Annotated in this window: 56 protein-coding genes, 1 rRNA gene and 1 pseudogene (1 of these 58 cut by a window edge); 18 read left to right on the forward strand and 40 right to left on the reverse strand. The window is 40.9% G+C overall.

From position 1 onward, the window contains the following. The 12 genes from conG to conQ all read right to left on the reverse strand — a co-directional run. Positions 1–257, reverse strand: partial view of a transposon conjugation system subunit ConG gene (gene conG, locus NX903_RS20175; RefSeq protein WP_086343486.1) — the start only. The gene continues 2,191 nt to the left of window position 1, outside the view; 257 of the gene's 2,448 nt are visible here — the first part of the coding sequence; it begins with the start codon at positions 255–257; its stop codon lies off the left edge, out of view. 3 nt (positions 258–260) lie between these two features. After that, a complete protein-coding gene (locus NX903_RS20180; protein WP_049635835.1) occupies positions 261–587 on the reverse strand; it encodes a YddF family protein in 327 nt (108 codons plus the stop codon). Positions 588–604: 17 nt separating this feature from the next. Then, positions 605–3,100, reverse strand: coding sequence for a VirB4-like ATPase ConE (conE, locus tag NX903_RS20185; RefSeq protein WP_144486889.1), 2,496 nt, complete (start codon positions 3,098–3,100; stop codon positions 605–607). Next, positions 2,988–3,512: a conjugal transfer protein gene (locus tag NX903_RS20190; protein WP_072174271.1), complete on the reverse strand. Its 525-nt coding sequence runs from the start codon at positions 3,510–3,512 to the stop codon at positions 2,988–2,990. Before NX903_RS20190 ends, conE begins: the two co-directional genes overlap by 113 nt. A gap of 12 nt (positions 3,513–3,524) precedes the next feature. Next, positions 3,525–3,773, reverse strand: a complete 249-nt coding sequence (conC, locus tag NX903_RS20195) for a transposon conjugation system subunit ConC (RefSeq protein ID WP_086343484.1) — start codon at positions 3,771–3,773, stop codon at positions 3,525–3,527. Between the two features lie 11 nt (positions 3,774–3,784). Next, complete coding sequence (locus NX903_RS20200) at positions 3,785–4,849, reverse strand: conjugal transfer protein (RefSeq protein WP_144499891.1); 1,065 nt, start codon at positions 4,847–4,849, stop codon at positions 3,785–3,787. Between the two features lie 27 nt (positions 4,850–4,876). Then, the gene (locus tag NX903_RS20205) at positions 4,877–5,026 is read right to left on the reverse strand and encodes a hypothetical protein (protein WP_003328171.1); all 150 of its coding nucleotides are present in this window, start codon (positions 5,024–5,026) and stop codon (positions 4,877–4,879) included. Positions 5,027–5,043: 17 nt separating this feature from the next. Continuing rightward, positions 5,044–5,322 (reverse strand): hypothetical protein, encoded by a 279-nt coding sequence (locus tag NX903_RS20210; RefSeq protein ID WP_082170512.1) that lies wholly within the window; start codon positions 5,320–5,322, stop codon positions 5,044–5,046. Positions 5,323–5,334: 12 nt separating this feature from the next. Further along, the gene (locus NX903_RS20215; protein WP_144486893.1) at positions 5,335–5,652 is read right to left on the reverse strand and encodes a hypothetical protein; all 318 of its coding nucleotides are present in this window, start codon (positions 5,650–5,652) and stop codon (positions 5,335–5,337) included. 11 nt (positions 5,653–5,663) lie between these two features. Beyond that, positions 5,664–5,930 carry a hypothetical protein gene (locus NX903_RS20220; RefSeq protein WP_080624164.1) on the reverse strand — a complete coding sequence of 89 codons (267 nt, stop codon included), beginning with the start codon at positions 5,928–5,930 and terminating at the stop codon, positions 5,664–5,666. A 266-nt stretch (positions 5,931–6,196) separates the two neighbouring features. Next, the gene (nicK, locus tag NX903_RS20225) at positions 6,197–7,255 is read right to left on the reverse strand and encodes a DNA relaxase NicK (RefSeq protein WP_144486895.1); all 1,059 of its coding nucleotides are present in this window, start codon (positions 7,253–7,255) and stop codon (positions 6,197–6,199) included. After that, complete coding sequence (conQ, locus tag NX903_RS20230; protein WP_144499892.1) at positions 7,248–8,669, reverse strand: coupling conjugation protein ConQ; 1,422 nt, start codon at positions 8,667–8,669, stop codon at positions 7,248–7,250. The genes nicK and conQ overlap by 8 nt, the downstream gene beginning before the upstream one ends. Positions 8,670–9,062: 393 nt before the next feature. On the opposite strand from conQ, the gene NX903_RS20235 reads away from it, so the two are divergent. Beyond that, positions 9,063–9,623 carry a hypothetical protein gene (locus NX903_RS20235; protein ID WP_072174279.1) on the forward strand — a complete coding sequence of 187 codons (561 nt, stop codon included), beginning with the start codon at positions 9,063–9,065 and terminating at the stop codon, positions 9,621–9,623. A 41-nt stretch (positions 9,624–9,664) separates the two neighbouring features. On the opposite strand, the gene helP is transcribed toward NX903_RS20235, so the two are convergent. The 5 genes and pseudogenes from helP to NX903_RS20260 all read right to left on the reverse strand — a co-directional run bounded on the left by helP (position 9,665) and on the right by NX903_RS20260 (position 11,164). Further along, positions 9,665–10,045 carry a helicase processivity factor HelP gene (gene helP, locus NX903_RS20240; RefSeq protein WP_086343479.1) on the reverse strand — a complete coding sequence of 127 codons (381 nt, stop codon included), beginning with the start codon at positions 10,043–10,045 and terminating at the stop codon, positions 9,665–9,667. Between the two features lie 69 nt (positions 10,046–10,114). Continuing rightward, a pseudogene (locus tag NX903_RS20245) lies at positions 10,115–10,208 on the reverse strand (hypothetical protein); the annotation flags it as partial. Positions 10,209–10,413: 205 nt separating this feature from the next. Continuing rightward, complete coding sequence (locus tag NX903_RS20250; RefSeq protein ID WP_072174281.1) at positions 10,414–10,674, reverse strand: hypothetical protein; 261 nt, start codon at positions 10,672–10,674, stop codon at positions 10,414–10,416. A 53-nt stretch (positions 10,675–10,727) separates the two neighbouring features. After that, the gene (locus NX903_RS20255) at positions 10,728–10,952 is read right to left on the reverse strand and encodes a hypothetical protein (protein WP_206697900.1); all 225 of its coding nucleotides are present in this window, start codon (positions 10,950–10,952) and stop codon (positions 10,728–10,730) included. Positions 10,953–10,984: 32 nt separating this feature from the next. After that, positions 10,985–11,164 (reverse strand): ICEBs1 excisionase, encoded by a 180-nt coding sequence (locus NX903_RS20260; protein WP_144486901.1) that lies wholly within the window; start codon positions 11,162–11,164, stop codon positions 10,985–10,987. A 296-nt stretch (positions 11,165–11,460) separates the two neighbouring features. Between NX903_RS20260 and NX903_RS20265 the strand changes: the two genes are divergently transcribed. Together NX903_RS20265 and NX903_RS20270 are read left to right on the forward strand one after the other, a co-directional pair. Then, positions 11,461–11,844 carry a helix-turn-helix domain-containing protein gene (locus NX903_RS20265; protein ID WP_019716391.1) on the forward strand — a complete coding sequence of 128 codons (384 nt, stop codon included), beginning with the start codon at positions 11,461–11,463 and terminating at the stop codon, positions 11,842–11,844. Further along, positions 11,841–12,371, forward strand: coding sequence for an ImmA/IrrE family metallo-endopeptidase (locus NX903_RS20270; RefSeq protein WP_144486903.1), 531 nt, complete (start codon positions 11,841–11,843; stop codon positions 12,369–12,371). The genes NX903_RS20265 and NX903_RS20270 overlap by 4 nt, the downstream gene beginning before the upstream one ends. Positions 12,372–12,482: 111 nt before the next feature. On the opposite strand, the gene NX903_RS20275 is transcribed toward NX903_RS20270, so the two are convergent. Continuing rightward, positions 12,483–13,679 carry a Rap family tetratricopeptide repeat protein gene (locus NX903_RS20275; protein ID WP_144486905.1) on the reverse strand — a complete coding sequence of 399 codons (1,197 nt, stop codon included), beginning with the start codon at positions 13,677–13,679 and terminating at the stop codon, positions 12,483–12,485. A 218-nt stretch (positions 13,680–13,897) separates the two neighbouring features. On the opposite strand from NX903_RS20275, the gene NX903_RS20280 reads away from it, so the two are divergent. From NX903_RS20280 to NX903_RS20295, 4 genes are read left to right on the forward strand one after another with little or no spacing between them, the layout of a single operon-like run. Then, entirely contained in the window at positions 13,898–14,665 is a 768-nt protein-coding gene (locus tag NX903_RS20280) for a hypothetical protein (protein ID WP_144486907.1), read from the forward strand. Positions 14,666–14,681: 16 nt separating this feature from the next. Next, the gene (locus tag NX903_RS20285; protein WP_144486909.1) at positions 14,682–15,506 is read left to right on the forward strand and encodes a hypothetical protein; all 825 of its coding nucleotides are present in this window, start codon (positions 14,682–14,684) and stop codon (positions 15,504–15,506) included. A 4-nt stretch (positions 15,507–15,510) separates the two neighbouring features. Continuing rightward, the gene (locus tag NX903_RS20290; RefSeq protein ID WP_077199439.1) at positions 15,511–15,672 is read left to right on the forward strand and encodes a DUF255 domain-containing protein; all 162 of its coding nucleotides are present in this window, start codon (positions 15,511–15,513) and stop codon (positions 15,670–15,672) included. A 38-nt stretch (positions 15,673–15,710) separates the two neighbouring features. Then, positions 15,711–17,600, forward strand: coding sequence for a thioredoxin domain-containing protein (locus NX903_RS20295; protein WP_144486911.1), 1,890 nt, complete (start codon positions 15,711–15,713; stop codon positions 17,598–17,600). Here NX903_RS20295 and NX903_RS20300 read toward each other — a convergent pair. Next, positions 17,597–18,496 carry a CPBP family intramembrane glutamic endopeptidase gene (locus tag NX903_RS20300; RefSeq protein WP_024572853.1) on the reverse strand — a complete coding sequence of 300 codons (900 nt, stop codon included), beginning with the start codon at positions 18,494–18,496 and terminating at the stop codon, positions 17,597–17,599. The genes NX903_RS20295 and NX903_RS20300 overlap by 4 nt on opposite strands. 226 nt (positions 18,497–18,722) lie before the next feature. Here NX903_RS20300 and NX903_RS20305 point away from each other — a divergent pair, with 226 nt between their 5' ends. Further along, entirely contained in the window at positions 18,723–20,078 is a 1,356-nt protein-coding gene (locus tag NX903_RS20305; protein ID WP_014481501.1) for an MFS transporter, read from the forward strand. A gap of 33 nt (positions 20,079–20,111) precedes the next feature. Here the strand turns inward: NX903_RS20305 and NX903_RS20310 are convergent, their stop codons facing one another. The 11 genes from NX903_RS20310 to NX903_RS20360 form a co-directional block, all read right to left on the reverse strand. Continuing rightward, the gene (locus NX903_RS20310) at positions 20,112–20,666 is read right to left on the reverse strand and encodes a sugar O-acetyltransferase (protein WP_032722825.1); all 555 of its coding nucleotides are present in this window, start codon (positions 20,664–20,666) and stop codon (positions 20,112–20,114) included. 15 nt (positions 20,667–20,681) lie between these two features. After that, entirely contained in the window at positions 20,682–21,062 is a 381-nt protein-coding gene (locus tag NX903_RS20315) for a VOC family protein (RefSeq protein WP_029726089.1), read from the reverse strand. A gap of 55 nt (positions 21,063–21,117) precedes the next feature. Beyond that, positions 21,118–22,053 (reverse strand): transcriptional regulator CcpB, encoded by a 936-nt coding sequence (ccpB, locus tag NX903_RS20320; RefSeq protein WP_086344554.1) that lies wholly within the window; start codon positions 22,051–22,053, stop codon positions 21,118–21,120. Between the two features lie 59 nt (positions 22,054–22,112). Then, positions 22,113–22,871 carry an exodeoxyribonuclease III gene (xth, locus tag NX903_RS20325; protein WP_086344555.1) on the reverse strand — a complete coding sequence of 253 codons (759 nt, stop codon included), beginning with the start codon at positions 22,869–22,871 and terminating at the stop codon, positions 22,113–22,115. Positions 22,872–22,934: 63 nt separating this feature from the next. Then, positions 22,935–23,174: a 30S ribosomal protein S18 gene (gene rpsR, locus NX903_RS20330; RefSeq protein WP_003219224.1), complete on the reverse strand. Its 240-nt coding sequence runs from the start codon at positions 23,172–23,174 to the stop codon at positions 22,935–22,937. 43 nt (positions 23,175–23,217) lie between these two features. After that, positions 23,218–23,736 (reverse strand): single-stranded DNA-binding protein SsbA, encoded by a 519-nt coding sequence (gene ssbA, locus NX903_RS20335; protein ID WP_003219228.1) that lies wholly within the window; start codon positions 23,734–23,736, stop codon positions 23,218–23,220. Positions 23,737–23,776: 40 nt separating this feature from the next. After that, entirely contained in the window at positions 23,777–24,064 is a 288-nt protein-coding gene (gene rpsF, locus NX903_RS20340; RefSeq protein WP_024571351.1) for a 30S ribosomal protein S6, read from the reverse strand. Between the two features lie 110 nt (positions 24,065–24,174). Next, positions 24,175–25,275: a redox-regulated ATPase YchF gene (gene ychF, locus NX903_RS20345; RefSeq protein WP_003242727.1), complete on the reverse strand. Its 1,101-nt coding sequence runs from the start codon at positions 25,273–25,275 to the stop codon at positions 24,175–24,177. 126 nt (positions 25,276–25,401) lie between these two features. Further along, positions 25,402–27,405 (reverse strand): molybdopterin-dependent oxidoreductase, encoded by a 2,004-nt coding sequence (locus tag NX903_RS20350; protein WP_086344556.1) that lies wholly within the window; start codon positions 27,403–27,405, stop codon positions 25,402–25,404. Positions 27,406–27,455: 50 nt separating this feature from the next. After that, positions 27,456–27,662, reverse strand: coding sequence for a DUF951 domain-containing protein (locus NX903_RS20355; protein ID WP_003226838.1), 207 nt, complete (start codon positions 27,660–27,662; stop codon positions 27,456–27,458). A gap of 93 nt (positions 27,663–27,755) precedes the next feature. Next, positions 27,756–28,772 carry a YkvI family membrane protein gene (locus NX903_RS20360; RefSeq protein ID WP_086344557.1) on the reverse strand — a complete coding sequence of 339 codons (1,017 nt, stop codon included), beginning with the start codon at positions 28,770–28,772 and terminating at the stop codon, positions 27,756–27,758. A 462-nt stretch (positions 28,773–29,234) separates the two neighbouring features. Between NX903_RS20360 and yyaC the strand changes: the two genes are divergently transcribed. Next, entirely contained in the window at positions 29,235–29,852 is a 618-nt protein-coding gene (gene yyaC / locus NX903_RS20365) for a spore protease YyaC (RefSeq protein WP_003243890.1), read from the forward strand. A 38-nt stretch (positions 29,853–29,890) separates the two neighbouring features. Here the strand turns inward: yyaC and spo0J are convergent, their stop codons facing one another. Continuing rightward, entirely contained in the window at positions 29,891–30,739 is an 849-nt protein-coding gene (gene spo0J / locus NX903_RS20370) for a stage 0 sporulation protein Spo0J (RefSeq protein WP_003226832.1), read from the reverse strand. Continuing rightward, positions 30,732–31,493, reverse strand: a complete 762-nt coding sequence (gene soj / locus NX903_RS20375) for a sporulation initiation inhibitor protein Soj (RefSeq protein ID WP_003219244.1) — start codon at positions 31,491–31,493, stop codon at positions 30,732–30,734. The genes spo0J and soj overlap by 8 nt, the downstream gene beginning before the upstream one ends. 247 nt (positions 31,494–31,740) lie before the next feature. Here soj and NX903_RS20380 point away from each other — a divergent pair, with 247 nt between their 5' ends. Then, positions 31,741–32,181 carry a PH domain-containing protein gene (locus NX903_RS20380; protein WP_086344558.1) on the forward strand — a complete coding sequence of 147 codons (441 nt, stop codon included), beginning with the start codon at positions 31,741–31,743 and terminating at the stop codon, positions 32,179–32,181. Positions 32,182–32,231: 50 nt separating this feature from the next. Here the strand turns inward: NX903_RS20380 and noc are convergent, their stop codons facing one another. From noc to rpmH, 8 genes are all read right to left on the reverse strand, one after another. Further along, positions 32,232–33,083, reverse strand: coding sequence for a nucleoid occlusion protein (noc, locus tag NX903_RS20385; protein ID WP_003226829.1), 852 nt, complete (start codon positions 33,081–33,083; stop codon positions 32,232–32,234). Positions 33,084–33,204: 121 nt separating this feature from the next. Further along, a complete protein-coding gene (rsmG, locus tag NX903_RS20390) occupies positions 33,205–33,924 on the reverse strand; it encodes a 16S rRNA (guanine(527)-N(7))-methyltransferase RsmG (RefSeq protein WP_015250777.1) in 720 nt (239 codons plus the stop codon). A gap of 13 nt (positions 33,925–33,937) precedes the next feature. Further along, the gene (gene mnmG, locus NX903_RS20395; protein ID WP_003226825.1) at positions 33,938–35,824 is read right to left on the reverse strand and encodes a tRNA uridine-5-carboxymethylaminomethyl(34) synthesis enzyme MnmG; all 1,887 of its coding nucleotides are present in this window, start codon (positions 35,822–35,824) and stop codon (positions 33,938–33,940) included. Positions 35,825–35,844: 20 nt separating this feature from the next. Further along, positions 35,845–37,224 (reverse strand): tRNA uridine-5-carboxymethylaminomethyl(34) synthesis GTPase MnmE, encoded by a 1,380-nt coding sequence (gene mnmE / locus NX903_RS20400; RefSeq protein WP_086344559.1) that lies wholly within the window; start codon positions 37,222–37,224, stop codon positions 35,845–35,847. Positions 37,225–37,534: 310 nt separating this feature from the next. Next, positions 37,535–38,161 carry an RNA-binding cell elongation regulator Jag/EloR gene (gene jag / locus NX903_RS20405; RefSeq protein WP_003243764.1) on the reverse strand — a complete coding sequence of 209 codons (627 nt, stop codon included), beginning with the start codon at positions 38,159–38,161 and terminating at the stop codon, positions 37,535–37,537. Continuing rightward, positions 38,158–38,943 carry a YidC family membrane integrase SpoIIIJ gene (spoIIIJ, locus tag NX903_RS20410; protein ID WP_010886648.1) on the reverse strand — a complete coding sequence of 262 codons (786 nt, stop codon included), beginning with the start codon at positions 38,941–38,943 and terminating at the stop codon, positions 38,158–38,160. The genes jag and spoIIIJ overlap by 4 nt, the downstream gene beginning before the upstream one ends. Positions 38,944–39,087: 144 nt before the next feature. Further along, on the reverse strand, positions 39,088–39,438 hold the full coding sequence (gene rnpA / locus NX903_RS20415; RefSeq protein WP_003242628.1) for a ribonuclease P protein component: 351 nt from the start codon (positions 39,436–39,438) through the stop codon (positions 39,088–39,090). Positions 39,439–39,589: 151 nt separating this feature from the next. After that, positions 39,590–39,724, reverse strand: a complete 135-nt coding sequence (gene rpmH / locus NX903_RS20420) for a 50S ribosomal protein L34 (RefSeq protein WP_003178075.1) — start codon at positions 39,722–39,724, stop codon at positions 39,590–39,592. A gap of 626 nt (positions 39,725–40,350) precedes the next feature. Between rpmH and dnaA the strand changes: the two genes are divergently transcribed. The 8 genes from dnaA to NX903_RS20460 all read left to right on the forward strand — a co-directional run bounded on the left by dnaA (position 40,351) and on the right by NX903_RS20460 (position 51,239). Then, complete coding sequence (gene dnaA / locus NX903_RS20425) at positions 40,351–41,691, forward strand: chromosomal replication initiator protein DnaA (protein WP_003242674.1); 1,341 nt, start codon at positions 40,351–40,353, stop codon at positions 41,689–41,691. Positions 41,692–41,879: 188 nt separating this feature from the next. Continuing rightward, a complete protein-coding gene (gene dnaN / locus NX903_RS20430; protein ID WP_003226811.1) occupies positions 41,880–43,016 on the forward strand; it encodes a DNA polymerase III subunit beta in 1,137 nt (378 codons plus the stop codon). 130 nt (positions 43,017–43,146) lie between these two features. Beyond that, complete coding sequence (gene rlbA / locus NX903_RS20435) at positions 43,147–43,362, forward strand: ribosome maturation protein RlbA (RefSeq protein WP_003226810.1); 216 nt, start codon at positions 43,147–43,149, stop codon at positions 43,360–43,362. Between the two features lie 15 nt (positions 43,363–43,377). Beyond that, complete coding sequence (gene recF / locus NX903_RS20440) at positions 43,378–44,490, forward strand: DNA replication/repair protein RecF (protein WP_003243515.1); 1,113 nt, start codon at positions 43,378–43,380, stop codon at positions 44,488–44,490. 17 nt (positions 44,491–44,507) lie between these two features. Next, positions 44,508–44,753 (forward strand): extracellular matrix regulator RemB, encoded by a 246-nt coding sequence (gene remB, locus NX903_RS20445; protein WP_003219266.1) that lies wholly within the window; start codon positions 44,508–44,510, stop codon positions 44,751–44,753. Positions 44,754–44,807: 54 nt separating this feature from the next. Beyond that, a complete protein-coding gene (gyrB, locus tag NX903_RS20450; protein ID WP_003226808.1) occupies positions 44,808–46,724 on the forward strand; it encodes a DNA topoisomerase (ATP-hydrolyzing) subunit B in 1,917 nt (638 codons plus the stop codon). Between the two features lie 210 nt (positions 46,725–46,934). Next, the gene (gene gyrA / locus NX903_RS20455) at positions 46,935–49,400 is read left to right on the forward strand and encodes a DNA topoisomerase (ATP-hydrolyzing) subunit A (protein WP_003244540.1); all 2,466 of its coding nucleotides are present in this window, start codon (positions 46,935–46,937) and stop codon (positions 49,398–49,400) included. 289 nt (positions 49,401–49,689) lie between these two features. Continuing rightward, positions 49,690–51,239, forward strand: a 16S ribosomal RNA gene (locus NX903_RS20460). The last annotated feature ends 74 nt before the right edge of the window (positions 51,240–51,313 follow it).

Raw genomic sequence — 51,313 nt, forward strand, 5'->3', positions numbered from 1 at the left:
CCCGCAAAAGAAAAAGTGACGTTTGTCAGCCCAACAAACGCCCCCTTGATTAAATCGTCAGATGCTTCATTATTCGCTTGATAGCGTGAGATAGGAAACCTTTTCACCTTCAATTCCACACCGCCAGCTTTTTCGACTTTTGGTTGCGTCGTTGTATCTCCATCAGCCGAAAATACCGTTACAGCTGAAGCAACAGTTAAAAACAGCAACACGATAGCAGACACAATCAGTATCCTTTTCTTTTTCATTACAGCCACCTCCTAATCTAATCGAGTTAATAAATAAAATTGGTACCTTGCTTTCTCTAAGTCTCTTTGCGTTAACAGCACATTTTCGGGATATCGTTCATACAGAGAGAAACAGATTGCTTTTTGATATTTCATATGTCTGAAAGTCTTTCGGTTTTGTTCAATCTTGATACCCAATAATTTTTGCAGGAACTGCGCTGTTGATTTATGCCCGATGAAGCTTTTGTATCGACCGTCATAATGATTTAGCCATCGTTTTACTTCGTCCAGTGTAATTTTTTCAGCTTTATAAAATCCTGGACTCGTGACCACAAGCGAGTTTAAGAAAGCTATTTCCATGTACAATTCAACCCCTTTTACAAATATTTTTCTTCCGCATATGCGACAGCTTTTTTCTCAACTGTTTTCAGAGCACCTTGCCATTCTTCGAATAGGCATTCAATTGAAATTTTGGAGGTACGACCATAGTAATCTTTAAATAAGCATTGACCTTGGAACATGGATTCCATCATTTTTTTGTTTTCTTTTGTGACCTCCATATTCATCCACTTCAACACTTCTTCACGTTCATTTGGTTCGTCAAAGGCGAAGGCAACACCAAAGTTTCCGGAATCTTCTTCTTTCAAAGCGTCTTTTGTGGATTGGGAAATGAAGTATTCCGCATTGTTGTATGAACGACCAATCCGGCGCATTTGTCTTTCTACTTTTTTTCCTTGTTGTGACGTGGTAAATATCCACGCTTCGTCTATAAATTCAACTGTCTGTTCGTCTGGATTCATGCCGAATAGTTCGCAGAACTTACCGAGTGCAAACATGACAGCACTAGACTTTAATTGTGATATGGTGTAGTTTTCAAGTCGCTCAGCATGATCTGGCAAATCCATATTTTCAACTTCTAAAATGGTGATTCGTTTTTCAAGTGACAATGCAGGATTGGAGCCATCATGAATACAAAGTTTCAAAATGGAATCTTGCACAACCTCATTTAAATAGTCACCAGCTTTTTGTACAGCTTCTTCCGGATGGTTCTGCATCTTCCGAATAATATCAAGCGAACCGACCTGTTCGCCTTTTTGTTTTGCATCAATTACTTCTGACGTAGCACGAAGGAAAGCTGTGTTTATGTCGTCCTTCCCTTTAAAGTCATATACTTGTTCAAAAATGACTTGAACTAGCTCTTTTGCTTTCATAGGAGGGAGGAAGGAGATAGGGTCAAGTGCTCCCCAGTTGTGCGTGTTTTCATGATCTAGCGTGATATAGTTGTATTTCTCTAAATGTGCAATATATAAGGGAAAGTTCTCTCTAATGTACTCATCATTCAAGACTCTTTGAATCCACTTTCTCATTTCCTTTTTAGGGTCTATATACAAAGATTTGATGTTTAACATGCTGATATAGTTAAAGATCAATTTTGCTAGATATGACTTGCCGTTTCCTGTGTCTCCTGTGATTAAGCAGTGAGGAGAACGTGTCTTTGAACCTTTTAACTGCTGATTCGCTAAGAAAGGGTGGAATAAGACAAAATCACGGCTGGACATAATGGCACTTTCTAAGTCGGTGTGCTCTTGGAAACGATCAACCCAACCGAGAAAGAACCCGATTTTCGAACCAATATCAGAGTTAACAGCAAACAGACTTTCTGCCACACCGTCTTGCGTTGTTTTTTGAATCCAGTTCTTATCGGTTATGTCTAACTTTTCACCAGGAAGCATTTTATAAAAAAGGTTCAGTTGATCAGCCACCGGAAGCCGACAAGTAATGCCAGCGCCTTTTAAATGCCTTTTGACAATCGTTGCTTTTCCCACACATTCTTTTTTTGTCTTTCCATGAACGACTATCACTGACAGCCAGTTCATCACATGCACATCTTCTTTCTTTATTTCATCTTGTAAATGCCTTATCATTGTGGCACTTGTGACAGTGGAAACATCACTTCGATCGCCTGTGCTTTGTTGTTCTTTTTGTTCTTCTTTCAATTGTTGTCTTTTGAGGTTGAGGGCAGGCTTGGTAATGGACTTTGATTCCGTTTGAATTTTCATCTGAACTTCAACAGGGAAGGGAAGAGACTGTGCTTCATAAAACAAATCACTTTCCGACATATTGTGAAGAAATTCGTCAATCACGACAAAAGCTGAATAGCCTTCATCTTGATCACTATGCAAATGCAATACTGATGGGTCAGTGGGGTCTATGATCGTGTTTGTAATAGAGCGAACATCCTTTATCTCACTTTCTTCATTCGTTTGGTGCTTTAACCCACGTACAAAGTGATAACGGTTAATGTATGTCATTTCTGTTTCTGAAAGCCGTTCTCCGCGAACAGAAGCCATGATATTCGCTAGTGTTTCTTCGACTTCCTCATATTTTTCAAAAAAAGAGGTGGAAACATTTTGTTCCCACCCGAGCATTTTCACGACTGTATCAGTCGCTGTATTGAAAAAAGATAATATATTGTCTTTAAGTTCGACACTAATATTTACAAGACTGCTTTTCAGTTTTACACCTAAAATGAAGTCATACTTTGTCAGCCTTCCTAATCGCTGTTCTAACAGCCTTACCGTTTCTTCATTGTAGTAACGTGTCACATCTATTGCATCTGCGGCAATATCTGTTTCTAAATCCTTAAATCGTTTTTCTAATTCATACTCACTTGGATACATCATCAAGTGAAAATCCTCATAAGATGTAATTTCTTCAAAAAGATGCTGCCACTTCTTCTTATACGATTCAACTTTTTCTCTATTTTGCATAGGAATCGAATTGCTTTTTATTCGGTAGTACGCCCACACGTCGCCCGTTCTTGTTAACAGTAAATTCTTGTGTATTGCCTTCATAGGCGTTTTTAGTCTCATTTGAATAATCCACCACCTTCACAAGTTTTTGAAACTCAATTTGTTTTTCGTTACTTAAATCAACCTTTCGGTCATTGCAATACTTCTTTTGTGGAAGCTTGATGAAGAAGTAATATTTTGCGAAATCAAAGAAATATAAATAGATGTTTTTGCCTTCCGGCTTTATTTTCGTCACAAGCATCGTTAAAAAAAATGGTATTCCAAAAATCACGATGACGTAACTATTATCAAAAGCGTGAGGAAAAATCATCCTCACGCCGTACCAGAACCCAAAGCATAGGCCAACAAAAATGAAATAGTTAATAGCCGGTATTAACTCAACTGCAAAGGGTAACGAATAATTTTCGGTTAATTGCTGAATTTTTTTCGGCTCTCTCATTGCTTTCCGGTAGTTGAACACCAGACGCCCCATTCAGATGCCCCCTTACAATTTTTCCATTAGCGCATTGATCCAGCCGGAGAAATCTGACCAGTGTTTAATAACCCACGTCACCGCACTGCCAATACAGCAAACAAAGATAATGCCGCCCATTTTTAATTTCATCAGATTCTTTGCGGCTATGAACATGACCACAATCGTAATGAATTGGATAACAACATCTGAAGCCCATCCTTTTACCCCTCCAAGTGTTGGAAGGTCTGCGCCAAGAATAAAGAAATTCATGAAATCCATATTTAAACCTCCTATTGATGTTTGAGTTTATTTACATAAAACTGACCGCTGTTTTCCGTAATCTCTAAACTAAATTTTTCATTTACGGGAATATCATTTTCTTTTTCCTTAAATCGAACAGCACAAAAAACCTCGAAACCTTTTTTCGTCTCGAAGATTTTCATTGACTGCACTTCCCCAAATAACAAGTTTCCTTCCAACGCTTCCGGCTTTTTCATCATATAAACCATTTCTTCTTTCTTTTCAGAAGCGTATTTCTCGAAGAAAGTATGAAGGAATGATTCGATAGATTCTTTTTTCTCGCCTGCATATTCGTCTCTAGTCTCTTCTTTACTCTCAGAAGCAATATTGCCTTTCAGATCATAAATCTGTGTAAAGTAAGGGACAGCAGACACCGCAAAGGAATCACCTTTATTTGTGACTGGAATATTCAGCAACATTTGTTTTTCAGATTTCTCGTTTGTTTTAACCTTTTCTTTCACCTTCTTTTTTTTCTTTCCGTCTTTAACTTCTTTTTCAACTTCCTTCTCTACAGGGTAGAGATTTTCATATGTGACCTTATATTGAAAAAGGCTGTTTTTATCACCTTCTTTCACGTTATATAAGCTGTAACCCTTTAACTCTCGATCACCTTTTAAGCCATTCACATTAAAACGATCTTCATCCTCAAAATGGTTATCTTCCTGTTTCACCATGTAGCTTTCAAGGCTCTGCATGCGTTTTTCAATAGATTCTTGATCGTTCTTCACATTCACATATTCATTGATGAACCCTGACAGAAAGTTTTCAGCAGCAGTCACCGAAATTTTTTGTTTATCGTCATTTGTTGGCTTATTGGCTTCTTCTTTTATGTCATTAAGTTGGGATCTTGTGTTAATTGATAGAAGCACAGCGAGCAAGCAGATAAACAGTAAACCCCCAACACAAAACCACAATGTAACTGCGATCAGCTTCGACCTGTCACGAGGGACTTTTTGTTTGTCTTTTTCCGGTCTTTCAATTCGTTTCAATTTTTGAAAGGCAGACCGAAAAAACGACTCTTCTTTTTTATCCAAGTCAATTTCTTTTTGGAGCAATTCGATTCACTCTCCTTTCATAGATTTCTAAGCACTTTCCTCCTGGTTAACTTTCATGTTTCTTGTCATTTTCAAAATGGCTCTCGCCATTTTTTCATAGTTCGGTTCATTTAATTCCGTCACGATAACTTCCACTGGCTTACCTTTAATTTCAACGACCTCAACACTCTGTTTCATGAAAGACCTCGCTTTCTTCAAACCTGTTTTGTTTTTTCAAGGAATAATAAAAAGGATGCTACACGATGTAACACCCTTTTTATGCTTTGATTCTCCATATAAACTTTTAAACTAGTCATTCGACCGTCCGGCAAATATCTTGTCTTGTAAAATGTGTAACGATATTCAGCAAATCCTTTTACTCTTTCTCCTTCTACAACTAACATACAATCTCTGCTTAAACTTCTTACAAAAACTAAAGAGGGAATACCAACATTAAAGCCCAGTCTTTTGAAGTGATTATCAACCGCAGACACTTGATCACCTCGTTATATTCGTCCTCCGTTTTTAAGATGATTTTCTTCGTAATCTTTTCTTATAACATGAGGATCATACATTACAAATTCGACAAGAACTACTCCGTCATCTGATTCCGTTTCATTTTCTTCAAGGACTCTAAAGTGAAAATACAAGTTCGCAACCATGTCCCCGCCGTTATCCTTTCTAACATGAATAATGATCATTTGATCATATCCCGATGAAATTTCATCCCTTAATCTTTCGAGTACGTCATCCAACAAGTGCATATTAAGATGCCTTTCTAATGTGTTTATAAGGGAGGACTCATTTATAATCCTGTAATCCATGTTTTCACCCCTCAGTGATAGTAGGTTATTCCTTCAAATTCGACGCTCCGTTCATCTGTCTCAAAATCTTCATCCTCCAGTATGTTGAATGTGGCTTGAAGTTTAGCATTCACGTTATCTATAACCGCAAGAGTTTGGACTATGACTCTTTGAGCAACATCACTGTAAAAGACATCTTCCATCATTTTTTCAATTAATTCCTCAGCAATATCCAAACAGCCAAGAGACTCCAAATCACTCTCTAGTCGGGCCTGATTCAACAGATTAATGTTAAACATCTTATCCCTCCGATTTAAGTTCTTGGGTTTCACCCAAACCCACCAACGGAAGCCCGTTGGATTGCTGTTAATCTATCCCCCTATTCCCCCGAATCATCGGGGGACTCCCTCGCCGGTAGGCAGGAACAAACGGTTGTTTGTTCAATGCCAAGAGGGTTTTGGTGGCGCTGAATATGTCAACTCCTTATCCTCACTTCGTTCCGGTACCGTTGACACATACGTTTAATCGCATCACCTGTGTTTATAAAGATTTATCAGCTTGTTTTTTAAACGACCATATCAGTAACATCAGCAAGAAACACATCTAACATTTTTTTGTGTTTGTCTGCCAGTTCAGCTTCTGCAATCATATCTGATAGATCGGTTTTCCCTAAATGTTCATCAGCTTCAAGCACCATTTTCATAGTGGGGGCACAAGAGTTGCGAAGCCAGTTTCTTGATTTCTGATAGAAGTCTTTTTGTGGTTTGACATACAAAGGAAGTTTCCCGATATCACCTATAAATTCAGACCAAAAAAGGCTCGTTTTCCAATGCTCTCTAGTGATGTTTTCATCAGCATCAACGAACCTTACATAGTTATTAATGATCTGCATAGCGATTAAGGTTAAATCCTTTGTTTTCAATAAAGCATCTATAGCCACTTGTGCACGTTCATTTTTAAGCCGCAATTCATAACGATTCCAATCGCCTAGTTCTTCTAACGGAATGTTATACTTTTCTGCTTGTTCATAGTTTTTCTCATAAAAGCAAAGGTACGCTTCTGACTTTTTAGAACCGAAATATATTGTCGTTCCGCCTGTAATGCCATCAGATAGATCAAAGGAGCCATTGAAATCGGATTTTCTAAAGCGTGAAATACATTCGCCCTTTTGGGCTTTCTTTAACAATTCCGGTATAGAAAAGTACGTCTTTTTATCATCAATAGCCAAATCAAAGCGAGTAAATGAACCGCCTCGTGCCATGCAATCTTGAAAGAAGTCATACCATGTTTTCTTCCGGCATTCCAAGAAAGATTCAAATTGACGGCAACCTTGACCGGACATTTCTATCAAAACACCTCTGTTATCATCTGGCGCAGAATAAAAGACTTTGATATAGTCCAGTTCGTACGTACCAACGTAGCCATAGAAACCAGATTGTTTCTCCGTCATAAAGTCTTTGCTAAGGTGAAGAACCTCTTCAATAATTCGGTCAACATCATGAGTTTTAAAAGAGACTCGAATATAGTCAACCATTGATACCAAAGGACTTTCAATGGTTTCATTTTTTTCTTTTACGATTACTACCCCCCTGTTAGCGTGGGGGGGTTGTTTTAGCTCATCCATTCGCTTCGCTCACTCCTTCGCCGCTGGCCGTCTGGTCGCTTACGCTGCCGCTGGCGACTGCCGTCGCCTGCGCTCCCTCGACTCCAACCAGCGCATTTTTAATAGATGACATAAAATCATATCCTTTTGGCACGATAGGGCTGTAAAACTCCAACACTGAACCTGTGCCCACATTGGCATATCCTCGCCCTGTCTCCTTTTTATTCACATATGCTTTTTCAACATCGCCAAACATCATCCCGTAGCCCGTATCTGACATTAAACCTAGCGACACACGGAAGCTAAACTGATCACGAATACCATCAGCTAAATATTTTGCATCTGGACGTTGTGCGCCTAAAACGAGAAAGTAACCCGCCTGTCTCCCCAACATGACTAACTGTTTCATGTAAGAAAGAGCTTCATTTCTTTCTTTCATATCCAACAAATCCATAAATGCCACATATTCATCAAAGAAGATAAAAACAGGTTTTAAACCTAAATAGGCATAATTTTCACCTGTCTTATAGTTAGGCATCTGTTTCATTTCATCCATTCGTTCCATCATGCCATCTACAGACTTTCTCAGGCACATAAGAATGCCGTTCTTTTGGGAATATACCTTTTTCGGAAGGACTTCTTCCAAGTCTGCTAAATCTGCATTTTTAGGGTCCAATATTCTTACATCTGCCCCCAGTCCAACACATGCTTTAATAATCGTTAGCATGAAGTATGTTTTTCCTCCACCTGTACCACCTGCAATAAGCATGTGCGGCAACTTATCAAATTGCCATGAAATATGCTTCATTAACGGAAGGACTCCATTCTCAGCTACTGCATCATCAATGGAAATACGATTCTTCTTCACATCGTAAAGAAGCTTAAAGCATACAAAACCTTCTTCCATTTGCTTATCCACCAGGTCACAAAATAAGCCGTTTTCCAAATCCTTTCCTAAGTCTAGGAAGCGATTCTGAAAACGGCTCATGTCCATAGCAATACGAATATAAATGTGGTTGTTTTTAACCTGATAATACATTCTAGGAAAGTATGTGATCTTTTCCTTTGTGTCAGTTTCATTTGAAAAGAGTTTTCTTACTTTCACATTTTCTCTTTCGTAAAACTTATTGGAGAAAATCATTTTTGCAATCTTTTGCCTGTGAAGAATTTTCTTATAGCTGTCAAAGAAAAGAAAGTAAGATGCAACTATGCTTCCAACAGCAATTAACACAGAGAATAAAACGCTTTTAATAATTAAAGGCACATTCCACTCAAAGTGTTTTATTACTTGAGATAGATCAAAATTAATCAGTTGTTCTCTCCAAAAGATGAACATAGACAATAAAAAAACAGGCACAAAGATAATTGCGCCTGCTAATTTTACGTTGTTTCTCATGTACGGGCGGATTCGTCTCCCCCTATACTTCCAAAGCATCGTCTTAATCCCAGAAATGGATAACACACTCCTAACGTTTATTTTTATCTTTCTTTTTCTCACGCCACAATTTCATTATGTCCATGATTAAAAAATGACCACCAAACATGACAAATATACAAATTGAAAGAAAAACAGTCATGAAAATATCAAACGGTAACCATCCCACTGGCTTACGATACCAAGCATAGAACACAAAAAATACTAGCCACAAAACAACACGAACAATTATAGATAGAGTTATTTTTGTTCTAAATATTTTTACAGGTTTTTTTATAATTTTTAAAGACCCCTTTCAATGTTTAGTGGTCTTTACACTACGTTTACCAATTATCCAAAAAATGATAGAATATACACATTTAGTACTAAGTTTTTTTTTGAAAGGGAAATAATATGTTTGATAAACTCATCGGACTTTACTTTAAATTTTCAATATACTTAACCCATCTTCTTATATTTAGTATTATCTTAGCTTCATTTCATCCCCAAGTTTTTACGCATTTTTTCAGTGCAATTGTAAAATTAATTCCAGTATCAATTATTAACTATTTTATAGAAAAGAATATAAACCAGACTGATGTATTTTACATATTTACAATTGTTTCAGCTATTTCAGGGATAGGATTGATTTGGATTCAGTTTTTCCCTAGAAGTTATATTAAAAAGATGAGAAAAGTCGGCTTAGACATAACAGAGTATCCATCATTTCATATGGCTTCAATTTATAATAAAAGTTCTGAGTTAACTACTCTTTTTCTACTCAGTATTATTTTGTTTATAGAAACAAATGTTACACCACTTTCACCACTTAAAAGCTTAGTATTAAATTTACTGCAGAATGCTCCTTTTGTTTTTCTTTTTTGTTGCATTGGTACAGTAGGGGCTATACTTAATTGCGTATCGTTAATTATGTCTGGTTTTGCAACTATTATAGAGAAGAAAGATACACCTTAGAAATAGCGTGCCCATTACTACGAGCACGCTATTCTTTTTATTTATTTCTTATCATTCCCACCAGTTGCCGCCGCAGGTTTCACAGAAGAACCACCTTTTAAAACAATATCATCAGCTTCAAGTTTCCACATTACATTGGCAAAAGTTGAATCCCTTTGACTAGTTGCCATAGCGCTAATTTTTGGGTTTTTCAACTCAATGTCAGCAAAAGGAGGAATTTCTTTTGCCCCAGCATACTCAGGAATAGTTACCTCAATTTGACCACCTTGCACAGCACTAGCAATGTTATAAACCCTAGATTCCAGTACGTCAGTACGCTTATTGTTTTCCCGATCATAAACATATCTTTCTTTGTTAAGTCCCATGAATTTCATGTCTCCAAAAGTCATATTGATATCCGGTACAATAAAGTTTAAGTTCATTTTTCATATCCCCATTTCATTTTTTATTATTTATTTTCAAAAGATCGTTTAATTTCGATTTTATATTGGATTCGCTCCGGTTCTGTATCCATCTTGGCGCTTATCAGTTGCTAACGGCTTTTTCGCCCTCATGGCAACCTAGTAGGCTAATTATAGCCATCAAGCTGACTACAGCTATTCCGCACGCTTATTCTAGCCTGCTACAGCATTTATAGTGATTGCCGTTCATCACTCAAATACTCACGCATGACATTTCAACAAGAATACCGTATAATAAAAGTGTCTAGTTTTTATTTTCCGGCGTTCTTGATGATCCTTCGTCAAGGCGCTTTTTTTGTCTATATGTAGTTTTCAAGGAACAAACACTCCTAGCGACATAAGTTATACAGATCATCGTTATACAAAGTAAACACTTGATTTTCCTTCTTACTCAATGGACGGATAGACCAGATACACCACCAATCCCAGCCTTTTAACAGATCAGATATTTCTTCATTAGCCTTCATATAATTATCAGCATCAACAACGAATGTTTCACAAGTGACATAATCTTTAAAATGGTTTAAATCCTTATCAGCCTTTAAAGCTTCGACATCTGTGATTATTGTTGCATTCACCCTTATTTTCATCGCATCCCCCCTTTCAAAGGATTCTTAACGGCTCCCTATAGTGGTATATAACGTCACACTATGGATGATTGCCGCAGCTTTTCAATGTCTTTTCTTCCGATTCCGTAATGTTTACATATCCTTCGATACGAAACGCCTTTTCGCAGTAATTCATTAACATTTTCAATTGTTAAGGGCAGGTTTAAATAATGATTTATTATGACGGAATTCAGAGCAATTTTCATTCTTGCTATCCAATCACCTTCCATTTGTCTTGCCAACGGAACAGCTTCTTTCATAAATAAATGAGTTTGGTTTAAACCGATGACACTCACACCGTTGTTTTATAGATATATTTCTCTTCAAATCTGGCACGGCTGACTTTTCCTTTAACAACTTTGTATCCCTCTTGTTTGAGTTCCTCATTTAGCTCCCTAATGATTTCATATGCTTTTGCCTGCCCTACCCCCAAAATGTTTTGGATGTTTTCAGCAGTTAAAAATTCTTTCAAACAACTCCCTCCTTTTCTGACTTTTTTTCGTCTTTTCGTTTATAAGTTAATTATAATTAAACTATACGTTTAAGTCAATATAAAATTAAACTTTTTGCATAAAATCAACTGGTTTTTTGATTTCAGTGCAAAAACTAACTTTACATATAATGAATGTAAAACCATTTTATTTATGCAATTAGTTTAAGTCAACAGGTAAATTAAACTTTTAGAAAAGATAATCGATAAGTCCTAGCTTGGTTACAATTGATGGTGATAATATAAAAATAAACTTTCTGTAGATTGGACGAATTTATATGAGTTTAGGAAAACGATTAAAAGAAGCGAGAAAAAAACGTGGACTTTCCCAAATTGAAGTTGCTCAAAAACTTAACATTTCTAACCAAGTCATTTCTAATTATGAAAGAGATTTTCGTGATCCAGACACAAAAACATTAAAGCAATTAAGCGACTTGTATAATGTTTCAACTGATTATTTAGTAGGTAAAGCCCCCATTGAAAGCAACAATAAGGCTTCAAAATTGACCCAAACATTTAATGAAGTAATTGAGGAACTAAAGGATGAGGATACACTACTCTTTAAAAATGACGGTGAGTTTGACGAAGAAACAGCTCTCCTAATTAAGAAGGCATTAAAAAATGGAATAAAGCTTGTAGATGAATTAAAGAGGAAAGAGTGATACCAATTTATACGAGCAAAAACATAAAACACAAAGTACAGTTAATCTTGTTGAGTTACGGAACTAATGATGTTTATGAAATTTGCGAACAACTAAATATAATCATAACCGAGAATAACTTAGGGCAAGCCGAAGGTTTACTTCAACATCTTAAAGAAGAAAATCGTTATATTATTCATACAAATGAAAAACTAACGCACCAAACAATCCAAAAATTCATTGTTGCCCACGAACTAGGACATTATTTCCTCCACAAAAATTTAAATGCTTTTAAAGTTGCTAATTGCTCCGCTGTCTTAAAAGATAAGTTAGAACACCAAGCAAACATATTCGCTTCTGAATTGTTACTTCCGGACAAATTATTAAAAGAACATTTATTCGAAATACAAAACTTAACAATCCATCAACTAGCATCTTTCTTCAATCTACCTACACATGTCATACAGCACAAACACTCACAATTAAAACTTCTGTCAAGAAACCGAATGGAAACAGGAATTAATCATGTATGCGAAATCTCTATATAAAGAAAAAAGCCCACTCACGAAAAACGAGTGGGTTCACTTTAGCTTCCAAGCCGATCTGATGCAATACTGATTACGTTTTCAGATTTAGCTTGATGACCAAAAGTATCTGAATTAAAGGATAAGCCCAGTATTGTCGTCCCCACTAAAATCGTCATCGATAAGGCAATCATTTTTTTCTTCATGAATAATCTCCCCTTTTCGAATTTCATTTCTGGCTGCTATTACCTTACGATAATATTCGTTAGAGAGCGAAGAATTTCCTTTTTCATAATAAAACTCTGCAACCTCATGGGCATATTCTTCAATATCAGCAAATAATTTCTTTGATTGAAAGTAATCTAAGGCCTCATTAATTAAAGAAACATCTTCATCAGAAAAATATAATCCCTTTAACAATTTGAATTTGGCTTGGTATTCATAATCATTGTTACGCATAGCAATGGCACTTCCTTGTTCAAAATAAAGAAGCGCTTTACTCATTTCCCCTTTTTGGGCTAATACATGAGACAAATTAAATAAAGTTTTAGACATAAAAATATGCTTTTCCTCTTGAAAAACTTGTAATGCCTTCATGAGATTTTGAATCGACAAATCATATTGACCAACACTCCTATAAACAATACCTAAATTCATATGAAATGTTGCAATGAGATATTTTTTTCCGATTTTAAAAGCATCCTGTAATCCTTTTTTCAATTCCTTAATTGCACTATTGTAATTTAAAGTATCAATTAAATTACCAGCTACAATAAACCTGCAATGAAGTATTCTTTCATCATGAATGTCGAATTTCTGGTATATCTTTATAGCTCTCTTTGCATAACTTAGTGAAAAATAAGTTTGTTTCATATAGTAATATACTTCTGATACTTTAAAATAAAATTCTCCACGTTCAATCTCATCTTCAATCTCTGATAATTTGGTTTCAGCTAAACTATAGGCGTTTATTGCAGAAACAAGTTCTTTTCTTCTGAATTCGTACATTCCCATGAAAAAGAAGAAATAATACTCAAGCATTTTTGACAAACTGCCTTCTTTTTCTTTCAAAATTTCGTAAGTATTCCTAACTTCTTCAACATCTTTTGATCTCAAATAAATTAGCATTAGTTCATGTCTAAAATCTAACAGTTGATAATATAGAAGTATATCTTGCTTCATCTCGACTTCTTCTAAAAGAGATTCAATTTCAGACTTCTTCTTTTGGGCTTCTTCAATCATATTTTTCTTTATGGTGGTATACCATGAATTCAATTTAGATATTAAAATTTCATACGGAATCCTTTCTTTTTTTATAGATGTATGATCCAAGAAAATCTCACCCCGCAGATTTACAAAATTATTCGAATATTTACATTAATTGTATTATGTCAGATCAAAAAGCCATTTACAATTCTTAATGTAAAAGGGTACATTTTGGCTACACGCAAGCAATATGATTGCGTTTTTTTTGCGGCAATAGCAATACTTTCGTTTCTTGACATGATATTATGGCTTTACATTACAAAATTATATTGGAGAGGTAAGAAATGGACTTAAGGAAGTATAAATTTAATAGTAAGGATGACTTCATCTTCTATCTAAGAGAGATATTGGTTACTGCATCTAAAAACATATCTTATCTAGAAAATAAACTTCAACTACTCAAAAACTACATTGATGAAAGAAACCTGATAGAGAGACCGAAACGAGTAATTTCTGCTGAAATGTATGATGACTATAAGTCAACTATTTCAAACACGACAAATTATTTGTCTAATTTATTCGGTGATGCTTCTGATCTTGGTATCTCCTATCGAAATTACAGAACATTTGTAAAAAAGAAAGCTGATGAATTTAATTTGAAATATTTGGACTTCACGCAAGAGCAAGAAGAACTTATGAATAAGATAACCACTGCTAGAAACTGGAGCAGTCATATACCAGCATCCTTAATTAATTCTATGGAAGAAAGAGTTCTTAATAAAAAAGTTGATATTAATATTCCAATATTTGTACCTAAATTCGAAAGATATTCTGGTATATGGTTAGTGGATCTATATAATAATTCATTTGAAATTTTTCATAACTATAAAACAATCTTCGAAATTGCATTTAAAGACTATGAACAACTGATCGAAAAACGAACTGTAATTTTTGAAAAAAGCGTTCCCTTAAGGGATATAAGCGATTTAATCATCCCTAAGGTATCCAGTGAAATTCAACATCGAAATATTAAAAGCACATCAGAGATACAGCAAAAATATATAGAAGCCAAAAAAGATGTAAGCAACATTATCAACTTAAATAATAAATAAGAAAAGAGTGTAAGAATTGCAAATTGATTGGTCTACTGTAATCTCGGTATCAATACCTCTGTTAGCTGCTACATCTGGACAAATAATCGCCCACCAACTTACACGAAAAAGAGAGAAACAAAAACATAATAAAGAATGCTTTCAAAATCTTTATTCTCCAATTATGTTTCTTATAAATGATTACATTAGTGCAGAGGCATTAAAAGTAATCTTTATGAGGGAGGAGAATTATAGCGAAGAAGAGTTCGAAAAAGAGGCTAAGGATACCTATTTTAATCCCAATAGGATTTTTGGTGAAATTTTAAATTTATTTAGTCTTAACTTAAAGTATGCAAGCCATGGCCTTATTTCAGAATTTTATGATGTAAAGGTATTATTTCAGATGGAAAAACTCAATGAAATAGATAATCATGGGATCGAACACCGAATTGAATTTATTTATAGATTTCTACAAGACTATCTAAAAGCTGCTAAAAAGTTGGGTATAGTGCTGCCCAGAAAGTTTAATAGTGATATATTTTATATTTCTTTATATAAAGTATTAGATAATTGCATTTGTACTAACTTGTCAAGAAATCTTATTAATGACCACATTCTCATAGATCACCTTAGTCAAAATGAAATACTCATTAAAAAATCAGTTAAAATTTTAAAGCATATTGAACTCAATAACAGTAAAAGATATAACAGAAAGAAAGTATACCTAAAAACATTTGCATTTCTTGACGAGCTCTGTAACGATATTGATATGTTCGTACCCGATATTGCAAAAGTTTGGAGAACTGAAATCGAAACTGCAAAGAGACACAAATTAAATTCGTTTTATATGGAAAGAAGGTGATCCAATGCCCACTAACAATAAGCCCAATAGATTAATCGCTGAGAAGTCTCCTTATTTACTTCAACATGCTCATAACCCTGTGAATTGGTTTCCTTGGGGAGAAGAAGCATTCGAAAAAGCGAAACGCGAAAACAAGCCTGTTCTCGTATCTATTGGGTATAGCTAGCTCGGGTAGCTACACGCACATGTCATTGGTGCCACGTTATGGCTCACGAAAGCTTTGAAGACGAAGAAATCGCGCGTCTTCTCAATGAACGGTTTGTGGCGATTAAAGTCGACCGGGAAGAGCGGCCGGATGTGGATTCTGTTTATATGAGAATCTGCCAGCTGATGACCGGGCAGGGCGGCTGGCCGCTGAATGTGTTTATCACGCCTGATCAGAAGCCGTTTTACGCGGGTACATATTTTCCAAAGACGAGCAAATTCAATCGTCCCGGTTTTGTTGATGTGCTTGAGCATCTGTCTGAGACGTTTGCGAACGACCGTGAGCATGTCGAGGATATTGCGGAGAACGCCGCTAAACATTTGCAGACCAAAACAGCCGCCAAATCAGGCGAAGGCCTTAGCGAGTCAGCGATTTCCCGGACATTCCAGCAGCTTGCCAGCGGGTTTGATACGATCTACGGCGGTTTCGGGCAGGCACCGAAATTTCCGATGCCCCATATGCTGATGTATTTGCTTCGTTATCATCACAATACGGGGCAGGATAACGCTTTATACAACGTGACGAAAACGCTGGACAGCATGGCGAATGGCGGCATTTACGATCATATCGGCTATGGGTTCGCCCGCTATTCGACTGATGACGAGTGGCTCGTTCCCCACTTTGAAAAAATGCTGTACGACAATGCGCTGCTGCTGACCGCTTATACCGAAGCCTACCAGGTCACGCAAAACAGCCGCTATAAAGAGATTTGTGAGCAGATCATTACGTTCATTCAGCGGGAAATGACTCATGAAGACGGAAGCTTTTTCTCTGCTTTAGACGCGGATACAGAAGGAGAAGAAGGAAAGTACTACGTGTGGTCAAAGGAAGAGATTCTAAAAACGCTCGGGGACGATCTCGGAACGCTGTATTGCCAAGTGTATGACATCACTGAAGAAGGAAACTTTGAAGGCAAAAATATTCCTAACCTCATTCACACAAAGCGAGAACAAATCAAAGAGGATGCCGGGTTAACCGAAAAAGAGCTCAGTCTCAAACTCGAAGACGCAAGACAGCAGCTCTTGAAGACACGCGAGGAAAGAACCTATCCGCATGTCGATGATAAAGTGCTCACCTCATGGAACGCGCTGATGATCGCGGGTCTTGCGAAAGCGGCAAAGGTATACCAGGAGCCGAAATATCTCAGCCTAGCGAAAGACGCCATCACATTTATTGAAAACAAATTAATCATCGACGGCCGTGTGATGGTCCGATATCGTGATGGCGAAGTGAAAAACAAAGGCTTTATCGACGATTACGCTTTTCTCCTATGGGCCTATCTCGATCTCTATGAAGCTTCGTTTGATCTATCTTTTTTACAAAAAGCGAAGAAACTAACAGACGATATGATCAGCTTATTTTGGGATGAGGAGCATGGCGGATTCTACTTCACCGGACACGATGCAGAAGCCTTAATCGTACGGGAAAAAGAAGTGTACGACGGCGCCGTGCCTTCCGGAAACAGTGTGGCAGCTGTTCAGCTGCTGCGTCTCGGGCAAGTCACAGGCGACTTATCACTGATCGAAAAAGCGGAAACAATGTTTTCCGTGTTCAAGCCAGACATAGACGCGTATCCAAGCGGCCATGCTTTCTTTATGCAAAGTGTGTTAAGACATCTGATGCCTAAAAAAGAAATCGTTATTTTTGGCAGCGCAGACGATCCAGCCAGAAAACAAATCATAACAGAGCTCCAAAAAGCCTTTAAGCCTAACGACTCCATTCTGGTAGCAGAGCATCCTGATCAATGCAAAGACATTGCACCATTTGCAGCAGACTACCGCATCATAGACGGCAAAACAACCGTGTATATTTGTGAAAACTTCGCCTGCCAGCAGCCGACAACAAATATTGAAGAAGCGATCCACACGTTAATAAGCAGCAGGGATTAAGACCCTTGCTGCTTACTTTTTGATTTCTTATGGTACCATAAAGCGATCCCCGCAAACACAAGGTTGACCGCTATCGTAAAGAAAGCCTCCCACATCGGGTTTCCCCGCGTAACCGTAAAGAGAGAAGGAATTCCTCCATACACACTGTTTTTTTCTGTAATAAACATACACAAAAACATATTATTCGCGGCATGGGCGCCAAGTGATATTTCGATGCTTCCAGTTTTAATCGTGTAATAGGTCCACACAAAACCAAATGTTAAATACTCAATTCCTGCCCAGACAGCACCGTTGTTCATTTCTGGATTCGCAAAATGCAATACGCCAAACAATCCTCCGACAATCAGTGTCAAAAATAGAGGATTTTTCGTCAATCTCCCGAAAGCTTGAAGCAAAAATCCCCTGAAAAACAGTTCCTCAGCTGATGTCTGAATCGGAACCAAAATGAGGGCAGCCGCTAGCAGCCAGATAAATCGTGATGTATCAAAGGCTTGCATTGAATAATTATCTGGATGAATCACAAAATCAATCAATTGTACGGCGATCATCAGCAAGAAATAAGCAATAAAGCCAAAGGAAATTCTCCGCCAATTCATCTTTGAATTTGGTGTTATCACCGTTCGGAAAGGCCGCTTCAAAATAAAGCGTACAGCCAGCCAAACTCCCGGAATGGCGAATAAATAAATCACATGGGACAAATAAAGATCTACGAGGGGATCACTCAGCACAGCTTCATCCAAATCAAACGTGATATTGGGATTCACAATAACCGTGAACAGTATAGCGAAGAGGTAAGCTATATTCCCGAATACATATAACCCTACCATCACCAAAAAAGCGAAAAAATATCTCCACAACGTATTGTTTCCTTCTATAGGACGAATAAATGAATTCATTCCTTCTATGTCTCTTCCTTTCAATGAGAATATTACTATATATTTGCATAAATTGGTCTATGAATCTACTGTTTTGGAAATATTTTAAGCAAAATTAAAATATAAAGTGTGAATTTAGTTCTTACATCTAGTGATTTGAACTCTGTTGCCAATGAACCAAGATACTTATAATAGTCCCAAGAGGGGAATTTTCAGTCTTTTCTTACTACTCAAAAGGGGGTTTTTTATGAATACGATCTTCAAACAAAAGAATACACATCCTTTCTCAAACGCAGCGAATCGTTTAGACCGCCTTCCGATTTCACGCGTTCATTTCCAAGTGTTAACCGCTCTCGGCATTGTTTATTTCTTTGATCTCGCAGATTTATTTACCCTCAGCAATGTAGCGCCGGCACTGATTGAACATTGGGGCATCCCGCTTTCAACTATTGCTAACGTAACGGCTGCTTCGTTTTTAGGCATGTTTTTAGGCGCTTCACTGGGCGGACGGCTGTCCGATCGAATCGGCCGCAAAAAAGCCTTAAATCTATTTGTCTTTGTTTTCTCAATCGCATCGCTATGCAATGCTGCGGCATGGGACATTCCATCTTTAATGACATTCCGTTTTCTCACCGGATTTGGCGTTGCAGCCGCCATGGTCATTACGAATAGCTATTTGGCGGAATTTTTCCCTTCAAGTGTACGTGGAAAATATATTTCTTTTTGTGCCATGATTGGATTGATCGGGGTTCCGATCACCAACATTGTGTCTGCCTTTGTCATTCCTCTTGGTTCATGGGGATGGAGGCTAGTATTTGTATGGGGTGCCGTCGGCCTTATTTATTTTTTCTTTATTCGACGGCTGGAAGAGTCGCCTCGCTGGCACGAAAATCGCGGGGAATATGCGAAAGCCGATGCGATCCTCAATCGAATTGAGGCACAGGTTGAAAAGGAGAAAGGCCCGCTTCCGGCAGCATCCCAGCCTAAAGTAAGCGAAACTGTTAAGCAGCATGCAGGTTACGCAGGCTTATTGAAAGGCAGAAACCTCAAAATCACCATCGTATTATCTGCTGTATGGATTTTTGAAACGTTTGGGTTTTACGGATTTGCCTCATGGGTTCCAAGCCTGCTAAAAAGCAATGGCGTCACCATGGAAAATACATTGTGGTATAACGTATTGCATTCCGTCGGCGCTCCGCTTGGCGCACTGCTCGGCTCCATGATTTCCGAAAGATTTCAAAGAAAATGGATTTTAGCTGCGAGTGCGTTTCTGACGGCCATCGCCGGGCTCTTATATGGTATGACTTTTATTCCCATCATGATCATTGTATTTGGTTTTATCGTGAATATCACAGAACGGGTCTTTACCTCGAACTTATACGCCTATACATCTGAACCTTATCCGACTGAATACCGCTCATCTGGCAGCGGTTTAGCCTATGGTCTTGGCCGTTTTTCAAACATTTTTGGCTCATTGCTTGTCGGATTTATTGCCGTTCAGCTCGGCTATATCAGCGTCTTCTTATTTATTGGGGGCTGCTGGCTCGCGTGCTCCTTGCTGTTAATCTTCTTCGGTCCTAATACGAATGCGAAACAGATTTAAAAAAGTCAGTGCGGATCTGCCGCACTGATCTCATTACAATTGCTTCAAAATCCTCGCGGGGTTTCCGCCTACAACAGTATTAGCTGGTACATCCTTAGTGACAACAGATCCAGACGCAATCACTGCGTTATCACCGATTGTCACTCCCGGGTTAATCACCGCCCGGCCTCCAATCCAAACTTGATCTCCAATTGTCACAGGCTTACCGAACTCCTTCCCGGATTTCCTTTCGATCGGATCAAGAGGATGACCGGCCGTGTAGATATGTACACCTGGCGCAATCAAACAATGACGGCCGATACGCACCTCACACACATCTAAAATGACACAGTCAAAATTAACAAATGTATGATCTCCGATATGAATGTGATAGCCATAATCACAGCGGAATGTCGGCAAAATCGTGACTTGATCCCCAACCGAACCGAGAAGCTCCTTCAAAAGCTCCGTCCGCACTGCATCATCTTCCGGTGTTTCGTTATATTGTCTAATCAGCTGTCTCGCATGCTTGCGTTCTAGTAATAGTTGTTGATCTTCCGAATTGTATAATTCTCCGGCTGCCATTTTTTCTTTTTCTGTCCTCAGCATTTAAGTCACTCCATGTCAGATTGTAATCTCGATCAAATTTCCTTCATCATCCTCAATCACACTTTCATAGTAGCCGTCTCCTGTTGTCCTCGGGCCGTTTACTACTGCGAAACCATCCGCCTTCAATCGGTCAGTCAGTTCGTCAACTTTCTCCCGGCTCCCAACGGAAAAGGCAATATGTGCCCAGCCTGTCATTGTTTGTGAGGGCGGATCGGTCACATTCCCTTTTTTCATAATTTCCAGCCTTGCTCCAGAATCAAACGTAATAAAATAAGACTTAAAATCTTTTTTCTCATTATGATACAAATCATTCGCTTCGCCATTAAAATACGTTTCATAAAAAGATTTCATTCGCTCTAAATCATTGACCCAGACCGCTGTATGTTCAATCTGCATTTCTTCCTCCTCCTTCGCCTTCAATGAAGTTATAAGGTATGAAATGCATTTCAGTTCAAGCTTTTTTCTTAAATTTATGCTGAATTTTGATATCAGCGGGTTCATCCTGCAAAAATAGAGAAAATGCTGCGATGCCGAGCTGCTCAAGGTTCAAATCAAGCGACGGAAAACCAAGAACACGGCTGATAGAGGAATTCCCCTCGCCTATGATTTCAACATCCCAATTATTCTTTTTGGCAAATAGATGAATTCCAGCTGCCACTTCATCACTATTTGCATAAATAGCGGTCGGAACCCGCCCGCTCATATAAAAATGTTCAGCTGCCAGCTCACCATCATTCATATCGTTGCACCCGGACAGCATATGGCGGTCTTCCAACCTTCCGCAGACAGCTTTATAGGCCGCAGCTTTATCAGCCGTGCTCGGGCTCCTATCAGCTTCTCTGACACACGTAAAAGCAATATTCTCATGTCCGCGGCTCTTTAAATAGCGAAAACTCTCTGCATAAGCAGCTTTTCTGTCATTAAAAGCACAAGGGACATCGATGTCTCCGGTATTCTCACAAGCGATGATCGGCCCATATTCCTGATAAGCTAAAATGCTGTCCCAATGATTGGCGCGGGAAGTAATGATGAGACCGTCTATTTTCTTCGTTCTTAACAGCTCTAAATATTTGATTTCAATAGCGGGGTTATAATTGGTGGGGAGAAGGGTCGTTGCATACTCATGCTGAAAAGCCGCCTTGGTGATTCCGTTAACGATTTTATCAAAGCAGGGATGATCGCTATAAGGCAGAATCACACCGACCGTATGGGTTTTCCCGCGAATGAGATCGATTGCGGTTCGATTTGGTGTATAATCCAATTCCTTCATGACTTGTTGAACAAGCTTTCTCTTTTCTTCAGATACATACGGATGATGATTCAATACACGCGAGACAGTCGAAACAGATACATTTGCCAGTCTTGCGATCTCTTTTATATTTGCCATCTCTTTCTCCTTTTTCATATAAAAAAAACAGTAAGTGTAAAATCCTTACTGCTATCTCATCATATATTGATGATAAGTTCAACAGGACAATGGTCGGAACCCATGACATCCGCTGATATGCTGGCATCTTCAATCTGTTCCTTAAGTCTTTCAGAAACAACAAAATAATCAATCCGCCATCCAATATTTCTGTCCCGGGCGCCGGCACGATACGACCACCAGGAATAAGCGCCTTCTAGATCAGGATAAACATGACGGAAAGAATCAACAAAGCCAGCTTCTAAGAAACGAGTGAATGCCCCTCTTTCTTGATCTGAAAATCCAGCGTTATTCCGGTTCGCCTTTGGATTTTTCAAATCAATCTCCTGATGGGCTACATTCAAATCACCGCATAAAATCACTGGTTTTTTCTGATCCAATTCAAGAATATAAGACAATAAAGCCTCTTCCCATTGCATGCGGTAATCAATCCGCTCTAATCCCCTTCTGGAATTGGGCGTGTAAACAGTCATCACAAACACGTTTTCAAATTCCAGTGTAATCACTCTGCCTTCTTGGTCATGCTCTTCTACTCCGATACCGTAGATGAACTGCAGCGGTTCTTGCTTAGAAAAAACAGCTGTGCCGGAATATCCTTTTTTCACTGCATAATTCCAGTACACATGATAGCCTTCAGGCTGGAGATCAACCTGGCCGTCCTGTATCTTCGTTTCCTGAAGACATATAATATCTGCATCCTCTTCTTTCAAATAAGAGAGGAAATCCATTTTTCTCATCACAGCCCGCAGGCCGTTTACATTCCATGAAATCAACTTCATGTTTCATCCTCCCCCTATAAAAAAGAGCAAGAACCCGAAGGTCCTTGCTCTTTACGTATCAGCTTACTCACCGCTTACGTATGGAAGTAAAGCCATTTGACGTGCGCGTTTGATCGCTGCAGTCAATTTACGTTGGTATTTAGCGTTTGTTCCAGTTACACGACGTGGTAAAATTTTACCGCGCTCAGAAACAAACTTTTTAAGAAGATCTACATCTTTGTAGTCGATGTGCGTGATACCGTTAGAAGTGAAATAACACACTTTACGGCGTTTCGCACGACCGCCTCTGCGTCCTCCTGCCATTGTCATTTCCCTCCTTTCTTTTTCATTTTAGGCGATAATCACATTAGAATGGAAGATCATCATCCGAGATGTCAATCGGTTTGCCGTCGTTGGCAAATGGGTCATCATTAAAGCTGTTCCCCTGATTGCGTCTCTGGTTGTTTTGATTTCCCCCAAATGGATTATCATTTTGGCCTCCGCCAAAGTACTGGCCTCCGCCGCTGTTTCCTTCGTTGTATCCACCTGAACCAGAACCGCCGCCGTTTTTCGGCTCAAGAAATTGAACACTTTCAGCTTGGACCTCTGTCACGAAGACACGCTGTCCTTGCTGGTTTTCATAGTTTCTTGTTTGTAAACGGCCATCTACGCCTGCAAGGCTTCCTTTTTTCAAGAAGTTTGCAACGTTTTCGGCTTGTCTTCTCCAAGTGACACAATTAATGAAATCGGCCTCACGTTCTCCGGACTGGTTCGTAAATGTACGATTCACAGCAAGAGTAAACGTAGCAACAGCCGCACCGTTTGGCGTATAACGAAGCTCTGGGTCTTTTGTCAGTCTTCCGACTAATACAACTCGGTTAAGCATAAGAAAGACCACCTTTTACCATTATATATTTCAAAATTGCTTATTCTTCTTCTTTAACAACAATGTGGCGAATGATATCGTCACTGATCTTAGCTAGACGGTCAAATTCTTGAACTGCCGCAGCGTCAGCTTGAACGTTTAAGATTTGGTAGAAACCGTCGCGGAAATCATTGATTTCGTAAGCAAGACGACGTTTACCCCAATCCTTTGTTCCAGTGATCTCCGCACCGTTAGAAGTCAGAACGTTGTTGAAACGCTCGATAACTGCTTTTTTAGACTCTTCGTCAATGTTTGGGCGGATAATGTACATAACTTCGTACTTTCTCATCTGTTTGCACCTCCTTTTGGACTAAGCGGCCCATAATGGGCAAGGAGCAATAATTCTATTACTCACAATTTTATATTATACCAAAGCTCTTGTCCCTTTACAACTGCATCCTATACATTAAATCGGAAATGAATAACATCTCCGTCTTGGACCACATATTCTTTCCCTTCAAGGCGGACTTTTCCTGCCTCTTTAGCTCCTGCCATACCGCCGCCCGCAAGAAGATCCTCATAAGCAACTGTCTCAGCACGAATGAAGCCCCGCTCAAAGTCACTATGAATAATTCCTGCACACTCAGGGGCTTTCATGCCTTTTTTGAATGTCCAAGCTCTGACTTCCTGTTCTCCGGCTGTGAAATATGTTGCGAGACCGAGAAGAGAGTAAGACGCTTTGATCAGCTGATCAAGACCTGATTCTTGAATGCCCAGCTCTTCCAAGAACATTTGCTTTTCTTCGCCTTCAAGCTCAGCGATTTCAGATTCGATTTTTGCACACACAACGATAACTTCTGCGTTTTCGCCGGCAGCGTACTCGCGAATCTTCGCTACATTTTCATTGCCAGATGGATCAGCAACTTCATCTTCACTTACGTTGGCCACGTACAAAATAGGCTTCGAAGTCAGTAAATGGAGCTGCTTCACAAGCTTTTGCTGCTCTTCAGTGAATTCTACAGATCGAGCAGGCTTTTCACTCTCAAACGCTTCTTTCAGTTTAGATAAAATCTCAAACTCAAATACAGCGTCTTTATCTTTTTGCTTCGCAAGCTTGCTGACGCGTGTAATCCGCTTTTCAACCGTTTCCATATCAGCGAGGATCAGCTCAAGGTTGATCGTTTCAATGTCATCAATCGGATCAACCTTTCCGGAAACGTGTGTAATGTTGTCATCGGAAAAAGCACGGACAACGTGGCAAATCGCGTCAACTTGGCGAATATGAGATAGGAACTTGTTGCCGAGTCCTTCTCCTTTAGATGCGCCCTTTACAATCCCTGCAATATCAGTGAATTCAAAAGCAGTCGGCACAGTCTTCTTCGGGTTGACCAGCTCAGTCAGCTTTTGCAGACGATCATCCGGCACCTCTACAATTCCCACGTTCGGATCAATTGTACAGAACGGGTAGTTGGCTGATTCGGCACCGGCCTGTGTAATTGCGTTAAATAGTGTTGATTTTCCGACGTTCGGCAAACCAACAATTCCAGCTGTTAAAGCCATTCTTTCATCTCCTCTATATAAAACCGTCATTGTATGAGCGTATTTTGAACCTAGAGCAATTATAAGGAGGTTCACTGGAAAAGACAAGCTGACAAAAAAGCATTTTCAGCCTGCCAATCCCTTTGATTATGCTTTTTTCAAGCCTACTAAACAGTCAAAAAGCGTACTTCCCATTCCATTATCAGAATTTGTATCATTTGTCAGTGCATTGACTGACCCTCCAAAAGCCGCCCACATGCCTTCATCTATATTAATCGTCTTCGCATGAGCCTGTTTCATCAATTTCACCTTGCCCTTCAAGCGTCCGCGGTCATTAAAGATGACAACCTCGTCTCCATCCTGAAGATTCTGCTCAGCCGCTATATCTGGAGAAATATCGACCTGAACGTGCTGAAGCTTTTCAATAAACGGCACATGCTGTGAATGGTTGGAACGCTGCGGATGAATGGATAACAGCGTATAAGGGTACTTTTCAGCTAACTCCTCATTATGGAAAACAGATTCTTCGGGCACATTTAATTGAAGCGAGCCGCTAAATCCCTTTTGCTCAGCTAGCGACGAAGTAAATTCAAATTTTCCACTCGGCGTCAAAAACTGATAATCATCCCACGGCACCTGTTTTACTGGAAGAGGGAGGTGGCCTTTTTCTTTTAAACGCTCAAGTGTCACATCCTCTGCTTCCAATGAGGAAAGCCCCATCTCTAAAAATTCTTGAGTGCTGTATTCAAACAGCTCGCCAAACCCAAGACGTTTTGCAAGCTCTGACCAGATCCAGCTGTCCGACTTCGCTTCACCCTGCGGCTCCACAAGCTTCTTCCCGTACTGAACATAATGATGATACATACTGGAATAGTAGATATCTTCTTCTTCAAAAACAGTGGCAGTCGGCAAAACATAATCACACAGCTTTGCGGTATCCGTCATAATGAAATCAATCGCGACCGTCATTGAAACCTTTTCAAAAGCTTGTCTCACTTTATTTGTATTCGGCACCTGAGTCAGCGGATTTCCGCAAGTCACAATAATCATCTCAATCGCAGGATCAGCAGCGGTCAACACTTCTTCAGCCTGCGTCATCATTGAAAAAGAACGTGATGTTGTTTTTAATTCCGGCAGCGTCAGCTTTGTTTTTGCAAAGCTCTCGCCAATCTGGACATTTCCGAAATTCGCGCCGCCGCCCTTAATTCCGACATTTCCGCTTGCCGCAACGAGTGCATCAATCCAACGAATCGTTCCGCCGCCGTTTTTATATCGCTGCATGCCAAGCCCCATAAAAGTAGACACCGGACCATCAGCATACAAACCGGCCAGATACTCCAGCTCCTCCATAGAAGTTTCTGTTTTCACAATAAACTCTTCCAGAGAAACAGTTTTCAAAAGCTCTTTCACATCATCAAAACCGACAGAATGCTCAGAAATAAACGTTTCATCCGTTCTTCCCGTCTCAATCAGAACCTTCAAAACGGCTGCCGCAAGCCAGCCGTCCATTCCAGGCTTTACAGAGATATAGCGGTCAGCAAGCTTTGCAGTCGGGTTGAAGATCGGATCAATCACCGTAATCGTGGCGCCCTTCTTTTTCACCTGCTGCAAGTGATGGTATAAGTGCATATTTGTTCTGGATACATTTCTTCCCCACACAACAACATGCTTGCTGTTGTAAATATCAAGCGGGCCGTGACCGTACGAACGGCCAAAATCCCAGCTTTGCGCCTCGATGCCGGAGCCCCAGCATATGCTTCCGACGATTTCAGTCACGCCTCCATATCCATTAAAAAAACGCTGATCAAGCGCTTTTAACAGACCGTTATTCGCATAATCATGGCTGTGCAAAACAGCAGTCGTCTCCGACGTTTCCTTGATTTCCCGAAGTTTATCGGCAATTTCATCAAGTGCCTGCTCCCAAGAAATCCGCACAAACTCGCCATTTTGTTTTTTCATTGGATAGCGAAGCCGATCAGGAGAATTTGTTTTTGTCTCAAGCATTCTGCCGCGGCCGCAGATTTTACCTTCCGTAATCGGATGGTTTGGATCTCCGTCCACTTTTGTTACCTTTCCATCATCAACAGTCACCAAAAAGCCGCAGCTGTCCCAACAATTCAGCGGACATGCCGACTGATGCACTTTGCTCATCGCCGTCTTCTCCTTACCTTCTATATGAAAAAGCATGAGTGTCGGCCTATTTATGAAGTAGGCTCCTCATGCTTGACTAGTACTTTTTTTAGTTTTCTTTCAAATTCTCTTCTCGGAATCATAACACTGTGAGAGCATCCCTCACACTTAATTCGAATATCCATTCCCATGCGTATAATTTTCCAGCTGTTCGCTCCGCATGGATGCGGTTTTTTCATTTCTACGATATCATTCAGGCCAAAGTCTTTATCCGCCAAGACCCTTCACCTCTTTTCCTAAACTGCTGTATCTATTGTACAAAAAAACTGATCATAAGAGCAATCAAGATACCCGAAAAGAAATACATCCTCTTATTTCCATTTACTCAAAATAGGATATAGGAGCAGACAAACTAACAAATACAAATTGAGCATCCCATATATCGGATACAAGAACGCGATCAAATCAGAAAATCCGAAAGAAGTAAAAGGTACCATTAACACTAACAAAATCAACACAATCATCCATCTCGGCATATGAATAAACGCCATCAGCCGGCTGGACAGCCCCAGCAAACCAGCTACCGTCGTCGTGTAAATCGCCAGGCACAGCACCGCCGTCATACATAAAAAAAGGAAATAAGGCGCACCCTCCAGAACGGCAAACAGCGGTATTTCAAACTGAGAAAGGGAGCCCGCCAGCTCCACCAACGTTTCATTATAAACAAATGAGATCACGCCAAAAATAAGACCGCTTGCCACACTTGCGATTTTTGCTTCTCCGAGCCCTTTCATCTCTTTCCCAACAGAGGATAAAATCGCAACAACTGAAAGGATGTTTAAAGAGGTAAACGTAATGCTCGCAGGCCAGTTATACTGCTGGGACAAATCAATCGTCCACGTATGGTGATGTGTGCTCTGAAAGGAGACCAGCGCATATAAAAGCCCCGCTACTAACACAGGAATCAAAATACTATTTATAGATAATATTCCTTTCACATCCCACAAAAACAAACACACTGTCACGATGCAAATCAGCGCGATTCCCCACCAGAAAGGAAGTTTGTACATTTGCAGGGTCACACCGCCTCCGGCAATCATCACCATAGTCGTCGAAAACAAATAAAAAATGATGAGGACATCATAAATTTTCGCCAGCCATGGCCCCATTAAATGTTCCAGAACCGGCAGAAAATGAGTGGATTGAACCTTAAAACTGATTTTCATCACAATATAAGACGAGAAAATGAACATAATTGTAAACAGCACAATAGCAAGTCCACTTTCCGCCCCGAAAAACTGCCATATCTCCTGACCGCTCGCATATCCGGCCCCGATCAGGCTCCCTAATATGAGCAGCATCCACTTCATTCCGGCTCTCCACAACACTATCACCTCATAGACAAAGTTCAGCTTGTTCCCGTTATTGTTACTATATAAATAAAGGAAAGCAAAAATGCCATATTTTCATAGACATTTGAACACAAGTTGAAATTATCATACTAAATACTCATAAAAAAAGACTGCTAATACAGCAGTCTAAAAAGAGATATTTATTTGTTTGTCCGCGGAATGAAGAAGTGAACTTCACTCTTCACTTTTTTCTAACCATTCCTATCTATTCAAGTGTTTCATAAGCAGACCATTGCTTGATCATGACCGAGGCAATGGGGGACAATACTTGTAATCGCCCACTAACCATTCATATCATAACCTCTACTTTTTTAAAATCTCCGGTGCCATACACAAAGCATAAAAAATCATACTGCTGGATATACTGTAAACAACCTTACATAACTACACACACACCATAGCAATTCTGTTACCTACTATAACAAGGAAGTGAAACCCATGAATCGAAAAGGCGGGCTTTTTTCCTCTCAGGAACGAGTAAAGCAATATGTTTCACATACAGATGCTGCAGCGGCAAAACAAATCCAAACCATCCTTTCTTCATCCTTACGTAAAGCTGCCGGCAAACCAATTGTCGTGGTTTGTATCGGAACAGACCGTTCAACCGGTGACTCATTAGGCCCGCTTGTAGGAATGAAACTCAAACAGATGCAGCTCACCAGATTCCATGTCTACGGAACCTTATCTGACCCCGTCCATGCTGTGAACATGAAGGATAAAATCAATGACATTCATAAATTACATAAAAACCCATTTGTTATAGCAGTCGATGCATGCTTAGGCCGCGTTAAGAGTGTGGGTTCATTTCAAATCGGGGACGGGCCATTAAAGCCCGGAGCCGGTGTACAAAAAGACCTTCCTGAAGTGGGAGATCTTCATATTAACGGAATCGTGAATGTGAGCGGTTTCATGGAATATTTTGTATTGCAAAATACAAGACTCAACTTGGTCATGAATATGGCCAATGTTCTCGCGGAAGGATTGAGTTTAACAGATCGGACAGAGTGGAGGCAAGAACGCCTTAACCCGTTGCAAAGGCTCACTGGGCGCATATAAAACAAAAACCATCTTCGCTTGAAAGATGGTTTCTTCATTTACGATTCTCGTTCAGACAAAAGCTCTAAAATCCGGTCAAGGTCTTCATTAGAGAAAAATTCAATTTCGATTTTGCCTTTTTTCTTCTGTCTTTTAATATTAACTGTTGTTCCAAAATAATTTTGGAGATAGGATTCCCGTTCTTTTAGAACCGCATCTTTCACAGGTTCTTTTTTCTTTGTTTCACGTGGAACATTCTGATTCAACTGCTGAATCAGCTGCTCAAGCTGGCGAACATTGAGCTGCTCCGCAATCACTTTTTGTACCAGCGGTTCAAGCTTATTTTTGTTTTTTAAGCCAAGAAGCGTGCGTCCATGTCCCATAGAAAGCGTACCTTCGGCAATAAGCTGCTGAATATTTTCTGGCAGTGTCAGCAGTCTTAAATGATTCGCAATATGCGGTCTGCTTTTCCCAAGACGTTTGGCAAGCTGCTCTTGCGTGAGGTCTAAGTGTTTCAACAAGGAGTCATATGCCTGAGCCTCTTCAAGCGGAGATAAATCTTCACGCTGAAGGTTTTCTAATAAAGCAATTTCCCTCATTAACGCCTCTGATAATTCACGGACAATGGCCGGAACTGTATCTAAACCTGCCAGCTTTGCCGCTCGAAAACGCCGTTCACCCGCAACAATATCATAGCCTTTTAAAGATTTTCTGACGATAAGCGGCTGAAGAATGCCATGCTGCAGCACAGATTCTTTTAGTTCAGCTAATGCCTCGTCATCAAAGTGTTTTCTTGGCTGATAAGGATTAGGGCGTAAATCGGCAATTTTAATTTCTTCAACTGTCTCTTCAGACAAATCTACCTGATTAAATAACGCATTAATCCCTTTTCCAAGGCCTTTAGCCATTCGCAGCCACTTCCTTTGCTAAATCTAAATATACTTCCGCACCTCTTGACCGCGGATCGTATAAAATGATGGGTTTTCCGTGACTCGGTGCCTCACTCAGACGGACATTACGCGGAATAACTGTCTTATATACTTTATCCCTAAAATACTTTTTAACCTCTTCAATCACTTGAATGCCAAGGTTTGTCCGGGCATCAAGCATTGTCAGCAATACACCTTCAATCATTAAATCAGTATTCAAATGCTTTTGCACAAGACGTACTGTATTTAATAACTGGCTGAGCCCCTCCAAGGCATAATATTCGCACTGTACAGGAATCACAACGGAATCCGAGGCAGTAAGGGCGTTAATCGTCAGCAAGCCCAATGACGGCGGACAATCAATGATAATATAATCATAATTTTGCTTTACTGCTTCAAGCGCTCTCTTCAATCTCACTTCTCTTGATATTGTAGGAACCAGCTCGATCTCAGCCCCTGCAAGCTGAATCGTCGCAGGAATCACATCCAAGTTCTCTACTGTCGTTGCTTTAATAATATCTATTACATCTGCATCATCTACTAAAATATCGTACACACACTGCTCTACATCGGCTTTTTCAATCCCTAATCCGCTTGTCGCATTTCCCTGCGGATCAATATCTACCAGCAGAACCCTTTTCCCTATGTAAGCCAAACATGCCCCAAGGTTGACAGACGTCGTTGTTTTGCCGACCCCGCCTTTTTGGTTCGTAATTGCTATGATTTTTCCCACGATGTCACCTACTTTCACATGAACATGTACTATCTTGCTTCTATTCTATCAAAAAAAGATTAAAGCGTTTCATTTTTTTCATCATTTTGTTCCGAATCAGAAGGGAAATAATTGAAAATTCAAGCACGCTTTATGCTTTCTCTTATAAATTCTGCAATTTCTATGTTTTTTTGACTTAAAAAAGGAATTTCTTAAAGAAAAAAAGAAGAAGTCACAGTACAGAACGTGGAAACAGGATGGTGAGAAAATGGTTTATCAAACGAAGAGAGATGTACCCGTTACGCTGATGATTGTGTTTCTCATATTACTGATACAAGCAGATGCCATTGTTCCTTTTGTGCTGGGAAATATGAGAGTTTCCGGCTGGATCATTTTTATTCTGCTGACTCTTTTAAATGGACTCATCATTTGGAGCTTTATTGACCTAAAATATGTATTGAAGGAACACCATCTGATCATTAAAGCCGGATTGATCAAACATCAAATTCCTTATGAAAAAATCGATAAAGTCGTTCCAAAAAAGAAACTATGGTCCGGTTTTCGTCTGATCGGCTCTCGCCATGCCATCACAATATATTATCAGGGGGGATGGGGACATGCAGTAATTTCACCGCAAAAATCTGAAGAGTTTATCCACAAACTCAAAGAAAAGAATTCTAATATAATAATTTTCACTAAAAGTAAGTGATTACCTTTTATTAAAAATATAAAAAGCTCTCCTGCTTTTCAGGAGAGCTTCTATTTTGGTATGCGAATCGTTAATTGAATATATTCTTCAAATTCTTCTTCTTCCGTATTCAATTTTACACCGCTGTCTTCCACCATTGATAGTGACTGGCGAATCGTGTTCATCGCAATTCTTGTATCTCTGCTGAATGCTTTGCGTCTCGGCTTTGGCTTTCTCTGGCCTTGCTCCAGCATTTTCACCACGCGGTCTTCCGTCTGCTTTACATTTAAACTTTTCTCAATAATCTCTGTGAGCAGTGTGACTTGGAGCTCAGGCTGTTTCAGCGGAATCAGCGCTCTGGCGTGGCGCTCGGTGATTTTCTTCTCCATAATCGCCTCTTGGACCGGCTGAGGCAGCTTTAATAACCGAAGCTTATTCGCGATTGTAGACTGCCCTTTTCCTAAGCGCTGTGCGAGTGCCTCCTGTGTTAAATCATGCAGCTCAAGCAGCCTAGCATAAGCATGCGCTTCCTCAATAGAAGACAGTTCTTCCCGCTGCAAGTTTTCGATTAACGCCACAGAAGCGGTTTCCGTGTCGGAAAAATCCTTAATAATTGCCGGAATCTTTTCCCACTCAAGCGATTGCACCGCTCTCCAGCGTCTTTCACCCGCAATGAGTTCGTATTGGCCTTCTTCTTCTGTATGCCTAACAACAATCGGCTGAATAATGCCGTGTGTATGAATGGTCATTGCTAACTCTTTGATTTTTTCATCTGAGAAAATGGTGCGTGGCTGAAAACGGTTGGGAACGATAGCATTTACCGGTATTTCCAGAATCTCTTCTTTGTTTGTATCATGTTCAGCAATCTCCGGCTCCTGTTCCTTCTCACCAAGCCCGAAGAAACGAGAGAATGAATGCTTCATGTACCTACACCACCTTTAAAAACTGCCATTTTTATAATTCTATTTTCTCATGGTTTTTCCTGCTGTACATCCATCAATTTTGATGAAAATATGATGGTATTGTCATATCAGGCTGTCTAAATTACCCTTCAATTGGCGATTTATTAGGAGTTCCCGGTTTTCTTGGATACTTCTTAGGCGTATTTTTTATTTTGCGTATCACCATAATATTACGGTCGCTTTCTTCAATAGGCAGCTTAAAAGAATGGATATTCTCAAGTTCTCCTCCAAGCGTCGTGATTGCTTTTTTGCCTGCATTCAGTTCTTCTTCAGCTGATGCGGCTTTTAAAGCAACAAATAAACCGTTTTTCTTCACCAGAGGCAAGCAAAGCTCACTCAAAACAGATAATCTCGCAACTGCTCGTGCCGTCACAATATCATAGCTTTCACGCACGTCTTTCCGTTGCCCGAACGTTTCAGCTCTGTCATGGCAGAATGTTGTATTCTCCAATTGCAAAGCCTCAGATAACTTTTCTAAAAACGTGATCCGTTTATTCAGTGAATCTACGATTGTGACATTGAGGTGCGGAAAGCATATTTTTATCGGCAGACTTGGAAAACCCGCTCCCGCTCCGACATCACAAATCGTGTTCACCTGATTGAAGTCGACATAAAAAGCAGCTGTAATGGAATCATAAAAATGCTTTAAATACACTTCTTTTTTCTCTGTTATTGAAGTCAGATTGATTTTTTCGTTCCATTCAACCAGCATGTCGTAATACAGCTCAAATTGCTCCAGCTGACGGGGAGAAAGGGAGATCCCTTTTTCCGCCAAACCAGAAGTGAATTCTTCAATATTCATGCCGTCATCCTTTCTATTCGGCTATCTTCGCAATGCGTCCCTGCTCTAAATACACCAATAGAATTGAAATGTCCGCCGGGTTTACACCGGAAATGCGGGAAGCTTGGGCAACAGACAAAGGCCGTACATTTTTCAGTTTTTGACGCGCCTCGGTCGCAATCCCCTTAATTGCGTCATAATCAATTCGATCTGGAATTTTTTTATTTTCCATCTTCTTCAGTTTTTCCACTTGCTGAAGAGATTTTTCAATATATCCTTCATATTTCACTTGGATTTCTACTTGTTCTGCCACGTCTTGAGGAACCGGCACTTCTGGCGGCGCCAGTTTTGTGACTGTTTCATAGTTCATTTCAGGACGCTTCATCAAGTCTGTGCCGCGAACTCCATCTTTCAATTCGCTTCCGCCAAGAGAACGGATATATTCTTGATTTTCCGGAGACGGCTTGATAATTACAGAATGAAGACGTTTTTTCTCCGCCTCGATCGCCGCTTTTTTCTTCTCAAAAGCCGCATAGCGCTCATCAGAAATCAATCCAATGCGGTGTCCGATTTCTGTCAGACGCAAATCAGCATTGTCATGTCGAAGCAGCAATCTGTATTCAGCACGTGATGTCAAAAGACGATATGGCTCATTGGTACCTTTTGTCACAAGGTCATCAATCAGAACACCAATATAGGCGTCAGAACGGCTTAGAATTACTTCTTCTTTTCCAAGCGCTTTTCGTCCTGCATTGATTCCCGCCATAATCCCTTGTCCCGCAGCTTCTTCATAACCGGATGTTCCGTTAATTTGGCCTGCAGTGTAAAGGTTTGTGATTTTTTTTGTTTCAAGTGTCGGCCAGAGCTGTGTCGGTACGATTGCATCATACTCGATCGCATAGCCGGCTCTCATCATTTGCACGTTTTCAAGTCCAGGAATCGTTGCAAGCATTCTTTGCTGTACGTCTTCTGGAAGACTTGTAGATAAACCTTGGACATAGACTTCCTGTGTATTTCTGCCTTCCGGCTCAAGGAAGATTTGGTGACGCGGTTTATCATTAAAACGGACAACTTTATCTTCAATGGATGGGCAGTATCTTGGGCCCGTACCTTTGATCATACCGGAATACATCGGTGAACGGTGCAGGTTGCTGTCAATAATCTCATGTGTCTCAGGGCTTGTATATGTCAACCAGCAAGGGAGCTGATCTGTGATATATTCCACTGTTTCATATGAGAAAGCGCGAGGCACATCGTCACCAGGCTGAATTTCCGTTTTGCTGTAATCAATCGTGTCGCTTTTAACGCGAGGCGGCGTACCTGTTTTAAAACGAACAAGGTCAAAACCAAGTTCCTCCAAATGCTCAGAAAGCTTAATAGAAGGCTGCTGGTTATTTGGGCCGCTTGAGTAAGACAGATCGCCAAGAATAATACGTCCTCTTAAATATGTCCCTGTCGTCATGACAACTGCTTTCGCACGATAATGTGCACCGGTTTGTGTAATAACGCCTCGGCATTCGCCGTCTTCAACGATCAGCCGCTCCACAATTCCTTGCAGCAATGTTAAGTTTGGTTCTTTTTCAAGCGTATTTTTCATTTCGTGCTGATATTGGAATTTGTCTGCTTGCGCACGCAATGCACGAACCGCTGGACCTTTTCCTGTATTCAGCATTCTCATTTGAATATGCGTTTTATCGATGTTTCTTCCCATTTCTCCGCCGAGCGCGTCAATTTCGCGGACGACAATCCCTTTTGCGGGGCCGCCGACAGACGGATTACATGGCATAAATGCAACCATATCTAGGTTGATGGTCAAGACAAGCGTTTTGGCGCCTTGGCGTGCAGATGCGAGGGCAGCCTCAACACCGGCATGCCCGGCGCCAATCACAATCACATCGTATTGGCCTGCTTCATACCCCATGATTCTAGTTCCTCCTTTTATTATTTTCCTAAACAGAATTGTGAAAAGAGCTGATCAATTAAGCTTTCGTGGACAGAATCTCCAATGATTTCCCCTAAAAGCTCCCAGCATCTTGTAAGGTCAATTTGCACCATGTCGATCGGGACATCCTGTTCGATGCCGCTAAGCGCATCTTCAATGGCGCGTTTTGCTTGCTGTAAAATAGAGATGTGACGTGTGTTGCTGACATAAGTCAGATCACCGCTTTCAATGGCACCCGTGTAGAACAGCGATTGAATCGCTTCTTCCAGATCATTGATGCCTTCCTCTTTTAAAAGAGATGTCGTAACAACTGGACGTCCATTGGCAAGCTCACGGACACGTTCAGTGTCAATCTTCGCCTCAAGGTCAGTCTTATTCAAAATCACGATAACATCCATATCCTCAACGGCTTCAAAAAGCTTCACGTCTTCTTCAGAAAGCTCTTCACTATAATTAAGCACAAGTAAAATCAGGTCCGCTTCCTTTAGAACCTGGCGAGAACGTTCAACACCGATTCGCTCAACAATATCCTCTGTTTCACGAATACCTGCTGTATCAACCAGACGAAGCGGGACGCCCCTTACATTCACGTATTCCTCAATCACATCCCGTGTCGTTCCGGGAATATCGGTTACAATGGCTTTTGCCTCATGAACGAGGCTGTTCAGAAGAGATGATTTTCCTACGTTTGGCCGGCCGATAATGACGGTAGAAAGACCTTCACGTAAGATTTTTCCTTGCTCAGAAGTCCTCAGCAGCGCCTCAATTTCCTTTTTCACGGCGGTTGCCTTTTCGACTAAAATCTGATGCGTCATTTCCTCTACATCATCATACTCCGGATAATCGATATTCACCTCAACATGGGCCAGTGTTTCTAAAATCTCACTACGCAAACGGCGCACCAAAGCAGAAAGACGCCCTTCCATTTGATTCATAGCAACGTTCATTGCCCGGTCCGTTTTCGCTCTGATTAAGTCCATAACCGCTTCCGCCTGTGAAAGATCGATTCGGCCGTTTAAAAACGCACGTTTCGTAAATTCACCAGGCTCTGCCAGTCTCGCTCCCTCTCTCAATGCAAGCTGAAGCACTTGGTTCACAGTCACAATTCCCCCGTGACAGTTAATCTCGATGACATCTTCTCGTGTAAAAGTTCTCGGCGCTTTTAACACTGATACCATTACTTCCTCAACGACACGATCCGAAGGTCTGTCTACGATATGACCATAATGAATCGTATGTGATTCGACCGAGCTGAGTGTTTTCCCCTTCGGTCCCTTATAAATTTTATCTGCGATTTGAATGGCTTCTGGTCCGCTCAACCGTACAATCGCAATCGCGCCTTCTCCCATCGGTGTGGAAATTGCCGCAATTGTATCCATGTTGTTCACCTCTCTTTACTTATACTTCATCTATATAAAAAAATTTTTATTATGCCAAAACTAAAAGATAACATAGTTTGGTTCGAAGTGGAAGATTTGTTATCCACAGAAATAGAAATTCGTCCCTTATTACTTTAACTTATCCACATGTGAATAACAATTAATTTTATTTCCTGAACTTCCTTTTTATCAACAGGATACACCTAAAAAGAAAAAACTTAAACGGCAAAACCTTGATATTACTAGGAAAAGTAGATTTTTCGGATACAAAAAAACCGAAATCCAATTTTTATCGGACTTCGGTTTTATGCTATCTTTTATGGGAAATAACGAGATGACGATTTTCGCCTTCACCCATTGAATATGTTTTGATCTGGTGGTTTGCATATCCAGAAAGAGTATCGTGAATAATTTTTCTTTCGCTGGACGGCATAGGCTCAAGCTGGATGGATTTTTTCGTTTTCAAAACTTGGTCAGCAAGCTTGATGGCCAGCTGGCTCAGTGTTTCTTTTCTTTTCAAACGATAGTTTTCTGCATCCACCGTCACATTTTTGTATTGGCCTGGATAACGGTTAAGGGCAAGCTGTGTCAAAGTTTCAAGGGCGTTTAAGGTTTGTCCTCTTTTCCCAATCAACAATGCTGCCTTTTCACCTGTTATATGATATCTCACTGTCTTTTTGCTTTCTTGAACAGTCACATCAGACTTCCCGGCAATGGCTTCGGCGATCGTTTGAAGATATAACTTCGCTTGCTGAATCGGATCAATCTTTTCAACCAGCTTTACGATCGCAGGCTTTTTGCCGAAAATGCCGAGAAACCCTTTGTTTCCCTCTTCAATAACAGTAATTTCTACCTTATCCTTCGTTAATCCCAGCTCTTGCAATCCGGACTGTACTGCTTCATCGACATTTCGCCCTGCAGCAGTCACATTCCTCACTTTTTCTTTCCTCCGGCTTTTTGCGGCTCAGGATTTTTTTTAATATCAGGTCCTTTAATGAGGAAAGTTTGCGCAATCATAAACAAGTTACCGACTACCCAATAAAGAGAAAGAGCCGCCGGGAAGTTGATCGCAAATACGATAATCATAATTGGCATAATCCAAAGCATCATCGCCATTTGCGGATTTTGCTGCGCATTGCCCGCCATCATCAGTTTTTGCTGAACAAATGTAGCGACACCGGCAACGATAGGAAGGATATAGTAAGGATCTTTTTCTCCTAAGTCAAACCATAAGAAGCTGTGCTCTGAAATCGCCTGGGTTCTCATGATCGCATGATAGAATCCAATTAAAATCGGCATCTGGATCAAAATCGGGAAACATCCCGCCAATGGATTGACACCATGCTTTTGGAATAAAGCCATTGTTTCCTGCTGAAGCTTTTGCTGCGTTTTTTGATCCTTTGAGCTGTATTTTTCTTTAAGCTTTTGCATTTCCGGCTGTAAAGCCTGCATCGCTTTCGAACTTCTCAGCTGCTTAATCATCAGCGGTAAAATTAATAAACGAATTAAAATGGTAACTAGAATAATTGAAAGCCCGTAGTTATCTCCCGTCAATTTCGCTACATACGTAATGAGCTCAGACAATGGATATACTACGTACTTGTCCCAGAAATGCGGACTATCTGCAGTGATCGGCTCTTTCACACTCGAGCATCCAGCCAAAAGCATGAATACGCCAACCATACTTAATAGCAACCCTATTCTCCTTTTCAACAACATTTCCTCCTATAATTAATCTTTACACTCTTTTATTGCAAAGCATACTTGTATGTATTTTAGCATCTTTCAGTTTTAAATGGTGTCTTTTTCTGATCAACCAGAAAGGAAGCGCTTTTAAAAGTTGTAAGAAAGCAGTGGTGATGCCTACTTTGACGAAGATTTCTTATATAATGAAGACTTTCTGAATAGATGCTGCAGACTTTTTTTCGTTTCCTCATATGTCAGCTGGCTCGCCGGTTTTCTGGCAATAATGATGTAATCCTTTTCCTTCAGTCTCTCTTTCTCTTCAAGAAAGGCCTGCCGAATCAAACGTTTGATCCGATTTCGCATCACAGCATTGCCAATTTTTTTGCTGACGGAAAGCCCGACACGCAGTTCATCATTTTCAGGCTGATCAAGCGTATATAAGACAAACTGGCGGTTTGCAACTGATGTCCCATGTTTAAACACTTTTTGAAAATCTTCATTTTTCTTTAAACGATTTCGCTTCTTCAAATGACTCACTCCGATACTGGCTGGCAGAAACTTTTAAAATTTATTATGAACATGAGATGCATCTGAACCAGGAAGCATGCCCCGGTTCATTACGCATCACATCTATCTTTTCCCATAACGTGAAAAAAGACCACTGACATTATTCAGTGGCCTAAGCTGATAATACTTTTCTGCCTTTGCGGCGACGGCGTGCTAAAACTAGACGACCGTTTTTTGAACTCATACGGCTTCTGAAGCCATGAACTTTGCTGCGTTTACGGTTATTCGGTTGGAATGTTCTTTTCATTTATGACACCTCCCTCGAGGAATAGCTGTTAAAGACAGTCTTACTTATTATATTTGCGTTACCTATTCATTGTCAACTTCACTAGTGCTTTTATTTCTTGCAACCATAATAGGATACCATACCTTTTCAACTTTCGAAACCTTATTTTTTAGATTCCTTAATTTTACGGAAAAAAGACAAATCCAAATAATTTACCCCTAAAATCACGCATGTGGATATCTTTTTCGACTTTTTTTAGTATCCACAGTGGTTATCGACAACATTTTCACATTACCAACCCCTGTGGACAAGGTTTTTTCAACAGGTTGTCCGCTTTGTGGATAAGATTGTGACAACCATTGCAAGCTCTCGTTTATTTTGGTATTATATTTGTGTTTTAACTCTTGATTACTAATACTACCTTTCCTCTTTATCCACAAAGTGTGGATAAGTTGTGGATTGATTTCACACAGCTTGTGTAGAAGGTTGTCCACAAGTTGTGAAATTTGTCGAAAAGCTATTTATCTACTATATTATATGTTTTCAACATTTAATGTGTACGAATGGTAAGCGCCATTTGCTCTTTTTTTGTGTTCTATAACAGAGAAAGACAACATTTTCTATGAAAAGGAGGGACGTGCCGGAAGATGGAAAATATATTAGACCTGTGGAACCAAGCCCTTGCTCAAATCGAAAAAAAGTTGAGCAAACCGAGTTTTGAGACTTGGATGAAGTCAACCAAAGCCCACTCACTGCAAGGCGATACATTAACGATCACGGCTCCCAATGAATTTGCCAGAGACTGGCTGGAGTCCAGATACTTGCATCTGATTGCAGATACTATATATGAATTAACCGGGGAAGAATTGAGCATTAAGTTTGTCATTCCTCAAAATCAAGATGTTGAGGACTTTATGCCGAAACCGCAAGTCAAAAAAGCGGTCAAAGAAGATACATCTGATTTTCCTCAAAATATGCTCAATCCAAAATATACTTTTGATACTTTTGTCATCGGATCTGGAAACCGATTTGCACACGCCGCTTCCCTCGCAGTAGCGGAAGCACCCGCGAAAGCTTATAACCCTTTATTTATATATGGGGGCGTCGGCTTAGGGAAAACGCACTTAATGCATGCGATCGGCCATTATGTAATAGATCATAATCCTTCTGCCAAAGTGGTTTATCTGTCTTCTGAGAAATTTACAAACGAATTCATCAACTCTATCCGAGATAATAAAGCCGTCGACTTCCGCAATCGCTATCGAAATGTTGATGTGCTTTTGATAGATGATATTCAATTTTTAGCGGGGAAAGAACAAACCCAGGAAGAATTTTTCCATACATTTAACACATTGCACGAAGAAAGCAAACAAATCGTCATTTCAAGTGACCGACCGCCAAAGGAAATTCCTACGCTTGAGGACAGATTGCGCTCACGTTTTGAATGGGGACTTATTACAGATATCACACCGCCTGATCTAGAAACGAGAATTGCAATTTTAAGAAAAAAAGCCAAAGCAGAAGGCCTCGATATTCCGAACGAGGTTATGCTTTACATCGCGAATCAAATCGACAGCAATATTCGGGAACTCGAAGGAGCATTAATCAGAGTTGTCGCTTATTCATCTTTAATTAATAAAGATATTAATGCTGATCTGGCCGCTGAGGCGTTGAAAGATATTATTCCTTCCTCAAAACCGAAAGTCATTACGATAAAGGAAATTCAGAGGGTAGTAGGCCAGCAATTTAATATTAAACTCGAGGATTTCAAAGCAAAAAAACGGACAAAGTCAGTAGCTTTTCCGCGTCAAATCGCCATGTACTTATCTAGGGAAATGACTGATTCCTCTCTTCCTAAAATCGGTGAAGAGTTTGGAGGACGTGATCATACGACCGTTATTCATGCGCATGAAAAAATTTCGAAACTGCTGGCAGATGATGAACAGCTTCAGCAGCATGTAAAAGAAATTAAAGAACAGCTTAAATAGCAGGACCAGGGATCAATCGGGGAAAGTGTGAATAACTTTTCGGAAGTCATACACAGTCTGTCCACATGTGGATAGGCTGTGTTTCCTGTCTTTTTCACAACTTATCCACAAATCCACAGGCCCTACTATTACTTCTACTATTTTTTATAAATATATATATTAATACATTATCCGTTAGGAGGATAAAAATGAAATTCACGATTCAAAAAGATCGTCTTGTTGAAAGTGTCCAAGATGTATTAAAAGCAGTTTCATCCAGAACCACGATTCCCATTCTGACTGGTATTAAAATTGTTGCATCAGATGATGGAGTATCCTTTACAGGGAGTGACTCAGATATTTCTATTGAATCCTTCATTCCAAAAGAAGAAGGAGATAAAGAAATCGTCACTATTGAACAGCCCGGAAGCATCGTTTTACAGGCTCGCTTTTTTAGTGAAATTGTAAAAAAATTGCCGATGGCAACTGTAGAAATCGAAGTCCAAAATCAGTATTTGACGATTATCCGTTCTGGTAAAGCTGAATTTAATCTAAACGGACTGGATGCTGACGAGTATCCGCACTTGCCGCAGATTGAAGAGCATCATGCGATTCAGATCCCAACTGATTTGTTAAAAAATCTAATCAGACAAACAGTATTTGCAGTGTCCACCTCAGAAACACGCCCTATCTTGACAGGTGTAAACTGGAAAGTGGAGCAAAGTGAATTATTATGCACTGCAACGGATAGCCACCGTCTTGCATTAAGAAAGGCCAAACTTGATATTCCAGAAGACAGATCTTATAACGTCGTGATTCCGGGAAAAAGTTTAACTGAACTCAGCAAGATTTTAGATGACAACCAGGAACTTGTAGATATCGTCATCACAGAAACCCAAGTTCTGTTTAAAGCGAAAAACGTCTTATTCTTCTCACGGCTTCTGGACGGGAATTATCCAGACACAACCAGCCTGATTCCGCAAGACAGCAAAACAGAAATCATTGTGAACACAAAAGAATTCCTTCAGGCCATTGATCGTGCATCTCTTTTAGCTAGAGAGGGACGCAACAACGTTGTAAAACTGTCCGCAAAACCGGCTGAATCCATTGAAATTTCTTCCAATTCACCGGAAATCGGTAAAGTTGTGGAAGCAATTGCTGCGGATCAAATTGAAGGTGAGGAATTAAATATCTCTTTTAGTCCAAAATATATGCTGGATGCACTAAAGGTGCTTGAAGGAGCAGAAATACGCGTAAGCTTTACAGGTGCAATGAGACCTTTCTTAATTCGCACGCCGAATGATGAAACGATTGTACAGCTTATCCTCCCTGTCAGAACCTATTAATCCGATACACTGCTGCCGACTTGTCGGCAGCTTTTCTATTCGGTATCTGCTCCGACAAGTTTTCCCTTTCCCTAATTCGTTTTTTTTTAGTACAATTAGATATTAGTGATATTTGAAAGAGGTCGATATAATGGCAAATCCGATTTCAATTGATACAGAGATGATTACACTCGGACAATTCTTAAAATTAGCCGATGTGATTCAGTCTGGCGGTATGGCGAAGTGGTTTTTAAGCGAGCATGAAGTGCTTGTGAACGATGAGCCGGACAACCGCCGGGGCAGAAAGCTGTATGTTGGAGATGTGGTAGAGATTGAAGGATTTGGTTCATTTCAAGTCGTCAATTAAAGCGGGTGACACTGATTGTATATCCAGAACTTAGAACTGACATCTTACCGCAACTACGACCATGCTGAACTTCAATTTGAAAATAAAGTAAATGTGATCATCGGAGAAAACGCCCAGGGGAAGACAAACCTCATGGAGGCGATCTATGTCTTGTCCATGGCGAAATCGCACCGGACATCAAATGACAAAGAACTTATACGGTGGGACAAAGACTATGCTAAAATAGAGGGAAGAGTGATGAAGCAAAACGGGGCGATCCCGATGCAGCTCGTCATCTCCAAAAAGGGTAAAAAGGGCAAGGTCAATCATATTGAACAGCAAAAGCTCAGCCAGTATGTCGGGGCCCTCAACACCATTATGTTCGCGCCGGAAGATTTAAATCTTGTAAAGGGAAGCCCTCAAGTGAGAAGGCGGTTTCTTGACATGGAAATCGGACAGGTTTCTCCCGTCTATCTTCATGATCTTTCTCTTTACCAGAAAATCCTTTCCCAGCGGAATCATTTTTTGAAACAGCTGCAAACAAGAAAACAAACTGACCGGACGATGCTCGATGTTCTGACCGATCAGCTTGTAGAAGTTGCAGCAAAAGTCGTCGTAAAACGCCTGCAGTTTACAGCACAGCTCGAGAAATGGGCGCAGCCCATCCATGCAGGCATCTCAAGAGGGCTTGAAGAACTGACCCTGAAATACCATACAGCTCTTGATGTATCAGATCCCCTAGATTTGTCGAAAATAGGAGATAGCTATCAAGAAGCGTTTTCTAAATTAAGAGAAAAAGAAATTGAGCGTGGTGTGACGCTGTCAGGGCCACATCGCGATGATGTTCTTTTCTATGTGAACGGACGCGATGTGCAGACGTATGGTTCTCAAGGACAGCAGCGAACGACGGCGTTGTCCCTTAAGCTGGCGGAGATTGACCTGATCCATGAAGAAATCGGAGAATATCCCATTTTACTATTGGATGATGTACTGAGTGAACTGGATGATTATCGCCAGTCACACTTGCTTCATACGATCCAAGGCCGTGTACAAACGTTTGTCACAACGACAAGCGTTGATGGCATTGATCACGAAACCTTACGTCAAGCAGGAATGTTCCGTGTGCAAAATGGTGCGTTAGTGAAGTGAAGAAATGAGGTGAGCAATTGTATATTCATTTAGGTGATGACTTTGTGGTTTCAACACGAGATATTGTCGGCATTTTTGACTTTAAAGCCAACATGTCGCCTATTGTTGAAGAATTTCTGAAAAAACAGAAACACAAGGTGGTGCCTTCCGTAAACGGCACGCCCAAATCTATCGTAGTCACGGTTCAGAATATATATTACTCTCCCTTATCTTCCAGCACATTAAAAAAACGTGCGCAATTTATGTTTGAAATAGATTCTTAGAAATTTTTTATCACGAATATATCGTTTAGAAAAGTGTAGGTGAATGACGTGGCTATGGAACAGCAGCAAAACAGTTATGATGAAAATCAGATACAGGTACTAGAAGGATTGGAAGCTGTTCGTAAAAGACCGGGGATGTATATCGGTTCGACAAACAGCAAAGGCCTTCACCACCTGGTATGGGAAATTGTCGACAATAGTATTGACGAAGCCCTCGCCGGTTATTGTACGGATATCAATATCCAAATCGAAAAAGACAACAGTATCACGGTTGTAGATAATGGCCGCGGTATTCCAGTCGGTATTCATGAAAAAATGGGCCGTCCTGCGGTAGAAGTCATTATGACGGTGCTTCATGCCGGAGGAAAATTTGACGGAAGCGGCTATAAAGTATCCGGAGGATTACACGGTGTAGGTGCGTCGGTCGTAAACGCACTATCAACAGAGCTTGATGTGACGGTTCACCGTGACGGTAAAATTCACCGCCAAACCTATAAACGCGGAGTTCCGGTTACAGACCTTGAAATCATTGGCGAAACGGATCATACAGGAACGACGACACATTTTGTCCCGGACCCTGAAATTTTCTCAGAAACAACCGAGTATGATTATGATCTGCTTGCCAACCGCGTGCGTGAATTAGCCTTTTTAACAAAGGGTGTAAACATCACGATTGAAGATAAACGTGAAGGACAAGAGCGCAAAAATGAATACCATTACGAAGGCGGAATTAAAAGTTATGTAGAGTATTTAAACCGCTCTAAAGAGGTTGTCCATGAAGAGCCGATTTACATTGAAGGCGAAAAGGACGGCATTACGGTTGAAGTGGCTTTGCAATACAATGACAGCTACACAAGCAACATTTACTCGTTTACAAACAACATTAATACGTACGAAGGCGGTACCCATGAAGCTGGCTTCAAAACGGGCCTGACTCGTGTTATCAACGATTACGCCAGAAAAAAAGGGCTTATTAAAGAAAATGATCCAAACCTAAGCGGAGATGACGTAAGGGAAGGGCTGACAGCGATTATTTCAATCAAACACCCTGATCCGCAGTTTGAGGGCCAAACGAAAACAAAGCTGGGCAACTCAGAAGCACGGACAATCACCGATACGTTATTTTCTACAGCGATGGAAACATTTATGCTGGAAAATCCAGATGCAGCCAAAAAAATTGTCGATAAAGGCTTAATGGCGGCAAGAGCAAGAATGGCTGCGAAAAAAGCCCGTGAACTAACACGTCGTAAGAGTGCTTTGGAAATTTCAAACCTGCCCGGTAAGTTAGCGGACTGCTCTTCAAAAGATCCGAGCATCTCCGAGTTATATATCGTAGAGGGTGACTCTGCCGGAGGATCTGCTAAACAAGGACGCGACAGACATTTCCAAGCCATTTTGCCGCTTAGAGGTAAAATCCTAAACGTTGAAAAGGCCAGACTGGATAAAATCCTTTCTAACAACGAAGTTCGCTCTATGATCACAGCGCTCGGCACAGGTATTGGGGAAGACTTCAACCTTGAGAAAGCCCGTTACCACAAAGTTGTCATTATGACAGATGCCGATGTTGACGGCGCGCACATCAGAACACTGCTGTTAACGTTCTTTTACAGATATATGCGCCAAATTATCGAAAATGGCTACGTGTACATTGCACAGCCGCCGCTCTACAAGGTTCAACAGGGGAAACGTGTTGAATATGCGTACAATGACAAGGAGCTTGAAGAGCTGTTAAAAACTCTTCCTCAAACGCCTAAGCCTGGACTGCAGCGTTACAAAGGTCTTGGTGAAATGAATGCCACCCAGCTATGGGAGACAACCATGGATCCTAGCTCCAGAACACTTCTTCAGGTAACTCTTGAAGATGCAATGGATGCGGACGAGACTTTTGAAATGCTTATGGGCGACAAGGTAGAACCGCGCCGAAACTTCATAGAAGCGAATGCGAGATACGTTAAAAATCTTGACATCTAATCATAAAAAGCCTTATTTCCAATAAGAAATAAGGCTTTTTTCTGAACAAGATCAGATGCAGCAATGCTTGCAATACCTATATATTCTAGCAATTTAATGTGTATAATCATAAGTTTATTGATATAATGGAGAATAGTGAAATCGTATTGAAGGTCATAATGGACAATCTACTCCCACATATTTCATGTGATACTTCAGGGAGGTTTTTTAATGAGTGAACAAAACACACCACAAGTTCGTGAAATAAATATCAGTCAGGAAATGCGTACGTCCTTCTTGGATTATGCAATGAGCGTTATCGTGTCCCGTGCTCTTCCGGATGTTCGAGACGGTTTAAAACCGGTTCATAGACGGATTTTGTATGCAATGAATGATTTAGGCATGACAAGTGACAAGCCTTATAAAAAATCCGCGCGTATCGTTGGAGAAGTTATCGGGAAATACCACCCGCACGGTGATTCAGCGGTATATGAATCCATGGTCAGAATGGCTCAGGATTTCAACTACCGTTATATGCTCGTTGACGGTCACGGAAACTTCGGTTCTGTTGACGGAGACTCAGCGGCGGCCATGCGTTATACAGAAGCAAGAATGTCTAAAATCTCAATGGAGATTCTTCGCGACATCACAAAAGACACAATCGATTACCAGGATAACTATGACGGGTCAGAAAGAGAACCTGTCGTTATGCCTTCAAGGTTCCCGAATCTGCTCGTGAACGGTGCTGCCGGCATTGCGGTAGGTATGGCAACAAACATTCCTCCGCACCAGTTGGGAGAAATCATTGACGGTGTACTTGCTGTCAGTGAGAATCCGGACATTACAATTCCAGAGCTTATGGAAGTCATTCCAGGGCCTGATTTCCCGACTGCGGGTCAAATCTTGGGACGCAGCGGTATCCGGAAAGCATACGAATCAGGCCGAGGCTCTATCACGATCCGGGCAAAAGCTGAGATCGAACAAACATCTTCGGGTAAAGAAAGAATTATCGTTACAGAGTTACCTTACCAAGTAAATAAGGCGAAATTAATTGAGAAAATAGCTGATCTCGTAAGGGACAAAAAGATAGAGGGTATCACAGATCTGCGTGATGAGTCAGATCGTACAGGTATGAGAATTGTCATTGAAATCAGACGCGATGCCAATGCGAATGTCATCTTAAACAATCTGTACAAACAAACTGCTCTACAAACATCTTTTGGCATCAACCTCCTTGCACTTGTTGATGGCCAGCCGAAAGTTTTAACTCTTAAGCAATGTTTGGAGCATTACCTTGACCATCAAAAAGTTGTCATTAGACGCCGTACTGCTTATGAATTGCGTAAAGCAGAAGCGAGAGCTCATATCTTGGAAGGATTGAGAGTTGCACTGGATCATCTCGATGCAGTTATCTCCCTTATCCGTAATTCTCAAACGGCTGAAATTGCGAGAACAGGTTTAATCGAACAATTCTCACTGACAGAGAAGCAAGCACAAGCGATCCTTGATATGAGGCTCCAGCGTTTAACGGGACTGGAACGTGAAAAGATAGAAGAAGAATACCAATCTCTTGTTAAATTAATTGCAGAGCTAAAAGACATCTTGGCAAATGAATATAAAGTGCTTGAGATCATTCGTGAAGAACTCACGGAAATCAAAGAGCGTTTTAACGATGAAAGACGTACTGAGATCGTCACTTCTGGACTGGAGACAATTGAAGACGAAGATCTCATCGAGAGAGAAAATATCGTAGTTACTCTGACGCACAACGGATACGTCAAACGTCTTCCTGCATCAACTTACCGCAGTCAAAAACGAGGCGGAAAAGGTGTACAAGGTATGGGAACAAACGAAGATGATTTCGTTGAACATTTGATCTCTACGTCAACTCATGACACAATTCTCTTCTTCTCGAACAAGGGGAAAGTGTATCGTGCAAAAGGGTATGAAATCCCTGAATACGGCAGAACGGCAAAAGGAATCCCGATTATTAACCTGCTGGAGGTAGAAAAGGGTGAGTGGATCAACGCGATTATTCCAGTCACGGAATTCAATGCGGAGCTTTACCTTTTCTTCACTACAAAGCATGGGGTTTCAAAACGAACATCGCTATCTCAATTCGCTAATATCCGCAACAATGGTCTAATTGCTCTGAGTCTTCGTGAAGATGATGAACTGATGGGTGTACGTCTGACTGACGGCACAAAACAAATCATCATTGGAACGAAAAACGGTTTACTGATCCGTTTCCCTGAAACAGATGTCCGGGAGATGGGAAGAACTGCGGCGGGCGTAAAAGGCATCACCCTGACGGATGACGACGTTGTTGTCGGCATGGAGATTTTAGAGGAAGAATCACACGTCCTTATCGTAACTGAAAAAGGGTACGGAAAACGAACTCCGGCTGAAGAGTACAGAACCCAAAGCCGGGGCGGAAAAGGACTCAAAACAGCGAAAATCACCGAAAACAACGGCCAACTAGTAGCAGTGAAAGCTACTAAAGGTGAAGAGGATCTAATGATTATTACAGCTAGCGGCGTACTCATCAGAATGGACATCAATGATATCTCCATCACCGGACGTGTCACTCAAGGTGTGCGTCTCATCAGAATGGCAGAAGAAGAGCATGTTGCTACAGTAGCTTTAGTAGAGAAAAACGAAGAAGATGAGAATGAAGAAGAACAAGAAGAAGTGTGAGAAAAAGCGCAGCTGAAATAGCTGCGCTTTTTTGTGTCATAACCCTTTACAGTCATAAAAATTATGGTATAATCATTTCTGTTGTCTTTTAAAAGACACAAACATGACCATTATGACTAGTAAAAACTTTTTCAAAAAAGTATTGACCTAGTTAACTAAAAATGTTACTATTAAGTAGTCGCTTCGAGAGAAGCACACAAAGTTCTTTGAAAACTAAACAAGATAAAACGTACCTGTTAATTCAGTTTTTAAAAATCGCACAGCGATGTGCGTAGTCAGTCAAACTACTTTATCGGAGAGTTTGATCCTGGCTCAGGACGAACGCTGGCGGCGTGCCTAATACATGCAAGTCGAGCGGACAGATGGGAGCTTGCTCCCTGATGTTAGCGGCGGACGGGTGAGTAACACGTGGGTAACCTGCCTGTAAGACTGGGATAACTCCGGGAAACCGGGGCTAATACCGGATGGTTGTTTGAACCGCATGGTTCAAACATAAAAGGTGGCTTCGGCTACCACTTACAGATGGACCCGCGGCGCATTAGCTAGTTGGTGAGGTAACGGCTCACCAAGGCAACGATGCGTAGCCGACCTGAGAGGGTGATCGGCCACACTGGGACTGAGACACGGCCCAGACTCCTACGGGAGGCAGCAGTAGGGAATCTTCCGCAATGGACGAAAGTCTGACGGAGCAACGCCGCGTGAGTGATGAAGGTTTTCGGATCGTAAAGCTCTGTTGTTAGGGAAGAACAAGTACCGTTCGAATAGGGCGGTACCTTGACGGTACCTAACCAGAAAGCCACGGCTAACTACGTGCCAGCAGCCGCGGTAATACGTAGGTGGCAAGCGTTGTCCGGAATTATTGGGCGTAAAGGGCTCGCAGGCGGTTTCTTAAGTCTGATGTGAAAGCCCCCGGCTCAACCGGGGAGGGTCATTGGAAACTGGGGAACTTGAGTGCAGAAGAGGAGAGTGGAATTCCACGTGTAGCGGTGAAATGCGTAGAGATGTGGAGGAACACCAGTGGCGAAGGCGACTCTCTGGTCTGTAACTGACGCTGAGGAGCGAAAGCGTGGGGAGCGAACAGGATTAGATACCCTGGTAGTCCACGCCGTAAACGATGAGTGCTAAGTGTTAGGGGGTTTCCGCCCCTTAGTGCTGCAGCTAACGCATTAAGCACTCCGCCTGGGGAGTACGGTCGCAAGACTGAAACTCAAAGGAATTGACGGGGGCCCGCACAAGCGGTGGAGCATGTGGTTTAATTCGAAGCAACGCGAAGAACCTTACCAGGTCTTGACATCCTCTGACAATCCTAGAGATAGGACGTCCCCTTCGGGGGCAGAGTGACAGGTGGTGCATGGTTGTCGTCAGCTCGTGTCGTGAGATGTTGGGTTAAGTCCCGCAACGAGCGCAACCCTTGATCTTAGTTGCCAGCATTCAGTTGGGCACTCTAAGGTGACTGCCGGTGACAAACCGGAGGAAGGTGGGGATGACGTCAAATCATCATGCCCCTTATGACCTGGGCTACACACGTGCTACAATGGACAGAACAAAGGGCAGCGAAACCGCGAGGTTAAGCCAATCCCACAAATCTGTTCTCAGTTCGGATCGCAGTCTGCAACTCGACTGCGTGAAGCTGGAATCGCTAGTAATCGCGGATCAGCATGCCGCGGTGAATACGTTCCCGGGCCTTGTACACACCGCCCGTCACACCACGAGAGTTTGTAACACCCGAAGTCGGTGAGGTAACCTTTTAGGAGCCAGCCGCCGAAGGTGGGACAGATGATTGGGGTGAAGTCGTAACAAGGTAGCCGTATCGGAAGGTGCGGCTGGATCACCTCCTTTCTAAGGATATTATACGGAATATAAGACCTTAGGTCTTATAAACAGAACGTTCCCTGTCTTGTTTAGTTTTGAAG

This window comes from Bacillus sp. FSL R5-0576, assembly GCF_038004765.1.
GTDB classification, from domain to species: domain Bacteria; phylum Bacillota; class Bacilli; order Bacillales; family Bacillaceae; genus Bacillus; species Bacillus subtilis.

What these genes read in the sequence shown, in the direction of transcription:
- NX903_RS20265 (WP_019716391.1), top strand. Translation starts at nt 11,461, where the DNA reads ATGAGTTTAGGAAAACGATTAAAAGAAGCGAGAAAAAAACGTGGACTT.
- spo0J (WP_003226832.1), bottom strand. Translation starts at nt 30,739, where the DNA reads ATGGCTAAAGGCCTTGGAAAAGGGATTAATGCGTTATTTAATCAGGTA.
- NX903_RS20190 (WP_072174271.1), bottom strand. Translation starts at nt 3,512, where the DNA reads ATGGGGCGTCTGGTGTTCAACTACCGGAAAGCAATGAGAGAGCCGAAA.
- NX903_RS20290 (WP_077199439.1), top strand. Translation starts at nt 15,511, where the DNA reads ATGCCCACTAACAATAAGCCCAATAGATTAATCGCTGAGAAGTCTCCT.
- NX903_RS20350 (WP_086344556.1), bottom strand. Translation starts at nt 27,405, where the DNA reads ATGAGCAAAGTGCATCAGTCGGCATGTCCGCTGAATTGTTGGGACAGC.
- xth (WP_086344555.1), bottom strand. Translation starts at nt 22,871, where the DNA reads ATGAAGTTGATTTCATGGAATGTAAACGGCCTGCGGGCTGTGATGAGA.
- mnmE (WP_086344559.1), bottom strand. Translation starts at nt 37,224, where the DNA reads ATGGATACAATTGCGGCAATTTCCACACCGATGGGAGAAGGCGCGATT.
- NX903_RS20315 (WP_029726089.1), bottom strand. Translation starts at nt 21,062, where the DNA reads ATGCAGATTGAACATACAGCGGTCTGGGTCAATGATTTAGAGCGAATG.
- NX903_RS20280 (WP_144486907.1), top strand. Translation starts at nt 13,898, where the DNA reads ATGGACTTAAGGAAGTATAAATTTAATAGTAAGGATGACTTCATCTTC.
- rlbA (WP_003226810.1), top strand. Translation starts at nt 43,147, where the DNA reads ATGGCAAATCCGATTTCAATTGATACAGAGATGATTACACTCGGACAA.
- NX903_RS20255 (WP_206697900.1), bottom strand. Translation starts at nt 10,952, where the DNA reads ATGAAAGAAGCTGTTCCGTTGGCAAGACAAATGGAAGGTGATTGGATA.
- gyrB (WP_003226808.1), top strand. Translation starts at nt 44,808, where the DNA reads ATGGAACAGCAGCAAAACAGTTATGATGAAAATCAGATACAGGTACTA.
- ychF (WP_003242727.1), bottom strand. Translation starts at nt 25,275, where the DNA reads ATGGCTTTAACAGCTGGAATTGTTGGTTTGCCGAACGTCGGAAAATCA.
- rpsR (WP_003219224.1), bottom strand. Translation starts at nt 23,174, where the DNA reads ATGGCAGGAGGACGCAGAGGCGGTCGTGCGAAACGCCGTAAAGTGTGT.
- rpsF (WP_024571351.1), bottom strand. Translation starts at nt 24,064, where the DNA reads ATGAGAAAGTACGAAGTTATGTACATTATCCGCCCAAACATTGACGAA.
- NX903_RS20380 (WP_086344558.1), top strand. Translation starts at nt 31,741, where the DNA reads ATGGTTTATCAAACGAAGAGAGATGTACCCGTTACGCTGATGATTGTG.
- NX903_RS20250 (WP_072174281.1), bottom strand. Translation starts at nt 10,674, where the DNA reads ATGAAAATAAGGGTGAATGCAACAATAATCACAGATGTCGAAGCTTTA.
- spoIIIJ (WP_010886648.1), bottom strand. Translation starts at nt 38,943, where the DNA reads ATGTTGTTGAAAAGGAGAATAGGGTTGCTATTAAGTATGGTTGGCGTA.
- rpmH (WP_003178075.1), bottom strand. Translation starts at nt 39,724, where the DNA reads ATGAAAAGAACATTCCAACCGAATAACCGTAAACGCAGCAAAGTTCAT.
- NX903_RS20220 (WP_080624164.1), bottom strand. Translation starts at nt 5,930, where the DNA reads ATGTTTAACATTAATCTGTTGAATCAGGCCCGACTAGAGAGTGATTTG.
- gyrA (WP_003244540.1), top strand. Translation starts at nt 46,935, where the DNA reads ATGAGTGAACAAAACACACCACAAGTTCGTGAAATAAATATCAGTCAG.
- ssbA (WP_003219228.1), bottom strand. Translation starts at nt 23,736, where the DNA reads ATGCTTAACCGAGTTGTATTAGTCGGAAGACTGACAAAAGACCCAGAG.
- dnaN (WP_003226811.1), top strand. Translation starts at nt 41,880, where the DNA reads ATGAAATTCACGATTCAAAAAGATCGTCTTGTTGAAAGTGTCCAAGAT.
- NX903_RS20305 (WP_014481501.1), top strand. Translation starts at nt 18,723, where the DNA reads ATGAATACGATCTTCAAACAAAAGAATACACATCCTTTCTCAAACGCA.
- conC (WP_086343484.1), bottom strand. Translation starts at nt 3,773, where the DNA reads ATGGATTTCATGAATTTCTTTATTCTTGGCGCAGACCTTCCAACACTT.
- yyaC (WP_003243890.1), top strand. Translation starts at nt 29,235, where the DNA reads ATGAATCGAAAAGGCGGGCTTTTTTCCTCTCAGGAACGAGTAAAGCAA.
- NX903_RS20295 (WP_144486911.1), top strand. Translation starts at nt 15,711, where the DNA reads ATGGCTCACGAAAGCTTTGAAGACGAAGAAATCGCGCGTCTTCTCAAT.
- helP (WP_086343479.1), bottom strand. Translation starts at nt 10,045, where the DNA reads ATGAACTTAAACTTTATTGTACCGGATATCAATATGACTTTTGGAGAC.
- dnaA (WP_003242674.1), top strand. Translation starts at nt 40,351, where the DNA reads ATGGAAAATATATTAGACCTGTGGAACCAAGCCCTTGCTCAAATCGAA.
- ccpB (WP_086344554.1), bottom strand. Translation starts at nt 22,053, where the DNA reads ATGGCAAATATAAAAGAGATCGCAAGACTGGCAAATGTATCTGTTTCG.
- conQ (WP_144499892.1), bottom strand. Translation starts at nt 8,669, where the DNA reads ATGCTTTGGAAGTATAGGGGGAGACGAATCCGCCCGTACATGAGAAAC.
- conE (WP_144486889.1), bottom strand. Translation starts at nt 3,100, where the DNA reads ATGAGACTAAAAACGCCTATGAAGGCAATACACAAGAATTTACTGTTA.
- NX903_RS20205 (WP_003328171.1), bottom strand. Translation starts at nt 5,026, where the DNA reads ATGAAACAGAGTGTTGAGGTCGTTGAAATTAAAGGTAAGCCAGTGGAA.
- nicK (WP_144486895.1), bottom strand. Translation starts at nt 7,255, where the DNA reads ATGGATGAGCTAAAACAACCCCCCCACGCTAACAGGGGGGTAGTAATC.
- NX903_RS20310 (WP_032722825.1), bottom strand. Translation starts at nt 20,666, where the DNA reads ATGCTGAGGACAGAAAAAGAAAAAATGGCAGCCGGAGAATTATACAAT.
- NX903_RS20300 (WP_024572853.1), bottom strand. Translation starts at nt 18,496, where the DNA reads ATGAATTCATTTATTCGTCCTATAGAAGGAAACAATACGTTGTGGAGA.
- rsmG (WP_015250777.1), bottom strand. Translation starts at nt 33,924, where the DNA reads ATGAATATTGAAGAATTCACTTCTGGTTTGGCGGAAAAAGGGATCTCC.
- NX903_RS20180 (WP_049635835.1), bottom strand. Translation starts at nt 587, where the DNA reads ATGGAAATAGCTTTCTTAAACTCGCTTGTGGTCACGAGTCCAGGATTT.
- mnmG (WP_003226825.1), bottom strand. Translation starts at nt 35,824, where the DNA reads ATGGGGTATGAAGCAGGCCAATACGATGTGATTGTGATTGGCGCCGGG.
- NX903_RS20215 (WP_144486893.1), bottom strand. Translation starts at nt 5,652, where the DNA reads ATGGATTACAGGATTATAAATGAGTCCTCCCTTATAAACACATTAGAA.
- noc (WP_003226829.1), bottom strand. Translation starts at nt 33,083, where the DNA reads ATGAAGCATTCATTCTCTCGTTTCTTCGGGCTTGGTGAGAAGGAACAG.
- NX903_RS20235 (WP_072174279.1), top strand. Translation starts at nt 9,063, where the DNA reads ATGTTTGATAAACTCATCGGACTTTACTTTAAATTTTCAATATACTTA.